Here is a 46,859-nt window from a genome sequence, read left to right as displayed (position 1 = left end):
GGCACCTCCGCCTGGCCCCGAACCCTTGAATGCATCGGTAAAACCGAATCATCTAGGGGTTAACCCGAGTGCCTGGCGGCGAAGAAACGAGACTATAGCACGCTTTTTTAAATCCGTGCAAACGGCTTCTTGAAAAGGCCGAAAAAAGGCGGCGGCCGCCGCGCGATGCGACGGCCGCCGCCCGGTTCACATCCGCAAGCCTATGCCTGCAAGGCCTTGATGGCGGCGGCCACTCCCGCGCCGTAGGCGGGATCCGCCTGGGTGCAATGCTCGATGTGGAGCGCCTGCACGTCGGGCGTGACCCCGGCGATGGCGCGGGCCGTATTGTCGAACAGGGCTTGCCGCTGCTCGGGCGTCATCAGGCGGAACAGCGCGCCCGGTTGCGAGAAGTAGTCCGTGTCCTCGCGGTGGTTCCAGTGGTCGGCCGCGCCTTCCAGGCTGAGCGGCGGTTCGCGGTAGTCGGGCTGTTCGGCCCATTCCCCGGAACGGTTGGGCTCATTGCCCGTCAGGCCGCCATGGTTGCCGTCCACCCGCATCGCGCCGTCGCGGTGGTAGCTGTGGAAGGGACAGCGCGGCGCGTTGACCGGGATCTGATGGTGGTTGACCCCCAGGCGGTAGCGCTGGGCGTCGCCATAGGAGAACAGGCGGGCCTGCAGCATGCGGTCCGGCGAAAAACCGATGCCCGGGACGACGTTGGCCGGGGTGAAGGCGGCCTGCTCGACTTCGGCGAAGAAGTTTTCCGGGTTGCGGTTCAGCTCCAGGACTCCGACCTCGATCATGGGGTAGTCGCCATGCGGCCAGACCTTGGTCAGGTCGAAGGGGTTCAGGTGGTAGCCGCCGGCCTCTTTCTCGGGCATGACCTGGATGTACAGCGTCCAGCGCGGGAAGTCGCCCTTGGAAATGCTGTCGTACAGGTCGCGCTGCGAGCTTTCGCGGTCGCGGCCGATCAGTTCGGCGGCCTGGGCGTCGGTCAGGTTGCGGATGCCCTGCTGCGACTTGAAGTGGAACTTCACCCAGAAGCGCTCGTTGGCGGCGTTGATGAGGCTGAAGGTATGGCTGCCGAACAGGTGCATGTGGCGATAGTCCGACGGAATGCCGCGATCGCTCATGACGATGGTGATCTGGTGCAGGGCCTCGGGCAGGCCGGTCCAGAATTCCCAGTTGTTCTGGGCGCTGCGCATGCCGGTGCCCGGGTCGCGCTTGACCGCGTGGTTCAGGTCGGGGAATTTCAGCGGGTCGCGGAAGAAGAACACGGGGGTGTTGTTGCCCACCAGGTCCCAGTTGCCCTCTTCCGTATAGAACTTCATGGCGATGCCGCGGATGTCGCGCTCGGCGTCGGCGGCGCCGCGCTCGCCGGCCACCGTGGAGAAGCGGGCGAACATCGGGGTCTGCTTGCCGATCCCGGAGAACAGCGCGGCGCGCGTGTAGCGGGTGATGTCGCGGGTGACGGTGAAGGTGCCGTAGGCGCCCGCGCCCTTGGCGTGCATGCGGCGCTCGGGGATCACCTCGCGGTCGAAGTGGGCCAGCTTTTCGAGCAGCCAGACATCCTGCAGCAAGGCCGGACCGCGCGGACCGGCGGTCTGGATGTTCTGGTTGTCGACGACGGGCGCGCCGGCGGCGGTGGTCAGTTTCTTCATGAGCATCTCCAGTGCGGGAGCGGCGCCGCCAGGACGGCGCCAGTTCGGGGAACCATGGATCCCGCATCGGCGGGTTCCTCATGAAAGACAGTCTAACGAGGCCCGTTGAATAAATAAAATTGAATATTGCTCTTGATTTGATAGTGATCAGCTATTGATCAGGAATCCGCTTCCGGATCCCCATCCATTCCGGCGCCCGGGCCGCGGCCGGGTGTCAGGCCGGCAGCTCGGTCGTTTCCTTGATGGACTGCAGCGCGAAGCTGCTGCGGATGTCGACGACGGCCGGATGCCGCATCAGGGTATCCATGGCGAAACGGGAAAAAGCCGCCAAGTCCTGGACCTGGACCCGCAGCAGGTAGTCCATGTCGCCCGACATGGCGTAGCACTGGACGACTTCCGACCAACTCTGGACGTCGCGGGCGAACGCGGACATGGCGCCGTGCTCGGCGCGGTGCGACTTGTCCAGCCGGACGAAGACGTAGGCCAGCAGTCCCAGGCCGAGTCTTTCCGGATCCACGAGCGCGACGTAGCGGCGGATGTAGCCCTGGTCCTCCAGGCGCTTGACGCGCCGCAGGCAGGGGCTGGGCGACAGGGCCACCCGCTGGGCCAGGTCCTGGTTGCTGATCCGGCCGTCGCGCTGCAGATGCATCAGGATCAGGCGATCTGTCCTGTCCAGGTCGTCGATAGGCATCATATTGTCTCAACCATGAGTTATTAGATGAATGATTGCGTCACGGTAGGGGATCGTACCGCATGTTTGCAATCTTTCCCCACGCTGTTTTCCCTAGAATTCCAGAAAAGACCCCACCGGCAAAGGGCATGCTCAACTACAGGAGACACTCATGACCGAATCCTTCGCCCCCTGGGACAATCCCCTGGGCACCGCGGGCTTCGAATTCGTGGAATACACGGCGGAAGATCCCGCCGCGCTGGGCCGCGTGTTCGAGGCCCTGGGCTTCCGGGCCATCGCCCGGCACCGCAAGAAGGCCGTCACGCTGTACCGCCAGGGCTCGATCAATTTCCTGGTGAACGCGGAACCCGACTCCTTCGCGCAGCGCTTCGCGCGCCAGCACGGCCCGTCGATCTGCGCCATCGGCCTGCGCGTGCAGGACGCGGCCCGCGCCTACAAGCTGGCCCTGGAGCGCGGCGCCTGGGGCTTCGATTCCCACAGCGGCCCGATGGAACTGAACATCCCCGCCATCAAGGGCATCGGGGATTCGCTGATCTACCTGGTGGACCGCTGGCGCGGCAAGTACGGCCACGGCGGGATCGGCGACATCGGCATCTACGACGTGGACTTCGAGCCCCTGGACCACGCCACCGCCCGGGACGACCTGCGCCACGAGGGCGCCGGCCTGCTCGCCATCGACCACCTGACCCACAACGTGCATCGCGGCCGGATGGGGGAATGGGCCGAATTCTACGAGCGCATCTTCAATTTCCGCGAGATCCGCTACTTCGACATCGAGGGCCAGCTCACCGGCGTGAAGTCGAAGGCCATGACCTCGCCCTGCGGGCGGATCCGCATCCCCATCAACGAGGAAGGCGGCGAGACCCCCGGCCAGATCCAGGAATACCTGGACCAATACCGGGGCGAAGGCATCCAGCACATCGCCCTGTCCACCGACGACATCCACCGCACGGTGGAACGGCTGAGCGGCCGGGTGAAGTTCCTGGACACCCCGGGCACCTACTACGAGCTGCTGGACGGACGCCTGCCGGGCCACGGCGAAGACGTGGAACGCCTGCGCCGCAACCGCATCCTGCTGGACGGCGCCCCGGGCGGCGGCCTGCTGCTGCAGATCTTCACCGCCAACCAGATCGGGCCGATCTTCTTCGAGATCATCCAGCGCAAGGGCAACGACGGTTTCGGCGAAGGCAATTTCAAGGCGCTGTTCGAGTCCATCGAACTGGACCAGATCCGCCGGGGCGTGCTGCGGACCTGAGGCGCGGACCGGGCCCATCCCCCCGCGCAGCCCGCCCCCCCGGCCCGCGACGCATCGCGGACGCGCGCGTGCATCGGGGGCGCCCTACAATGCCGGGATGCGGCCTGCCCGACGGCGCCGCGATCCTCCCGGAACCCTGGCATGCTCCACTACCTGAACACCATCCGGCTGCGCAGCACGCGCATGTTCCTGACGATCACGCGCATCATGCTGCCGGTGATGGTGATCGTCTATGCCGCCGACCGCCTGGGCCTGGTGCGCATGGCCGGCGAGGCTCTGACACCGGCCATGGCGCTGCTGGGCCTGCCGCCCGAAGCGGGGATCATCTGGGCCACCACCATGCTGACCAACATCTACGGCGGCATGGCCTCGATGGCCGCGCTGTCCGACGGCATGCACATGACGGCGGCCCAGGTCAGCGCGCTGGGGGCGATGATGCTGTTCGCCCACAACATTCCGACCGAGCAGTCCGTCGTGCGCCGCGCCGGCGCCAGCGCGCTGGTCACGGGATCGCTGCGCATCGCCGTCGCCATCGTCTACGGCGCCGCCGTCAGCTGGGCCTGCCGGGCGCTGGACGTGCTGCAGGCCCCGGTCTCCCTGGCCTGGATGCGCCAGGACGCCGGGCTGACCCAGGGGCCTCCGGACTTCTGGCCCTGGGTCCTGTCCACGCTGCAGTCGCTGGCGCTGGTCCTGGCCGTCATCGTCGGGCTGGTCGCGCTGCTGGACGTGCTGGAACGCCTGGGGATCACGCGGCTCGTGACCCGGCTGCTGACGCCGGTGCTGCGCCTGTCCGGCCTGGAGGAGCGCGCCGCGCCCCTGACCACGGTCGGCGTGCTGCTGGGCCTGGCCTACGGCGGCGCGCTGATCATCGAAGCCGCCGAGCGCGAGGACTACAGCCCGCGCACGCGGCTGCTGGCGCTGTCGTGGCTGTCGCTGTGCCACGCCCTGATCGAGGACACGCTGCTGATCCTGGCGCTGGGCGCCAATCTGTGGGTGATCCTGGTGCTGCGCGGTCTGGTGACCCTGGGCGTGCTGGCGGCCCTGGCGGCGCTGACGCGCCCTGGCACCGCCTGGGGCCGCAGGCTGGCGGCCTCGGCGCAGTAGGTCCGGACGGCACAGGTCTCGTCGAAGCGGCCAGGGGGCCGACCAGGGGCGGCCGCCAGGGCGCCTCAGCGCAGCAGGTGCGCGTAGCGCTGGCGGAACTTCGCCAGCTTGGGCGCGATGACGAACCGGCAGTAGCCCTGCTCCGGATTGCGCCGGTAGTATTCGCGATGCAGTTCCTCGGCCGACCAGAAGGGGCCCGCCGGCTCGATCCGGGTGACGATCGGGTCGTCGAAGGCCGCCTGCGCCTCGGCGCGCACGGCCTCGGCCAATGCGCGCCGGGCCTCGTCCTGGCAGAAGATCACCGAGGCGTACTGCGGCCCCGCGTCGCTGCCCTGGCGGTCGAGCGTGGTCGGGTCGTGCGTGCCGAAGAAGACTTCCAGCAGGGTACGGTAGCCGACCCGCTCCGGATCGAAGGCGACCCGCACGACCTCGACGTGGCCGGTGTCCTGGCGGCAGACCTGCTCGTAGGTCGGATGATCGACGTGGCCGCCGCAATAGCCGGGCTGCACGTCCAGCACGCCGTCCAGGGCGCGGAACACGGGCTCCAGGCACCAGAAGCAGCCGCCGCCGAAGATCGCGGTTTCGAATGCGGCGTTCCCTGAGTTTTCCATGCGATTCTCCTCGTCTCGCGCGGCGGACCGGTCAATCCAGCGCGGGGGCTTTCTTCAGCGACAGGATCCACAGCGCCAGGCGCCGCGCATCGATGTCGGACAGGCGGGTCTGGGCCGGCATGGGGATCGCGCCCCATTGGCCGCGGCTGCCTTCGCGCATGACGCGGGCCAGGTGGCCGGCCGCCTCGGACCGGCCCTGGAAGCGCTCGGCGATGGCCCGGAACGGCGGCCCCACCCGACGGGCGTCGACCTGATGGCAGCCCAGGCACTGGCGCTGGCTGGCCAGCGCCAGGCCGTCGCCCGCCGTGCCGCCGGCCGCGCGGGCGCCCGGCGCGCACAACGCCAGCGCCGCCGCCAGCACGATCCCGATCGCCTTGCCGCATCCCGCCATTGCCCGATCCTTCCTCCAGGGAACCTTTGCACAAGCCCGCGCACCGCCCCGGCATCAAGCGCCGGACAGGCGTCCGCCGCCCCGATCACGGTATTATCCATGATTGTCTTCCCACCCGGCCGCGCCCCATGCCCTACCCCCACATCGACCCCATCGCCCTGCAGATCGGTCCCATCGCGATCCACTGGTACGGACTCATGTACCTGGCCGGCTTCGGCCTGGCCTGGCTGCTGGGGCGCTGGCGCATCCAGCACCACCCCACTCCGGCGGGGCTGACGCTGCGCGACCTGGAGGACATCATCTTCTACGGGGTGCTGGGCGTGGTGCTGGGCGGGCGCCTGGGCTACGTGCTGTTCTACAAGTTCGACGATTACCTGGCGCACCCGCTGTCGGTCTTCGAGGTCTGGCAAGGCGGAATGTCCTTCCATGGGGGCCTGATCGGCGTGACGCTGGCGATGCTGCTCTTCGCCCGCAAGCGCGGCCAGCCGCTGCTGGCGATCGGGGATTTCATCGCTCCCCTGATCCCCCTGGGCCTGGCCGCCGGGCGGCTGGGCAACTTCATCAACGGAGAACTGTGGGGCCGCCCCACGGACCTGCCCTGGGGCATGATCTTTCCCGGCGCGCAGGACGGCACGCCGCGCCACCCCTCGCAGCTCTACGAAATGGGGCTGGAAGGCTTCGCCCTGTTCGCCCTGGTGTGGTGGTTCGCCCGCAAGCCCCGCCCGACGGGCCAGGTGAGCGCCGTGTTCCTGATGGGCTACGGGCTGTTCCGGTTCCTGGTGGAATTCACCCGCGAGCCGGACGATTTCCTGGGACTGCTGGCGGGCGGGCTGTCGATGGGCCAGCTCCTGTCGCTGCCCATGATCCTGATCGGACTGGCCCTGTTCATTTGGGCAGCAAGACGATCGTCCCCCGCACCGACACGCTGACCCGTTCGCGTCCGCCCTCGACGGGCGCGGCGGCCTTGTCGGCGGCCATGGCGCTCATCATCATGCGGGGCATGGGCGCGGGCGGCGCGGCGCCCTGGCCGCCCAGATCGACCGTGCGGAACCGGTAGCCGGCGAAACCCAGGGCCTGGGTGAGCGCCTGGGCGCGGGCCTTGAACGCCTCGACGGCCTGGCCCAGGAGCTTCTGCTCTTCGGCCGCGCGCCGTTCCCGCGAAACCGAGAACGACAGGCCGGCGATCGGCATGCGGTCGCCCAGGCTGGCCGCCAGCTTCGAGACGGCGGGAAAATCGCGCGATTCCAGCAGGATTTCGGCCTGGCCCCGCCATTCGGCGATCTTGCCGTCGCGGTCGGTGGTCGGCCAGATCCGGTAGGACCCGCTGCGCGCTTCGATGCCCTGGTGTCCCTTGGCCTGTTTCATGACCGAATCCAGGCGCTGGTTCAGGGCCTCGGCGACCTCGGTCTGCGACGCGCCGGACAGCTCCGCCGCCAGGGTGATTTCCACCGTGTCCTGTCCGACCTCGGACGAGGCCTCGGCCGACAGCGAGGCCCGCGGCTCGGCGGGCTCGGCCTCGCGGGCCAGGGCGGGCAGGGCCGCGACCGACGAAGCCAGCAGCAGGCCGGCCAGAAGATGCTTGCGATTGCGCACGCCTCGATACATATTTCCCCCTGAAAAAGACGAAAGCCCGTCGCGATCTCACGACGAGCTTTCTGGTAATGCCCCGCCTGTGCCGTCTAGGCCGGCATCCCGGAACCGAGGGTTCACGGTGGTCGCCATCAGTCAGGCTTCGGGCCGTCCAATGAAGGCAGCGCTCCCATCTGTCAATCCGGCAACCTATGCCTATAGCATTGGTTCAAGGAATGTATGGCCAGGTCACGAACACGGCAGGGACTTAAACGACCGGATGACCTGGCGCATCCGGAAAGTAACTGATCAAACGGCGGTGCCCAGCACATCGTCGAGCATGTCGTTCATGGATTCGATTTTACCCTTGAAATCACCCAAGGCAATATTTCCGAGGGGACCGTCGGGCGCGCGCATGCTGAGCAGCTCGTTGGCGATCTGGATGGCGGCCATCACGGCGATGCGCTCGTTGCTGGCGATCTTGCCCACGCCCTTGATGGCCAGCATGCGCTGATCGACCAGCCGGACGGCGGCCAGCAGGGCGTCCTTTTCTTCGGGGGGGCAGGCCAGCGAATAATCGCGGCCGAGGATGGCGATGTCGACGCGTTCCATGCTGCGCGGCTCCTTGATCAGTGTGGGCGGGCCCTACTGGGCCTCCGCGCCGGGCAGGCGCTCGAGGATGAGTTCGATCTGCCGCTGGGCGCCGGAAGCGGCCTCGCGCAGGCTGTCGCGTTCGGATTCGACCTGGACCAGGCGGCGCTGCAGGGAATCCGAACGGATCTGGTGGTCGCGCACCTCGGATTCCAGGGCGGCCCGGTGCTGGCCGGATTCCTCGCGCACGGCCTGGAGTTCCTGGTCGTGGCGCGCGAGCCGTTCGGACATGCGGGCGAATTCCTGGCCTTCGCGCACCTGCTGGTCTTTCAGGGCCTGGCATTCCTGCTCGAGCTGCCTGACCCTGGCCTGCAGGGCGGCGCGTTCGGATTGCAGGCCCCGCGCAAGCTGGACGACTTGGCGGATGCGCTGGGACAATGCGTCGAGGTCTTGGAGCATGCGGTCAAACCTTCTGGAGTGCCGGCGCGATGCGCCACGAAAGGGATTGAATCATACTTGTTCGGGCCGTGATGTTTTCGGGGCCGGCGCATCCGCCGCCCGGGCGGCGGAATCGTCATGCTGCCCCGCGCCCCGGGGGCCGCGGTGGCGCAGGTAGCGGTTTTCCCGGCCCTTGCGGAACAGCAGGCCCGCCAGTTCGTTGAGCGCCAGGGAATAGACCTCGCGCTTGAATTCGATGACGGCGTCCAGCGGCACCCAATAGGCGTTCCAGCGCCAGGCGTCGAATTCGGGCGTATCGGTGGCGCGCAGGCTGACGTCGCTGTCGCGGCCCACCATGCGCAGCAGGAACCAGATCTGCTTCTGGCCCTTGTAATGGCCGCGCAATTCGCGGCGCACGTAATGATCCGGCACGGTATAGCGCAGCCAGTCCCGGGTCCGTCCCAGAATGCGCACATGTTCGGCGCTCAGGCCGGTCTCCTCGTGGAGTTCGCGGTACATCGCCTGCACGGGGGTTTCGCCGTGCTTGATGCCTCCCTGGGGGAACTGCCACGCGTGTTCCCGGATGCGCTTGCCCCAGAAAACCTCGTTTTTCTGGTTCACGAGAATGATGCCGACATTCGGACGGTAGCCTTCGCGATCCAACATGGGGCCACCTCGGTTGTGAATTCAATACAATTACCGTCGATTATACGTACCAACCGGAATCCCTACCATGCGCGCCAGCCAGTACCACCTGAACACCCTGAAGGAAGCCCCCGCCGAGGCGGAAGTCGTCAGCCACCAGTTGATGACGCGGGCGGGCATGATCCGGAAGATCGCCGGAGGCATCTACACCTACATGCCGATGGGCCTGAAGGTCCTGCGCAAGATCGAGGCCATCGTGCGCGAGGAAATGAACCGCGCCGGCGCCATCGAGCTGCTGATGCCGGTGGTGCAGCCGGCGGAACTGTGGCAGGAATCGGGCCGTTGGGAACAATATGGCGCCGAACTGCTGCGCATCAAGGACCGCCACCAGCGCGACTTCGTGCTGCAGCCGACGTCCGAGGAAGTCATCACCGACATCGCCCGCAACGAAATCCACAGCTGGCGCCAGCTGCCGGTGAACTTCTACCACATCCAGACGAAGTTCCGCGACGAGCGCCGGCCGCGCTTCGGCCTGATGCGCGGGCGCGAGTTCACCATGAAGGACGCCTATTCCTTCGACCGCGACGAGACCGCCGCCCAGGCCAGCTACGACGCCATGTACGCCGCCTACCAGCGCATCTTCACGCGCCTGGGCCTGACGTTCCGCGCCGTGGCGGCCGACACCGGCTCGATCGGCGGCACGCGCAGCCACGAATTCCAGGTGATCGCCGACACCGGCGAGGACCTGATCGTCTACAACCCGGATTCGGACTACGCCGCCAACATCGAGCTGGCCGAGGCGCCCTGCCTGCTGGCCGAGCGCGAGCCGGCGCGCGAGTCCATGGAAAAACGCGCCACGCCCGACGCCCCCAAGTGCGAGATCGTGGCCGAACAACTGGGCCTGCCGCTGTCGCGGACGGTCAAGTCCGTGGTGCTGGCCACCGACCCCGCGGACGGCCCCGCCCGCCTGTGGCTGCTGCTGATCCGGGGCGACCACGAAACCAACGAGGTCAAGGTCGGCAAGCTGCCGGGCCTGGGCGACGGCTACCGCCTGGCGACCGAGGCCGAGATCGACGCGGTCTTCCACTGCGCCCCGGGCTATCTGGGGCCCGTCGGACTGGACCCGGAGGCCGTCACCGTGATCGCCGACCGCACGGTCGCCCACATGGGCGATTTCGTCTGCGGCGCCAACGAGGCCGGCTATCACCTGAGCGGCGTGAACTGGGGGCGCGACCTGCCCGAGCCGGCCCTGGTCGCCGACCTGCGCAACGTGGTGGCGGGCGATCCCGATCCGCGCGGCGGCACCCTGGCGATCCAGCGCGGCATCGAGGTCGGCCATGTGTTCTTCCTGGGAGACAAGTACTCGCGCGCCTTGAACGCGACCTTCCTGGAAACGGACGGCAAGCCGGCCGTGCTGCAGATGGGCTGCTACGGGATCGGCATCAGCCGGATCTCGGCCGCCGCCATCGAGCAGAACCACGACGAGCGGGGCATGATCTGGCCGCGCGCCATCGCGCCGTTCGAGGTCGTGCTGTGCCCCATCGGCATCGGCAAGAGCGAGGCCGTGCGCGAAGCCGCCGAATCCCTGTACCAGGCGCTGCGGGCGCAGGGCGTGGACGTGATCCTGGACGACCGCGACGCCCGGCCCGGCATCATGTTCGCCGACTGGGAACTGATCGGCGTGCCGCTGCGCGTGACGCTGGGCGACCGCGGCCTGAAGGAAGGCATCGTCGAAATCCAGGCGCGCCGCGACGAGCAGGCGCAGCGCATCGCCCCGGCCGACGCCCTGGCGCACGTCCTGGAGCGGCTAAAATCCCTCTAAACCAAGTCGAGCGCAAAACGGGCGCTGTGGATCGGAATGGAATGCAAGGCGCGAACCGCCCGAATCCGCAGATGCGCGCGGCGCCCGTGTCACAAGGCCTCACTAAAAAATGCCTCCGGATCGAACCAATCCCCCCGGCGAGCTGTCCATTCGCGTATATTACGAGGACACCGACACCGGTGGCGTCGTGTACTACGCGAACTACCTCAAATTCTTCGAACGCGGTCGCACGGAATGGCTGCGCGCGCTCGGGATGGATCAACACACTCTCGCAACACAGGAACGGATGATGTTTGTGGTCAAGCATGCGGACATTGCCTACCGGCAACCGGCCCGCCTGGACGACCGCATCCTCGTCCGGACCGCCGTGACCGGGCTGGGCGCCTCGACGATCCGGTTCGGCCAGCAGGCCCTGCGCGACGACACGCTGCTCGCCAGCGCGGACATCCAGGTCTGCACGGTGCACGCCCTCAGCTTCAAACCCATCCGTCTCTCCCCCTCCATCAGGGATCTACTGGAAAAGGCCCTTCATTAACCATGCAAGCCTCTAGCGATTTGTCGCTGCTGTCCCTCATCGGCAACGCCAGCCTGCCCGTGCAGATCGTGATGCTGATCCTGCTCGGCGCCTCGGTCCTGTCCTGGACCTACATCTTCAGCAAGCGCGCGGCCCTGCGGCGCGCCGACGAACAGACCCGCCGCTTCGAGGACGATTTCTGGGCGGGCGGCGACCTGACGGTCCTGCAGCAGGCCATCGCCAGCCGGCGCAACGAGCACGGCGCGCTGGCGCGCATCTTCGACGCGGGCATGACCGAATTCGTCAAGGCGCGACGCTCGTCCAGCCGGGGCGACACCCTGCTGGACGCCCCCCGGCGCGCCATGAAGGCCGCCTTCCAGCGCGAGATGGACAGCCTGGAATCGCACCTGAACTTCCTCGCCTCGACCGGCTCGGTCAGCCCGTACATCGGGCTGCTGGGCACGGTCTGGGGGATCATGCACGCCTTCATGGGCCTGTCGACCATGCAGCAGGCCACCCTGGCCGCCGTGGCGCCCGGGATCGCCGAGGCCCTGATCGCGACCGCCATCGGCCTGTTCGCCGCCATCCCGGCCGTGCTGGCGTACAACCGCTACACCAATCAAATCGACCGGCTGTCGATCCGCTTCGAGAGCTTCGTCGAGGAATTCCTGAACATCCTCCAGCGCCAGGTGCACTGAGATGAGCACATTCGGCAGCCGTCGCTCGCGTCGCTTGAAGAACGACATCAACGTCGTGCCCTACATCGACGTCATGCTGGTCCTGCTGGTGATCTTCATGGTCACCGCGCCCATGATCACGCCGGGCCAGATCGAACTGCCCTCGGTCGGCACGGCCTCCGACGTGCCCGTCCAGCCCATCGAGGTCCAGATCGACGCCCAGGGCGCGCTCGCCCTGCGGGTGCGCGAAGGCGGCGCCTCGTTCCGGCCCATCGACAAGGCCAATCTGCTCGCCGAGGTCCGCGCCGTCGCCACGGCCGACACCCCGGTGGTGATTTCCGCCGACGGCAAAGTGCCCTACGAGTCCGTCATGCAGGTCATGGACCAGTTGCGCAACGGCGGAATCGGCAAGCTGGGCCTGCTGGTCAACCAGAACGCCCCGGCCGCGCGCTGACGCCCGCCCCATGAATCTGTTCGACCGTTTCTTCAACTCCGGTTCCGACGACGACGCGCCCCCCGGCGCGCGCGACGACCGGCGCGGCCTGGTCGTCTCCCTGGCCGCCCACGGGCTGCTGATCCTGCTGATGGTGGTGGGCTTCTCCACCGCGCCCGACAATCCCGGCCCCGTCCAGGTCGAACTCTGGGCCCAGGGCACGGTGGCCGACGCCGCCGCGCCGCAGGAACAGCCCGAAGAGCAGCAGCCCGAGCCTCAGCCGGAACCCGAACCCAAGCCGGAACCGGAGCCCGAGCCCCAGCCGGACGACAGCGCGCGCCTGGCCGCCGAGCAGGCCGCCCAGGCCGAAGCCGCGCGGCAGGCGCAACTGGCCGAGGCCCAGGCGAAGGCGGCCGCGGCCGCCCAGGCCAAGGCCGACGCCGAAATCGCCCTGGCCAAGGAACGCAAGGCGCGCGAGGACATGGAACGCCGGCTGGCCGAGCAGGCCGCCAAGGAAAAGGCCGAGAAGGAAGCCGCCGCACAGGCCGCCCGCGAAAAGGCCGCCCAGGAAAAGGCGGAGAAGGAAAAGGCGGAGAAGGCGGCGGCGGAAAAAGCCGCGGCCGAGAAGGCGGCGGCCGAAAAGGCGGCCAAGGCAAAGGCGGAAAAAGAAGCCGCCGAGCAGGCCGCCAAGGAAAAAGCCGAAAAGGAAAAGGCCGAAAAGGCGAAGGCTGAAAAAGCCGCCGCCGAAAAGGCCGCGGCCGAAAAGGCGGCCAAGGAAAAAGCCGCGAAGGAAAAGGCCGCCAAGGAAGCCGAGGCCAAGCGCCAGGCCCTGAAGGCCGCCATGCGCGGCGACGCCCTGGAAGCCGCCGGCATCCCGAACGGCAACGCCGACCGCAACCAGCGCGGGGGCGGCGGCAACGACGGCTACGCGGCCAAGGTGCGCGCCTGCGTCCAGCCCGGCGTGGTCTACAACGTGCCCCCGCGCAGCGGTTCCGCCAATCCCACGGCGAGCTTCCGCACCCGGCTGGGGTCCAATGGGCAAGTCCAGGGCGTGGACCTGACCCGATCCTCGGGCAATCCCCGTTTCGACGATGCCGTCCAGAAGGGGATCCTGGCCTGCTCGCCCTTCCCGAAACCGCCTGGCGGCAAGTATCCGTCGTATATTGACGTGGACTACCGCATGTACGACTAAGGAGATCGTCACCATGACAGTATTCACAGCCTCCGGCTTCATCGGACGCCTCCGGCGGCACGCCGCCATGGCCGGCCTGGGCCTCGCGCTGGCCGCCGCGGGCGCCACGGCGGCCCATGCGCAATTGCGCGTCGACATTTCCGGCGTCGGAGCCACCCAGTACCCGATCGCCATCGCGGATTTCGCGGGCGCGGCCAGCGCCACCTCGGCGCCCGAGGTCATCCGCGCCGACCTGACCCGCTCCGGCCAGTTCCGCCTGATCGGCGCCTCCGGCGCCGGGCTGGACGTCCAGAGCAAGATCGACTACGGCACCTGGCAGGCGCGCGGCGCGGACTACCTGGCCTACGGCACGGTCGCGCAGAACGGCGGCCAGTACACGGTCAGCTATCGGCTGGTGGACAACGTCCGCAAGACCGAGCTGGACCAGGCGTCCTACAGCGGCACCGAAGCCGAGATGCGCCGGATATCCCACCGGATCGCCGACCGGATCTACGAAAAGATCACCGGCGTGCGCGGCGTGTTCTCGACCCGGATCGCTTACGTGTTGCAAACCGGCAACGGATATGAGTTACAAATTGCTGACGCCGACGGGCAAAATCCGCAGGTGATGCTGCGCTCGAAGCAGTCCATCATCTCGCCCGCCTGGTCGCCGGACGGCTCCCGGTTGGCCTACGTCAGCTTCGAATCGGGCAAATCCGTGATCTACGTGCAGACGCTCGCGACCGGCCAGCGCCAGCCGGTTTCCAATTACAAGGGCAACAACAGCGCGCCCGCCTGGTCGCCGGACGGCCATCGCATGGCGATCGTGCTGTCAAGAGATGGCATTTCCCAGATTTACACCATCAACACGGATGGATCCGACCTGCGCCGGGTGATGCGCTCCCCGCTGATCGACACCGAGCCGCGCTTCACCCCGGACGGCCAGTCCCTGGTGTTCACCAGCGACCGGGGCGGCAGCCCGCAGATCTACAAGGTGCCGGTCGGCGGGGGCGACGCCCAGCGCCTGACCTTCTCCGGCAGTTACAATATCTCACCCAGGGTATCGCCGGATGGACAACAACTGGTGTACGTTACTCGCAGAAACGGTGCCTTCAGGATTGCAAGCCTCGCCTTGAACTCGGGTTCCGAGCAGATTCTGACGGACGGCCCGGACGACCAATCCCCCAGCTACGCGCCCAATGGAATGCAGGTGCTCTACAGCGCCATCCAGAACGGCCGCAGCGTGCTGGCGGTGACCTCGATCGACGGGCGCGTGCGCCAGACGCTGTCGGTGCTCAACGGCAAGGTCCGCGAGCCGGCCTGGGGCCCTTTCACAGACTGATTTTTCCGTGTGACTCTTCTTTCATCTAAAGGACATTAAATGAGCTCGCGCATCACCAGGACTCTGACCATCGCCGCCATCGCCGCCTCGCTGGCCGCCTGCAGCTCCGTGCCGCTGGACCAGAACGGCGCAGCAGGCAACGGCTCCGATTCGGCGTCCGCTGGGCAAATCATGGATCCCTTCAATCCGCAAAGCCCGCTCGCGCAACAACGCTCGGTCTACTTCGATTTCGACAGCTACACGGTGCCCGAACAGTACCGCAGCGTCGTCGAGATGCATGCCAACTACCTGACCAGCCACCAAGGCCAGAAGGTCCGCGTGGAAGGCAATACCGACGCACGCGGCAGCACCGAATATAATCTGGCCCTGGGCCAGCGCCGTTCGGACGCCGTGGCGCGCATGATGACCCTGCTGGGCGTCAACGCCAACCAGATCGAAGCGATCAGCTTCGGCAAGGAACGTCCCAAGGCCCTGGGCAACACCGAAGCCGATTACGCCGAGAACCGCCGCGCCGACATCAACTACCAGCGTTGATCTCAGCCAGGCTGTGACAGCGCCGTAGCGGCCCCCGCTACGGCGTTTTTTCATTTTCACGGCGTTTTTCACGGCGTTTTTCATTTGGACCCGAGACCCATGATCGCATCCACTCCCCGCCTGCACACCCTGGCCGCCGCCCTGCTGGCCCTGACGCTGGCCGCGCCCGCCGCCCAGGCCTTTTCCGACGACGAGGCGCGCCAGGCCATCCTGGAACTGCGCACCCAGATCAAGCAGATGAACGAACAGAACCAGCAGGCCCGGCTGCAACTGGCCGACCAGATGGATCTGCTGCACCAGGAAATCGCCACGCTGCGCGGCCGCGTCGAGGAACTGAGCCAAAGGGCGCCCGCGGCCGGCGGCAATGGCAACGCGCCCCAGACCCCGCAGGCCGGCGATCCGCAGGAGCAGGCCGCCTACGAGGCCGCCGCCGACCAGTACCGGAACGGCCGCTACAAGGAAGCCGCATCCGGCTTCGCGACCTTCATCCAGTCCTATCCCGACAGCGACCTGGCCGGCGACGCCATGTTCTACCTGGGCAGCAGCCAGTACGCCTCCAAGGACTTCAAGGGCTCCATCCAGACGATGCAGTCGCTGGTGAAGAACCGTCCCGGCGATCCCCGCGCGCCCGACGCCCTGCTGGTCGTGGCGGCCGACCAGATCGAGCTCAACGACATGAAGGGCGCCAAGGCCAGCCTGCAGCGCATCATCAAGGACTACCCCGGCAGCCCTTCCGCCGAAACGGCCAAGAGCCGCCTCAAACTGCTGTAATGCCGGCGCAGCCCCCCGAGCCGCCGCACCACGTCCTCGCCCTGCCCGACGGCGGCCTGCACTACACCCAGGCCGGCGGGGACGCGGGCGCGCCGATCCTGCTGATCCACGGCTCGCTGTGCGACTACCGCTACTGGCGCTGGCAAGTCCCGGCCTTCGCCGAAACGCATCGCGTCATCGCCCCCAGCCTGCGCGGCTGCTGGCCCGATGCGCGGTCCCATCCCCGGGCGGAATACGCCGTCGGCCGCCACGCCGACGACCTGGCGCGCCTGCTTCGGGCGCTGGACGAACACGGCGGCGCGCACGTGATCGGCCATTCGCGCGGGGCCCAGGTGGCCCTGGACCTGGCGATCCGCGCGCCGCAATTGTGCCGGTCGCTGACGCTGGCCGATCCCGGGTTCCGCTTCGCGGACGAGCCGGAAACACCCGTCTTCTACGCCGACGCCGTCCAGCGCCTGCGGGACGGGGACGAGGAAAAGGCGATCGAGGAGTTCATCGACACGGTGAACGGCGCGGATACCTGGCGCAAGATGGTCGGCTGGTTCAAGGACATGGTGCGGGACAACGCGGCGACGCTGCTGTCGCAGATCCGCGAGGCCAACCTGCCGGTGGACCCGCGGGATGCCGCCGCCCTGTCCTGCCCGGTCCTGCTGGTCGGGGGCTCGCAGAGCCCCGCCAAATACGGCACCCGCCAGGACCGGCTGCAGCAACTGCTGCCCCAGGCCCGGCGCGCGCGCATCGCCCTGGCCGCCCACGGCATGAACCTGGCCAACCCCCGGGCATTCAACCGCGCGGTCCTGGACTTCATCGCGGGCGTCTGAGCCCGCCGCGCACCGACCGCCGACCGCGAGGATGGACGCGGCGCCGATGCCGCCCGCGCGGACGCGCGCGACACCGCGGCGCGCGCGAGGCGCGCCGCGAACACCCGCTGACGTCAGTGCTTCATGTGCTTGGGCATGTCGTGCCCGCCCATGCCCGACATGGCCTTGGGAGACTTGACCTCGCAGGTCGCGGAGAAGCCTTCGCCGTTGGCCAGCGTGAAGTCCACCCGCACGGAATCGCCGACCTTCAGCCCGGCGCGGGGCTGTTCCAGCATCAGGTGGTAGCCGCCCGGCTTGAACGCCAGGTCCTTGCCCGCCGGAATGGCGACCTTGTGGACCATGGACATCTTGCTCATTCCGCCGGATTCGGTGGTTTCGTGCAGCATGATCATGCCGTAGTCGGGCGAATGGGCGCCCGTCAGCACCGCGTCTTCCGACCCGGCATTGTGCGCCACGAAGAACCCGCCCGAAGGGGCCGGGGACGGGATCAGGCGGATCCAGCAATCGGACGCCGTCACGGCGGCGGAAACCTTGGCCGGCGCGCCTTGCGCGGCGCCATGTCCCTGCGCCCAGGCCGAGGCCGACACCGCCAGCAGCAAGCCGGCCGAAATTCCCAGTGTGCGCGTCAAAGATTTCTTCATTTCACTACCCATGATGTGGCCCGCAGTCCGCCTGGGCGGCCCTGCGGCAGGACCGGCCGGAACGCCGGCCGGCGCGGCCGGGAGGCATCCGCCTGCCCGGCCGGACCAGTGTACTATGGGCTTTTCGACTCTTCTTTGCGCCATGTCCAAGCCGCTCGAAATCGTCGCCGCAGCCGAAACCGCCGACGCCGGGACTCCGGAGGCCCGCATCGGCCTCGAAGAATTCCGCGAACTGCTGGGCCGGCTGCATCCTTTTGCCGCCGTGCTGGGCATCGAGATCCTGGACATCCAGTATGGTCAGGCCACCCTGCGCCTGCCCCCCAGCCCGGCCAACCAGCGGCTGGGCGGCATCGTGGCCGGGCCGATGCTGATGGGCCTGGCCGACCTGGCCCTGTACGCGGCCGTGGTCGGCGCCACCGGGGTCGCCGAATCGGTCACCGCCAGCCTGACGATCAATTTCCTGCGGGGCGCCCAGGCCGGCGGGATCATCGCCCGGGCCCGGATATTGAAAACCGGCCGCATGACGGCCGGTGAAGCGCTGCTGCTGCCCGAAGGCGGCGGGGACCCGGTGGCCCAGGTGGTCAGCACCTGGTCGGTGCCTCGAAAGTCGGGCTAAGAACCCTTTTTGCCGCCGGGATGAACCCGGCCATGGATCAGTCCCTGCGGACTGATCCATGCTTGGCGAATCCGAGCGGCTTGCAAGCCGCGAGGTGGGGAAATACCGCGATCCGAAACCACCTGCGCGACATAGGCTCTTAATTCTTCGTCAATTTCCCGACCACGCCTTCGACGTAGTAGTCCATCGCGTTCAGGCCCTTGTCGTCCAGCGCGCCCTCGGCCAGGACCACCTTGCCTTCGTTGGTCTTGATCGGCGCGGCGAAGACGTTCAGGGTGCCGTTGGCGATGGCGTCTTCCTTGGCCTTGAGGTCGGCCTTCAGGGCGTTGTCCACGGCCGGGCCGAAGCCTTCGAGGGCGACCATGCCTTCCTTGAAACCGCCCCAGACCTGATCGGACTTCCAGGTGCCGTCCAGCACCGCCTGGGCCTCGCGGGTGAAATACGGACCCCAATGGTGGGTGACGGCGCCCAGCTGGGCCTTCGGGCCGAACTTCAGCATGTCGGAGTGGTAGGCGATGGCCCACTTGCCGCGCTCCTCGGCCGCCTGGACGGTGGCGGTGGAATCGGTGTGGTGGGTGACGATGTCGGCGCCCTGGTCCAGCAGGGCCAGCGCGGCGTCGCGTTCCTTGCCCGGATCGAACCAGCTGTTGACCATGATGACGCGCACCGTAGCGTCGGGCTTGACGCTGCGCAGGCCGCGCGTGAAGGCATTGATGCCCTGCAGGACCTCGGGGATCGGATAGGCGCCCACGTAGCCGACCACGCCGGTCTGGGTCTTGCGCCCGGCCAGGATGCCGGCGACGTAGCGCGCCTGGTAGAAGCGGGCGTTGGTGGTGGCGACGTTCGGCGCGGTCTTGTAGCCGGTGGAGTGCACGAACTTCACGTCCGGGAACTGCTTGGCGACCTTGATGGTCGGGTTCATGTAGCCGAAGGACGTGGTGAAGATCAGCTTGTTGCCCTGCTGGGCCAGGTCGCGGATGACGCGCTCGGCGTCGGCGCCCTCGGGCACGTCCTCGACGTACTGGGTCTTGATCTTGTCGCCCAGCTGCTGCTCCATGTATTTGCGCCCCAGGTCCTGCTGCCAGGACCAGCCCGCCTCGCCCACGGGGCTGACGTAGACGAAGCCGATCTTCAGGGGTTCGGCGGCGGCGGGGCCGGCGGCCCAGAGGCACGCCGCGGCGGTGGCGGCCGCCAGGGTTTGACGAATCAGACGGGTTTTCATGGGAAGGGTCTCCGTGGACGACAACGATCAGTGATTGGGATTGAACACGCGCCCCAGGGACGCGGGCATGTTGATGCGGATCCAGTTCACGTTGCGCGAGATCAGGACCAGCACCAGGATGGTGGCCAGGTAGGGCAGCATCGACAGCAGCTGGGAAGCGATCGGCACGCCCAGCGCCTGCATGTGGAAGGTCAGGATGGTGATGCCGCCGAACAGGTAGGCGCCGGCCAGCACCCGCAGCGGGCGCCAGGTGGCGAACGGCGTCAGCGCCAGGGCGATCCAGCCGCGGCCGGCGACCATGTTCTCGACCCACATCGGCGTGTAGACCAGCGACATGAAGGCCCCGGCCAGGCCGCAGCAGGCCCCGCCGAACAGCAGGGCCGCCAGGCGGATGCGGCGCACCGGGTAGCCCAGGGCATGGGCGGATTCGGGAGATTCGCCCACGGCGCGCAGAACCAGCCCGGCGCGCGTGCGGTACAGGAACCAGGTCAGCCCGACGGCCAGCGCCAGGGCTCCGTAGACCAGGGGATGGTGCTGGAACAGGGCCGGGCCGACGAAGGGCAGGTCGGCCAGCCCCGGCACCGACCAGGAGAACGCCTGGATCGTGGCGCCGACGTAGGGCATGCCGATGAAGGCGGACAGGCCGACCCCGAACAGGGACAGGGCCAGGCCGCAGGCGACCTGGTTGGCCCCCAGCCAGACCACCAGCCAGGCGAAGACGCCGGCCAGCAGGGCGCCGGCCGCGGCCCCGGCCAGGAAGCCCAGCCCGGTGCTGCCGGACTGCACGGTCACGGCGAAACCCAGGGCCGCCGCCACCAGCATCATGCCTTCGGAACCCAGGTTGATGACGCCGGATTTTTCGTTGACGAGCAGGCCCAGGGCCGCCAGCATCAGCGGCGTGCCGGCGTTCATGGCGGCCGCGATCAGGGGAGCCAGTACGTCCATGGTGTCAGCGCCTCCAGCGCGGGCGTTGGTGGATCAGGACATCGCAGGCCAGCAGCGAGAACAGCAGGATGCCCTGGAAGATGCCGGTGATGGCGTCGGGCATGCCCAGGCGCGTCTGGGACAGTTCGCCGCCGATGTAGAACAGGGCCATGACGAAGCTGGCGAAGATCACGCCGATGGGATGCAGCCGCCCCACGAAGGCGACGATGATGGCGGCGAAGCCGTAGCCCGGCGAGACCGAGGGCGTGAGCTGGCCGATGGGCCCCATGATTTCACAGGCGCCGGCCACGCCCGCCAGGGCGCCGGAGCCCAGCATGCAGCCCCACAGCGCGCGGCGCGAGGAAAACCCGGCGTAGCGCGCGGCCAGCGGCGCCAGGCCGCCCACCGTCAGGCGGTAGCCGGCGAACAGGCGGGACAGCAGCAGCCAGGCCGCCAGCGCCGCCGCCAGCGCCAGCCCGAAACCCAGGTGCAGGCGGGTGCCCGGCCATGCCGGCAGCAGGAAACCGTCGTCGAACAGCCGCGACTGAGGAAAGCCGAAACCGTCCGGATCGCGCATCACGCCGTGCACCAGGTAGCTGAGCAGCAGCTCCGCCACGTACACCAGCATCAGCGACACCAGGATCTCATTGGCGTGGTAGCGGTCGCGCAGCCAGGCCACCAGCCCCGCCCACGCCGCGCCGCCCAGGGCGCCGGCCAGCAGCGTCAGGGCGACCATCAGCGGCCCGCCCCCGCCGCCCGTCCCGTCATCGAAGCGCAGGATGAACGCGCCGGCCACGATCGCCCCGACGACCAGCTGGCCTTCCGCGCCGATGTTGAAGATGTTGGCGCGGAAGCACAGCGCCAGACCGACCGCGCACAGCAACAGCGGCGCCATCTTGACGCCGATCTCGGCCCAGCCGTGCAGGCTCGCGAGCGGCTCGACGAAGAAGACGGCCAGGCCCTCCAGGGGCGGCTTGCCCACGGCCATGAACATGAGCACGCCGCACAGCGCCGTCAGCGCGACCGCCATCAGGGGCGACAGCCACACCATCCGGCGCGACGGCTCGGCGCGGGGGACGAGCTCAAGCATGGACGGCCTCCGGGACGGCGCGGCCCGCGGATGGCGCGGCCGCATCGGCCCCGGGCCACAGGCCGCTCATCCACTGGCCGATCCGTTCGCGCGTGGCCTCGGCGCGGGCGATGGAAGGCGACAGGCGCCCCTTGGCCAGGACGACCAGGCGGTCGGACAGTTCGAACAATTCGTCCAGTTCCTCGGAAATCAGCAGGATGGCGCAGCCCGCGTCGCGCAGCGCCAGGAGTTCGCCCCGGATCTGCGCCGCCGCGCCCACGTCCACCCCCCAGGTGGGCTGGGCGATGATCAGCAGCCGGGGCTGGCGCACGACCTCGCGGCCGACGATGTACTTCTGCAGGTTGCCCCCCGACAGGCTGCCGGCCAGGGCCTGGGGACCGGGCGCCTTGACGCGGAAGCGTTCGATGATGTCCGCCGTGATGCGGCGCACGGCCCCGGTGCGGATCCAGCCGTGCCGCACGGTCTCCGGTCCCTGGTGCGAGAGCAGCAGGTTGCGCGCCAGGGACAGTTCCGGCACGGCGCCGCGCCCCAGGCGTTCCTCGGGGACGAAGGCCATACCGCGCGTGCGCCGCCAGGCCGACGAACGGTGGCCGACGGGCTGGCCGTCGAACAGGATGCTGTCCCGGGCCGCGCGGGTGTCCTCGCCCGAGAGCGCGCCCATCAGTTCCTGCTGGCCGTTGCCGGACACGCCAGCCACGCCCAGGATTTCGCCCGCATGCAGGTCCAGGTCGACGCCCGCCAGCGGCGTGGCGAAGGGATGCGCGCGCGGCAGGTCCAGGCCGCGCACCTGGAGCAGCACCGGCCCGGCCGGCCGCGCGTGGTGCTCGTGCACCGGCAGGTCGGCGCCGATCATCAGGCGCGACAGGCTGGCCTCGGTTTCCTGGCGCGGATCGCAGACCCCGGTCACCCGGCCGGCGCGCATCACCGTGCAGCGATGGCACAGGGCGCGGATCTCGTCGAGCTTGTGGCTGATGTACAGGATGCTGCAGCCTTCGGCCGCCAGCTGGCGCAGGACGTCGAACAGGCGCAGCACCGCCTGGGGCGTGAGCACCGAGGTCGGCTCGTCCAGGATCAGCAGGCGCGGCTTGCCCAGCAGGGCGCGCACGATCTCCACCCGCTGGCGCTCGCCCACCGACAGGGTATGGACGTGGCGGCGCGGTTCGACGTCCAGGCCGTATTGCGCCGCCGTGGCGGCGATCCGCGTTTCCAGGGCCTGCATGTCCGTGTCCGGCGGCAGGCCCAGGGCGATGTTTTCCGCCACCGTCAGCGTGTCGAACAGGGAGAAATGCTGGAACACCATGCCCAGGCCCAGCGCCCGCGCCGCCGCCGGGTTGGCGATCCGCACTTCCTGGCCGTCCCAGTGGACCGAGCCTTCGTCCGGACGGACCACGCCGTAGATGATTTTCATCAGGGTGGATTTGCCGGCGCCGTTCTCGCCCAGGATGGCGTGGATCTCGCCGGGTTCGACGGTCAGGTCGACCGCGTCGTTGGCCCGGACCGCCGGATAGGATTTGCTGATGTTTCGTAAGGCCAGTCGCGGGGGCATGCAGGCATCCTAGTTCGAATCGTTCGTGAAACACCCGGGATGCGAAAAATTCTACTCAGGATGCGCAGGGCCACCTAAAGGGGATAAACCCCTAGCCTGGCCGGACACGCGCGATCCGCCCCCGCCGCGCCAGAGGGGCGATGGACGGGCGACACCGGAACATCACTCGATATGAATGACCGGTATTATCGCACGATGATGAGCCCCCGTGCCGAAGGCGGCACCGGGATGTTTCAGGCCTCGAAGGCCATGCGGCCGGCGAACCACAGGAACAGCATGCCCACCAGGCCGCTGCCGGCGCGCGCCAGGCCCTGGCGCCGCCGGAACGCCGCCGCCAGGCGCGAGCCGCCGAAGATCAGGGTGGACAGGTACAGCAGGCTGCACGCCTGCAGGATCGCGGCCAGGATGAAGAAAGGCAGGGCCGGATGCGGATAGGCCGGATCGACGAACTGCACGAAGAACGACAGCAGGAACAGGATGGCCTTGGGGTTGAGCAGACTGAGCAGCAGGGCCTTGCGGAAAGGGCTGCCCGGGCCGCCGGCGACCGTGTGGACTTGCGCCGGCGCCGGCCGCCAGGCCGACATCAGCAGCCGGATCCCGAGGTACGTCAGGTACACCGCCCCTGCGGCCTTCAGGGCGAGGAATACCATGGGCAGCAGCCGCAGCACCGAGGCGGCGCCGGCCGCCGTCAGGGTCATCAGGATGGAATCGCCGACGAACACCCCGAAGGCGGCCTGGTAGCCGGCGCGCACGCCGCGCCCGGCGCCGGTGGCGAGCACGAACAGGGAATTCGGCCCCGGCAGCAGGACGATGAAGATCGTCCCCGCGAGATAGGTCCAGACGTCCAACACACCATATTGCGCCAGCATGGCAGGCCTCGCTACCGGGGAGAAGGCGGTATTTTATCGCCGCCGTTCATCGCTGGCGACGAACCGCGGACGGCGACGCGGCGGCCGCCGGGGGCTCGCGCCCCGGCCGCCGCCGCGTTCAGGCACAGGCCATCTGCTCGCTGCGCATCGATCCGGTGCGGGCGTGGCGCTCGTGCCAGGACAGGGCCTCGCCGATGAGGTGCGGGGTGTGGCCTCCCTGCGCGCGGGCGCGCTGGAAGTAGTCCATCAGTTCCTCCCGGTAGTCCGGGTGCGCGCAGCATTCGATGACGCGGGGGGCGCGCTCGCGCGGCGCCAGGTTGCGCAAGTCGGCCAGGCCCCATTCGGTCACCAGGATGTCCACGTCGTGCTCGGTGTGGTCCACGTGGGCCACCATCGGCACCACGCTGGAGATGTCGCCGCCCTTGGCCACCGACTTGCTCACGAAGATCGACAGGTGGGCATGGCGGGCGAAGTCGCCCGAACCGCCGATGCCGTTCATCATCCGCGTGCCGCCGACGTGCGTGGAATTCACGTTGCCGTAGAGGTCGAATTCCAGCGCCGTGTTGATGGCGATGACGCCCAGGCGGCGCACGATCTCGCAGTGGTTGCTGATTTCCTGGGGACGCAGCACGATCCGCCTGGCGTATTCGTCCAGGCGCTCCATGAAGCGCCGGTACACCGGTTCGGACAGGGTGATCGACGAGGCCGAGGCGAACGACACCCGGCCCGCGTCGATCAGGGCGATGGCGCTGTCCTGGAGAACCTCGGAATACATCCGCAGGTCGCGGAACGGCGCGTCCACCAGTCCGTGGACGACCGCGTTGGCGATGGTGCCGATGCCCACCTGCAGCGGCAGCAGCGTATCGGACAGGCGGCCGGCGGCCACCTCGCCTTCCAGGAAGCCGATGATGTGGCTGGCGATCGCCCGGGTGTCCTCGTCCGGCGGCTGGACGTTGGAGGGGCTGTCGGGGTGGTTGGTGACGACGATGGCGGCGATGCGCGACGGGTCGACGGGAATCACCGGCGTGCCGATGCGCTGGTCCGGCTCGGTCAGGGGAATGGGCTGGCGCCCGGGATAGGCCTCGGGCGCGTAGATGTCATGCATGCCCATCAGGCCCGTGGGCATGCTGGTGTTCAGCTCGACGATCACGCGGTCGGCCTGGGCGACGAAGCTGGCGGAATTGCCGACGGACATGGTGGGCACGATGCCGCCGTCGGGCAGGATGGCGACCGCCTCGACCACGGCGATGTCGATCTTCGGAATGTGGCCCGCGCGCAGCTGCTCCACGGTCTCGGACAGGTGCTGGTCGATGAACATGACCTGCCCCTCGTTGATCTTGCGGCGCAGCCGGGTGTCGGACTGGAACGGCAGGCGGCGCGCCAGCAGGCCGGCGTCGGCCATGATGCCGTCGCTGTCGTTGCCCAGCGACGCCCCCGTGATCAGGTTCAGCCGCAGCGTCTCATGCCGCGCCCGCTCCGCGAGCGCGGCGGGCAGGGCCTTGCAGTCCCCGGCGCGGGTGAAGCCGCTCATCCCGATCGTCATGCCGTCCCTGAACAGGGCGGCGGCTTGCGTCACCGTCATGATCCTGGATTTCAACTCGGCGCATTGCAGGCGTTCCATCATCATGGTCTCCTCGTCTATTGGTGCGATGATGAGCCGAGAATATCATCGCCAATATTCATGAAATCCATAGGTACAATTCTATTCATTCATGATCATGGGAGCCGACCACGATGGACATGCGCGCACTCAGCTATTTCATCGAGACCGCCAGGCGGCAGAACTTCACCCACGCCGCCACGGCCCTGGGCGTCACGCAATCGACGATCAGCAAAATGATCCGCCAGCTCGAGGACGAGATCGGCGCCCCGCTGCTGGACCGGGAACGGCGCCCGGCGCGGCTCACCGACATGGGCCGCGTGGTCCTGGCGCGCGGACAGGACGTGCTCGCGGCGCACCGGGCCCTGCTGCGCGACATCGCCCGCACCCAGGCCCTGGAACTGGGCCGGCTGGACCTCGGCCTGCCGCCGATGATCAACCACCTGTTCACCGCGCCCCTGAAGGAATACCGCCAGCGCCATCCGAAGATCGAGGTCGCGCTGCACGAGGACACGGGACGGGCCATCGAACGCCAGGTGGCCGAAGGCCGGCTGGACCTGGGCTTCAGCCTGATGCCAGTGGCGCCGGAACTGGGCCTGCGCCCGCGAGTCGTCGCCCGCCACCGGATCCTGGCCGTCGGCCAGCCCGGCCTGATGCGGCCGCTGCCGCCCACGCCCCAGATCCGGGACCTGCGCGGCCAGCCCCTGGTCCTGCTCGACGACGACTTCGCGCTGTCCCGCCTGCTGGACCGGCAATTCCAGGCCGCCGGCTTCGAGCCGCTGATCGCCGCCCGCAGCGGCCAGTGGGACTGGACCCTGTCCATGGCGCAGGCGGGGATGGGCATCGCGCTGCTGCCCGAGCCCTTCATCCGGAACCCGGATGACCTGGGACTCGACGCCCGCCCCCTGGGGCCCGACGCGCTGAGCTGGGACATCGCCCTGCTGGCGGCGGCCTGGCCGATGCTCAGCCACGCGGCCCAGGCCTGGGTGGACCTGTGCAGCAAGCACATCGACGGCCCCTGGCCGCGGATGGAAGGCGGCGTGCCGGACTGAGGCGCGGCGCCCATGCGGAGCGCGCCAAACGAAATGCGGCGGGCCGGATCGCTCCGGCCCGCCGCATGGATCACGCCCGGAGGGGTCAGGCGACGGCCTTTTCCTCGGCCGCGACCGAACTGCGGATCAGGTGGTCGAAGGCGGCCAGGGCGGCCTTGGCGCCTTCGCCGGCGGCGATGATGATCTGCTTGTACGGGACCGTCGTCGCGTCGCCCGCCGCGAACACGCCGGGCACCGAGGTCTGGCCGCGCGCGTCGACGACGATCTCGCCGTGCTTGCTGAGCTCGACCGTGCCCTTGAGCCACTCGGTGTTGGGCACCAGGCCGATCTGGATGAACACGCCTTCCAGTTCGACGCGGTGCGCGGCGCCGCTGGCGCGGTCCGTGTAGCTCAGGCCGGTCACGCGCTTGCCGTCGCCGTGGATCTCGGTGGTCTGCGCCGAGGTGATGACGGTCACGTTGGCCAGGCTGCGCAGCTTGCGCTGCAGGACGTCGTCGGCCCGCAGCGCGTCGCCGAACTCGATCAGCGTGACGTGGCCCACGATGCCGGCCAGATCGATCGCCGCCTCGACGCCGGAGTTGCCGCCGCCGATCACCGCCACGCGCTTGCCCTTGAACAGCGGGCCGTCGCAGTGCGGGCAGTAGGCCACGCCGCGATTGCGGTATTCGTTCTCGCCGGGCACGTTGATCTGGCGCCAGCGCGCGCCGGTCGAGAGGATGACGGTCTTGGCCTTCAGGACGGCGCCGCTGGCCAGTTCGACCTGGATCGACTTGCCCGGCACCAGGCGGCTGGCCCGCTGCAGGTTCATGATGTCCACTTCATAGGCCTTCACGTGCTGCTCCAGCGCGACGCCGAACTTCGGCCCTTCGGTCTCCAGCACGGAGATGTAGTTCTCGATCGCCATGGTGTCGAGCACCTGGCCGCCGAAACGCTCGGCCACCACGCCGGTGCGGATGCCCTTGCGCGCCGCGTACACGGCCGCCGCGGCGCCCGCCGGGCCGCCGCCGACCACCAGCACGTCGAACTCTGCGCGGGCGTTCAGGGACTCGACCTTGGCCGCGTCGTCGCCGGCGTCCAGCTTGGCCAGGAATTCCTCGACCCCGGCGCGGCCCTGGTGGAACAGCTCGCCGTTCAGGAACACGGCGGGCACGGACAGGATTTCGCGCTTCTGGACTTCGTCCTGGAACAGGGCGCCGTCGATGGCCACGTGGCGGATGCGCGGATTCAGGACCGACATCGCGTTCAGCGCCTGGACCACGTCCGGGCAGTTCTGGCACGACAGGGAGAAATAGGTTTCGAACACATAGTCGCCCGGCAGCTTGCGGACCTGTTCGGCCACGGCGTCGTCCAGCTTGGGCGGATGGCCGCCGACCTGCAGCAGGGCCAGCACCAGCGAGGTGAACTCGTGGCCCAGGGGGATGCCGGCGAAACGCACGGCCACATCGGTTCCGGCGCGGGCGATTTCGAAGGACGGCACGCGCGCCCCGGGGGCGTCATCCGTCAGGGTGATCTTGTCGGACAGGCTGGCGATGTCTTCCAGAAAGGCCCGCAGCTCCTGCGACTGGGCGCCGTCGTCCAGCGACGCGCGCAATTCGACGGGCAGCGTCACGCGTTCGAGATAGGTTCCCAATTGTCCTTTGAGGCTTGCATCCAGCATATTCATACCTTTTTGGAAAAAACCGTCCCCCCGGGCGACATCCATATGGTATCGCCCGATCAGAAAGCGCGGGGGAGAAAAATCGGCGGCCCGCGGGCGGACCGCCGAGGCATCACGGGGCGCGCATCCCGATGGCGCGCGCCGATCCGGTGATGGAAAGGATCAGATCTTGCCGACCAGGTCCAGCGAGGGGGTCAGCGTCTTGGCGCCTTCTTCCCACTTGGCCGGGCAGACTTCGCCCGGGTGGCTGGCGACATACTGGGCGGCCTTGACCTTGCGCAGCAGTTCGGACGCGTCGCGGCCGATGCCGTTGTCATGGATTTCCAGGACCTTGATTTCGCCGGCCGGATTCACCACGAAGGTGCCGCGCAGCGCCACGCCTTCTTCTTCGATGAGCACGTCGAAGTTGCGCGCCAGCAGGTGGGTGGGATCGCCGATCATCGGGTAGTTGACCTTCTTGATGGCGTCGGACGTGTCGTGCCAGGCCTTGTGGGCGAAATGGGTGTCGGTGGACACGGAATAGACTTCCACGCCCAGCTTCTGGAATTCGGCGTAGTGGTCGGCCAGGTCTTCGAGCTCGGTCGGGCACACGAAGGTGAAGTCGGCCGGGTAGAACACGAACACGGACCACTTGCCGGCGACGGTCTGATCGCTGACTTCGACGAACTTGCCGTTGTGGTAGGCGGTGGCCTTGAAGGGCTTGATGGTGGTGTTGATCAGGGACATGAAAAAAGCTCCTTGTTCAGAGGTTCAGTGAAAGGGCCGCGAGGGCAACGGAAACCAGTGTAGGCGAGCCTGTTTGATAAGTAAAATTGATTGTTTAAATAGAGCCGATTGTCATCGACTATCAAAACCGCATCCTGCGTGCTGAAACGCGATCGAAGCGTGTTGTTTTATGCCTATAACGCATCATTAAACATGCAAAAAAATCATGCAGCCCGAGTATGATGCACGTTCGTTGGAATATTTACCGTAAGCCATTGATACAAAAGATATTTTAGACCTTAACGATCCCGGGGATCACCATGCGCAAGAACCTGCCCATCACCCAACAGGAATACGATTTTCCCGACGGTGAAACGCTGTTGTCCGCCACCGACCTCAAGGGCCGCATCACCTACGCCAACGCCGCGTTCGTGCGTGTGAGCGGCTTCGAATACAACGAGCTGCTGGGCAAGGCCCACAACATCGTGCGCCACCCCGACGTCCCGCCCGAAGCCTACCAGGATCTGTGGGACACTCTGAAGCAGGGCCGTTCCTGGACGGCGGTGGTGAAGAACCGGCGCAAGAACGGCGATCACTACTGGGTGCGCGCCAACGTCGCCCCCGTCTATCACCAGGATACCCTCAGCGGCTACCTCTCGGTCCGCACCAAGCCCAGCCGCGCGGAAATCGACGCCGCCGAGCGCGTCTTCTCGACCTTCCAGGCCGGCCGTCCGGCCATACGCTTCCATCGCGGCCTGCTGCTGGACACGGGCTGGCGGCGCTGGCGCAATGGGCTGCGCACGCTGTCGCTGCGCCAGCGGCTGGTGCTGGTCCTGGGCTGCCTGATCCCGCTCTGGGCCGGCGTCGCCTGGCAGGCCGGGCTGCGGGACACGGCGTGGCTCGACGCCAGCATCGGCGGCGCCGTCCCGGTCCTGCTGGCCGGCCTGCTCCTGGACCAGCGGCTGGTGAAGCCGCTGCGCGCCATCCAGCGCCAGGCCGTCCAGGCCGCCACGGGCCAGCCCGTGGACGACTGGCATCTGCCCCGCCTGGACGAAATCGCCTCGATCCAGAAAGCCATCGCGCAATCCAGCCTGAACCTGCGGTCCTTCATCGACGACGTGCATGGTCAGCTGGGCGGCCTGCGCCACGCCTCGACCGAGATCGCCCAGGGCAGCCAGAACCTCAGCACCGAGACCGAACTGGCGGCCAGCCGGCTGGCCGAAACCGCGACCGCGATGGACGGGCTGGCAGGACTGATCGAGAACAACGCCGGCAGCGCCCGGCAGGCCGTGAATCTGGCCCAGGCGTCGGGGGAAGCCGCCACCCGCGCGGCCGACATCGTGCACCAGGCCGCGCGGCAGATCGAGCGCATGGACGAGGCCAGCCAGAAGATCGGCGACATCGTCCAGGTGATCGACAGCATCGCCTTCCAGACCAACATCCTGGCCCTGAACGCGGCGGTGGAAGCCGCCCGCGCCGGCGAGCAGGGCCGCGGCTTCGCCGTGGTCGCCGGGGAGGTCCGGGCGCTGGCCCAGCGGTCCGCGGCGGCCGCCCGGGAAATCGGCGGCCTGATCCACGAAACCGTGCAGATCGCCCAGGGCGGCGTGGCCCGCACGCGCGAGGCGACCGAGGCCATGGGCGACATCCTCGAGCAGAACCGCCAGGTGGGCGAGCTGATCGGCCAGATTCACCAGGCGGGCGAGGACCAGGCCCGGGATCTGGCGCGCATCCAGCAGACCTTCGTCCACCTCGGCGACCTGACCCGGGGCAACGCCGCGATGGCCGAGGAATCCTTCACCGCCGTGCAGACCCTGGACGGCCAGACCCTGAACCTGGCCAGCGCCACCGGAGTGTTCCGGCGGGACGGGGCCGCCGCGCCCGCGCTGCCCCGGACGGAATCCCCACGGCGCCTGGCGGTGTCATAGCCCGCGCCGATCCCGCGGCAGGCGTGCCCTGCCGCGGGCGCCGGAACGCGGCGGGGCAGCCTCCCCGCCCGCCACGCTCCGGCACTACACTCGCAGGCATGGCCCCGCCGTCCCGGAGGACCGCTTCCTTGGCTTCCTTGGCATCGACATGCCCCATCCGCGGGCGCTCCGCGCGCCTCCTGCTCGCCAGCCTGCCGGCCCTGTGCTGCGCCTGGCCGGCGCACGCCGCGCACGTGCTGGTGGATGCGGGCCATGGGCCGGAACACCCTGGCGCGACGGGCGCCAGCGGCCGCGCCGAGTATCTGTACAACCGGGACCTGGCCACCGCCCTCGCCCGCGCGCTCGCGGCGCTGGGCGACCGGACCACCCGGGCCGAGGGCATCGGCGCCGACATCCCGCCGGCCCGGCGCGCGGCGGGCGCGCCGGACGCCGATCTGCTGGTGTCGATCCACCACGACTCGGCGCAGGCGCGGTATCTCCAGGCGGGCCGCCAGGCCGAATTCGCCGGCTATTCGATCTTCGTCTCGACCCTGAACCCGCACCCCGCCCGGAGCCTGCGGTGCGCGCGGGCCATCGGCTCATCCCTGCGGGCGGCGGGCGAACGGCCGTCGGGATACCATGCCGAACCGGTCGAAGGCGAGAATCATCCGTTCATCGACCGCCGTCTGGGCATCCACCGCTACGACGCCCTGGCGATGCTGAGGGCGGCGCCCATGCCCGCCGTCCTGGTCGAGGCGGGCGTCATCGTCAATCCCCGGGAGGAAGCCCGCCTCGGGAAGCCCGGGACGATCGCGCGCCTGGCGCAGGCCATCGCGCGAGGGGCGCACGCCTGCCTGGAAAGCGGGCGGGCCAGGGACTAGCCCCGGGATTCTCCCCGATGCGGGGCCCGGGTCCGCGTGCCGTCGCCGCCCGGCGCCGGGCCCTGGCCGCCGGGCATCACCCGCATCCGACGCAGCAGCCATTTTTCCAGTTCCAGCAATCCCATCAGGACCGCGCCGCACGCCACGACAGCCAGCAGATCCACGAACGCCAGGGGCCGGGTATCGAACCATCCCTGGACGACCGGCACGTAGGTGAATGCCAGTTGCGCCAGCGTCACCAGCGCCACCGCGATGAGCACCGCCGGCGTCCCCAGCGCCCCGCGCAATGAAAACGAAGTCCGGTGCAGATAGCGGACGTTGAACAGGTAGGCGATTTCGAAGGCGACGATCGCGTTGACGACCAGGGTGCGGCTGGCCGCCAGGTCCAGGCCCCGGGCCTGCGCATAGGCGAAGACCGCGAAGGCGCCGGCCGCGAACAGCGCCGAAACCAATACGATCCGCCACACCAGGAAGGGCGACAGCAGCGCCAGGCCCGGCGCGCGGGGCGGCCGGCGCATCACGCCGGGCTCGCGGGGTTCGAAAGCCAGGGCCAGACCGAGGGTGACCGAAGTCACGAGGTTGATCCACAGGATCTGCACGGCCGACAGCGGCATCGTGACCCCCAGCAGGATCGCCAGGATGACCGTCAATGCCTCGCCGCCATTGGTCGGCAGCGTCCAGGCGATGACCTTGCGGATATTGTCATAAACGGTGCGCCCTTCGCGCACGGCCGCCACGATCGAGGCGAAATTCTCGTCGATCAGCACCATTTCAGCGGCCTCCTTGGCCGCCTCGGTCCCCTTGCGCCCCATGGCCACGCCGACGTCGGCCTGGCGCAGGGCGGGCGCGTCGTTGACCCCGTCGCCGGTCATGGCCACGACCGTCCCCCTGGCCTGCAAGGCCCGGACGATGCGCAGCTTGTGCTCGGGATCGGCACGCGCGAACACCGCCACATCCGCGGCCCGATCGGCCAGCGCCGCATCGTCCAGGTCCTGGATGTCGGCGCCCGTCAGGACCCGGTCGCCATCGGCCATGCCGAGCTGCCGCGCGATCGCTCCGGCGGTGACGGCGTGGTCGCCCGTGATCATCTTGACGTCGATCCCGGCGGCGCGGCACTGGCCGATGGCTTCGACGGCTTCGGGACGCGGCGGGTCCATGAAACCGACGATCCCGAGAAAGACCAGCCCGCCGGCCAAATCCCCGTGGGTCAGCGCGCCCGGCGCCGCCCGCGTCTTGCATGCGAAGCCCAGGACCCGCTCGCCCGCCGCGCCGGCCCGCGCGATCTCCGCTTCCCAGGCCCGGACATCCAGGGGTTCCTCCCCGCCCGCCGCCCCCATCTGCCGATGGCAGAGGGTCAGCAGGGCCTCCGGCGCGCCCTTGACGCACACCACGGCATCGCCTTCGGCCGGCGCATGCAAGGTGGCCATGTAGCGGTACTGGGCGTCGAAGGGAATCTCGTCGGCGCGCGGCCAGCACGCCCGGACGTCCCGCGGGTCCAGCCCCGCCTTCATGGCCAGGCAGGCCAGCGCCCCTTCCATGGGATCGCCTTCGGAACGCCAATGCCCGTTTTCCTGGCGCACGTGGGCGTCGTTGCACAGCAGCCCGACGCGCACGAGCCAGAGCACCGCCGCCGACGGCTTGCGGCCGTCTTCCGCGGACAGGTCGCCTTCCGGCGCGTAGCCCATCCCGCCGACGCGGACGGTCTGCCCGGCGGCCACGATCCGCCGCGCCGTCATCTCGTTCAAGGTCAGGGTGCCCGTCTTGTCGGAACAGATGACCGATACCGCGCCCAGGGTTTCGACCGCCGGCAGGCGCCGGATGACCGCCTGCCGGGCCGCCATGCGCCGCACTCCGATCGCCAGCGTGATCGTGATGACGGCCGGCAGTCCTTCGGGCACCGCGCCGACCGCCAGCGCCACCACTGCGATCAACGCATCGTGCCAGACGTAGCCGCGCACCAGGACGGCGAAGGCGAACACCATCGCGGCCGCGCCCAGCGCGACCCAGGCGAAACTCCGCCCGAACGCGTTGACCTGCCGCAGCAAGGGGGTCGTCAAGGGCTCGACCGCCCCCAACAATCGGCTGATCCGGCCGATCCGCGTCGCCTCGCCGGTTTCGACCACCACGCCGGCGCCCTGGCCGGCCGCCACCAGCGTGCCGGAAAAGGCCATGCCGCGCCATTCCGCCAGAGGCGCCGGGACGGGAACCGCCACCGTGTCCTTTTCAGCGGCGACGGACTCTCCCGTCAGCATGGATTCGTCGATCAGCAGCCCTTTGGCGCGCACCAGCCGCACGTCGGCGGGCACCCGGTCGCCGGCTTCCAGGCAGACCAGATCGCCGGGCACCAGGTCCGCGGCGGGCACGGTCCGCCGGCGGCCGTCCCGGATCACCACGGCGCCTGGCAGGATCAGCCGATGGATGGCGGCCAGCGCCTTTTCCGCCTTGTCTTCCTGAATGAAACCGATCACGGCGTTGATCAGGACGACGGCCACGATCACGGCGGCATCCACCTCGTGCCCCAGAAACCACGCCGCGCCGGCGGCCAGCAGCAGGAAGTAGATCAGCGCGCTATGGAACTGGGCGGCCAGACGCGCCAGCGGCAGACGCCGGGCCGGACCGGGCAGCGTATTGGGCCCGTGGCGTGCCCGGCGGGCCGTCGCCTCGCCGGCCGTCAGGCCGCCGGGTCCGCTGCCCAGCTCGTCGAGCGCGGCCTGCGCGTCCCGCGCATGCCACGGCCGGCCATCGCCCCGTGCGCCGTTCACGTCCGCCCGCCCGCCGGGCACACCGATATCCTCGCGGTCATTCATGGCCGTGGGTTCCTTCGCATCGCATCGGTTCCGCGTGCCGCCCTCCCGGGAGACGCGCCCTTCATTTTTTATTTTGCGCAACGATGGCCGCCGCATCCGGACGGCGCACGGCACTTTTTGCGGCAGATCAAACCCCGCCCCATCCACTTGGCTTCTGTCGAACGCCACTGAGGCCCGAACCACCACCTCTTTTAAATCAATGAGTTACGAAAAAACCACCATCAAGTCTCGAACAGTTTAGTCGTTCAGTTCTGAACTTTCCGTACTTTCCACCGCTTAGTTTTGAACTTTCCGGGTTATTCAACGTATGCAGCTGCTTTCGGCCAAGATCGGCTATAGATGAATGGCCGCGTTCGAGTAACCTACTCGGACCTGAATTAAGCTTGCTCGATAACTGGATAAGGAGTATCACCGTATGCGAACACCTGTTGCCATCCGCGACGAGTATCTGGATTCATTGACCCACATCCGCGTCGCCTACAACAAGGTGTGTCAGGAGGTCGGGAGGGGGCACCTATTCACGTTCCCTGATGTGCACAAGCTGTCCGAGGGACTGTTCATCAGTGCATTGACCTACTGGGAGGCGTTCTGTAAGGACGTCATCACGACAGACCTAGCGACGCGTACTGTCGGAACGCTTTGTTCGGAAGTCAAGACGTTCAGAACAAAGAATGCTCCATATCGATTGGCCGAGCGGATATTGAACCATCCAGACCACCCCACGCGGTTCGTTGAGTGGTCCAGCTTCCAGACGTTTGTGGATCGTGCGAATGCCCACCTTGGGAGTGGCTATAGGTTCGCTCTACCGCAACCCACAGTGCAGAACCTAGCCATAATAAAAAAGATCCGAAACGCCATCGCCCACAAGTCCGACAAAGCTTGGACTGACTTCTCGACCATGATCCGAAAAACGCCGTTTAATCTCACGAGTTCACAGTGCAAGGGCGTAACTCCGGGACGGTTCATTTACGCGACTCCGTGGTCCGGAACAACCGTGATGCTCCATACCTTAGCGACATTGGAGAACGCAGCGAACACCATAGTTCCGTAGGGGGCTTGTGCCACAGCCCCTAGAGGATTGAGAGCATACTTAGCATGATTGATCTGATCGTCACTTAACCCGAAACGAAGGGAGAGCGCCGGGCATCACGATACATTGGGATCACAACACCCAATGCACGCGCCCCCGTCGAACCCAAAAGTGCGAACGGCAACCGGTATTTCTCCATACCGAAGGATGCAGGGTCGGACGGCCAGCCTCAATTCCAAGTGTCCAGTAAGTCTTTGAATCTGGCGAAAGCGATAGCTCAATCACCTCACCGCAGCCACAAGGACACATCATGACAGCGGCCCAAGGCTCGCCCTCATCGATCATACGAATTAGTCGACGTCGTGCAATCTTTCCTGGTGGCTCATCACCGTGCGCATCGACACAGACCAAGTCGCCTCGGAACCAAGCTACCAAACTCTCCCAAGGGCGTGAGACCAACTGCATCAACGACATCGCATATCCTCAAGTGCGGGCAAACCAAGAAGAGGGAATTCCAACCCACAGCCCGCGTACGCATGGGGCGTAGCTTGAAACGACTCTTCGGCGAAGTAATCATGCTCTTCGGCGGCCAGATCAAACTTGGTTCTGGCATAGTGTGAATTGGATTCTAAGCGGTAGCTGTAACGCCTTGCGATGAACTCCTGCACGACGGCGCTAGCTGCACGCATGTTGACTGAGATTACTGACGGTGCCTCTTCGTTGGCACCAGACATATAGCCCTCCCCTACCAACTGCCTGTAAGCTTCCGGGTCTCGCTCGCGCTTTTCCTCTGCTGCCAAGTGCTGGGGCGTGTAAACGCCCCGATCGCCCAGGCTCGAGCACTTGGGCTGGATATAGTCTATGCGGCCGTTGACATTGGAGATCGCCATTTTTCCGTCAGGGTGATAGACGGGAATGGAGATGCCCACGTCGAATAAGGGTTGGACCATAGCAGCCGCAAGTCGGTCAGCAATGTGCCTGCCGCCAAAGCTATCCACACAGGAAAAGATGATGTCGGCCTCGGCCACTGCTTCAATTGCCTCAGGCGTGCCGATCCGAAGCGGGAGAACTTTGACATATGCGGAGGGATTGATTCGCTCCGCTACATCCTTGAAGACATCGACCTTCAATCGGGCCGCATCAGCATCAGCCTTCGTGGAATTGAGGATCCGGTTGAGATTCTTGTCCTCAATACGATCGTCGTCGATCACGATAAGCTCGCCGACGCCCATGCGAAGGAGTTGCTCAGCTACTACGCTTCCCGTGCCAGAGATGCCAATAATGGCGACGGAGATGTGGGCGAGCTCTTCACGCATTGCAGCGGAAAAAGCCAAGGGCGCAGCGGCATCAGGTGCCGCATACCAGCACAAGCGTAGATCGTCACCATAGATCGCAACAAGGTCGATGGGGTGGGGAAGCATCGTATCGTCGTAGAGCCGTGCTTTGACCCCGCCGCCCGGCAACATGATTGCCGTGCCATGCCACAGGCCGTCAGTGTGGCCGTAGGGATGGAGATAGGGCATGAGCTCTCCATCAGACGCGTTATCAAGCGGGGAAAAGTCGGAGTACCCGCTTGGGTGTGAATGGATCAGAACCAGGGATAGTTCGCCTTGTGTCGCGCGAGCGAGCCAGGGGTCTAGGACCGTGCTTGGCCAAGTGATGTGATCATCCTCTCGCACGCACAACTCGTACTGCACAAGGGCAACCTCACGCACCAGAAGCTTCAAGCGCCTCCCGCGCACCCTTGTGCACACCAAGATAGCGGCGGCTTCCTTACCGTCCCCTGGGAATAAGTGGCCCATGATCCGAGCATGATCCACACCCGCCATTACCAGGGTGCCACCGCGGTTCACGCGCCGACCTCCCGGGTGATCGCGTGTTCAATCAGGGCGAAGTGGGACTGAAGGTTATCAACCCCAGGCACCCATTCACTCCCTGCACCACGATGGCGCGACCACCGCTGGAATTCGGTGCCCGCGATCACCTGTCGATGCTCTGTCTGGGGTGGCGTAGCCCCGTTGGCAGTGAGATGGGGACTACAGAAGAACATGTCGAGCTGAGCGCTCGGATAACCTTCCGGTATCTCAACAGCGACCGTGCAGCAGGGTGCATTGTAACCAGCCGGAAGCGTATAGCCCTCCACAACCAACCAGCGGCCACCTTCAATGATAGTCCGCCAACGCAGCCCAGCCCTCGCGAGGAAAGAAACATCGTCCGGGAGCAGGCTGAAGTCGCGGCGCGTATCCTGGGTTCCATCGCCGTTGTTGACGTTTGCGGGCGCAACGCGTAGGCGCTCGACACCTGGCTGGCTCAGATCAAGGACATCATTCATACCGACCGGACGGATTGCATGGTCCTTGACTTTGAACTTGACCTCCCACGACTTGGAAACGTCGAAGCCAGCACGGATCAGTGCATCCCGAACGATGACTTGGGACTGATCGAACTCGTAGTCCTTGTCACGGATCTGTAGGTGCCAGCTCGGCTTCTTCGTGTAGAGACGCTCAACACCAGGAGCCGCCAGGTCGATTACATCCCCTGGTGTCAGGAGGAAATCTGCTTCATCGGTGAGTTCGAGCCACAGGCCCATCCGTTCGTCGATGCGACCGATGCGGCGAACAGTTTCGACATCGAGAGGCCCCGCCCAGGCGTAACGCTCCTCGTCCAGAGTGAAATAACGGACACCATCGGCCTTAATGGCGAAGAATTCGGCCAACGGGCCATGGCGGGGCAAGTCGATCACATCGTCGAGCGCAACCTCGTTCGTTGGTCCGCTCTCCGGCCAACGGATAAGTGCATAGTCGGAGGCCGGGCGCAGGCGTGCTGCGGCCAGGATCTGCTCGCCGGTCGGCGTCCGATCATCCAACTCGACAACTTCATTATTAACGTGCACTGTGGTTCGGGCACGCTCTGCTGCGTGATCGGGCGGTTCACTGCTGTTGTGCTGGGTCATATCATTGATCTCGTATGGGGTGGTTATTCAGCCCTTCGGCGGGAAAGGGTCGTTGCCATAGCTGTCCGAGTCGCGGATGCGGCCGTCGGGACGATGGATGACAACTTCCCCGTGTTCGCGGATTGCCTGTTTGCGGGCCGCCTCTGCGGCCTCAGCCTGGGTGCGATGAGTGCCGCCGACACGACTGGCGCCCTCAGAACGAGTGGCCCAACCGGAACCGTGCGGAACAACGTGAATACGCTTACTCATTGAATCTCCTAGTAGACCTATGCTGCATTTCTGACCCTGATCAAAAGGCAGGGAGTGCTCATGCAGGGGAGGAAGTTTCTGGTTCAAATTACACTATATGCAAATAGAAAGTTCGGAATAACGAACAAAATGTATGTTACGCCAACTGTTCCTAAAGTCAAACAGGAAGTTCGGTATCGTGGTACATTAGACACACCTATTCGACCTATACATAGAGTTCATGGCCACACGTCTTGGCGAAAAATTGAGGGGGCTGCGCACGGAGAAGGGCCTCACCTTAGAAAAACTGGCAAGCCTTGCCGGACTAAGTAAAAGCTACCTATGGGAACTTGAGAACCGCGAGTCCCAGCGACCTTCAGCGGAAAAGCTCACTGCGCTTGCCGATCAGCTTGGAGTTTCCACCAGCTACTTCATCGAAGATGACGTCCGCTCACCACAAGAGCAGCACCTCGATGAGGCGTTCTTTCGCAACTATCGGCAACTAGACGCTGGCGCGAAGGATCAACTGCGCAAGATCCTGGACACCTTCAAAAAGGGCTCATGATGAGCGAAGCATGGAGTCCACAGCGGGCCGCGAACCGGATTTCACACATATTGAATGCGTTTAGCGCTGCCCAAGGAACTCCTCGCTTTCCGATAGATGTTCCATCTCTCGCCCTAGAAGCTGGAAAACTCTTCAACTGGGACGATCACATCACAAGCGTTACGGCCGCGAACATAAATCAGTTCGAGGGTGCCCTGTATCCTGACGAAGATAAGAAGCGCTGGCTATTACTCTACAATGAGGCAATGCCATCGCTTGGCCGCGTGCGCTTTACACAGGCGCATGAGCTTGGGCACTACATCCTGCACAGGCAGCGAAAGGACAAGTTTGAGTGTACTGGGCACGACATGCTTGATTGGTCCGATGAGACGAATATCGAAGCTCAAGCTGATCTCTTCGCCTCCTACCTCTTAATGCCGATTGATGACTTCCGCAACCAGCTCAACGCCGCAGTCGATCTGGACATCCTCGGACATTGTGCAGACCGCTATGGTGTTTCACTAACTGCAGCAATCCTCAAGTGGCTGCAATTCACCGAAGATAAAGCCGTGCTAGTCCTGTCTCACGACGGCTTCATGGATTGGGCTTGCTCTAGCAAGCCTGCTTTGGGGGCAGGCGCGTATTTTGCAACGCGCAAGAGCATCATTGAAATACCAGAAAGCTCCGTTTGTGCAGACGCCGATACCCTCCATGACAGAAGGGGCAGGGTCATAGCTGCATCAACATGGTTTCCCTATGCGGAGCAGGCGCTGACAGTACGCGAAATGAAAATCACAGCAGAGCAGTACGGCACCACACTCACCCTGCTGCATCTACCTCATTATGCTGATGTCTGGCCTTCACGCGAAGAAGATGCGTGATCCAACTCTGGACTTCCCCCACAATGACGGTCGGTTCGGTGTAAGCGTCAGCACCGATGAACACACATTAACGGACGGTCGCATTTGCGGCTGTTAAGTTTTCTGAAGGACCTGTTAACGACGTTAACTATGCCGTTTCCGATTGCCAGCGATGGGGCAGCAACTCCTTGACCTGGTGGTTCAGGGGGTTAGTTCATTACAGCATGACTAGGTTTAGAGGACAGCGCTTCGTGCTTGTCAGTTGGATAATTGGGATTCATCTTGTAACGCGTGATAGTGTACGATTAAGTCATGTATTTTTAGGCAAACCTAAAAAATCCAAGATCAAGGCCAGTGATGCGCATAAGAAATCAGCGGAAAAATGACTGCGCCCGGCCGACTGCCGCCCGATGTGGCCGACTCTACTAGACCCGGACCGGGTTCAATCAGGTGCCTATCGGGAATCGCCGAGCCCACTTCACTACTGCTTTCTCCAGGTCGTCAAGCTGTGCGTCAATGCCTCGCGCCCAATGCTTGTACTCGTCCGCGGGAAGGCAGGATGCACTGTAAAGAAATGCGCGTCGTAACCAAGGACTCATCTGCTGATAGCTCTGTTTCTTACTGCGAAACCAAAAATCTTGCTTGCTTCTTCCCATGGCCAGTAGGATCTCGCGAGCAGAAAAATCGTCGATGGAGTCATTGAATAGCGGGATATATTCTTTTTCGGAATTCCAACCCGGATCCTTTCCAAACGGCATCAACGTGTACATACGGGCGTATTCCAAGTGCGATGCAGTTTCCGCCGAGTCACGATATATCTCAATAAGCCGGCTTCCAATTTCTGCTTTGTTGGCCGTTGGTATGTCATCGAGCCCGAGCAGGTACTCGATCGCCTCGCGAACAACCGGAACGAACTTGCTGAAATTATCCAGAATGATAGGCACTGCATCTGCATCCTTCAGTTGCCTAAGTCTTCTGAGAGCAAATTTAACGAGAGAAAGATCGGGCTCCGTCTCAGCAATTTGCTCTTCAAGTATCCCTTCCAAATTCAGTTGATCGACGGCCTCTTTGTGCGAATCGTCAAGCGAGTCGTAGTCGATCTCGCCGTAAGCATCATCGACACCGAGTTCCGACAGAAGCTCGTGGAAGCGCTCGGACAAAGTGTCCAATTCACGGTTTTCGTTCTCTCTGAGATATTGTTGCCGAAAAACCTCTGTCGACACAATGCGGGTCTTGTGCTGCTGGAGGGTAAGCCCGTGATTATCAAACAGCCACCGCGCGAGATGGGTCAGAAACTTGTACGCTTCCGCCTCGGAACTGCAGAACACCCGAAAATCGTCAGAATACCGAACGTAGTTTGCGCCCTCTGACAGCAATAATTGGTCGATATCCGAAATAGTGATCTCTGCGACCAACCGCGATGCAGCAGAGCCTACGGGAAGTCCGTACGAATACGATCCCGCCCAATGGTTGATCAGTTTCTGCAGGGCGATGGCGTGCATGTGGCCTGTGCCCAGGGCAGATTCGAGAGCATTATCGACACGATGTAAATACAGCCGTGGAAAGAAGTCAGCGACATCCGCAATGAGAACATGCGAAGGCTGAGATGCATTACAGCGCTCTTGCGATGCCTGCTGAAAACTTCTGTATGAAAACGCATCGTCAAACATCCGACCGTCAGCACCCGGCTTGAAACGATACGAATGGACGTTTCCGTCGCTCGCAGGAATGCGCCGCGCTTCCAACTGGGCGCCAATCTCATGCACAAGTGCTGTGAAAACCAGAAAATCAAAGGGGTCGAGCTGCGTAGAAAGGCGGAATCCATATTGATGCTTTGGCGCGAATGACGTACGGCTGGCTCGGATCGTCCAGGCAAGAATATCTGTGTTTCTTATCGTTGTTTTAACCACATCCCAATCGTGTCGAATTGCGGCGAATTCAAATACAGCAGGGAAGATATCTGTATCGCCGTAGTTCTCGGCGTTTAGCAATGCCCAATCAAGTGACGCTTCAGAAATGTTTAAGGCCATAATCTGCTTCGCTTTTATTTTGTGCCGGATGTCATGTTTGAAGTGTTTCAGTGCCCCGCAACCCTACGGCTTTTGCAAGAGTGGAAAACTTTGCCAATGTTACCGAGTGGCCGATTAAAAGGCAATAATCGCCTCCCGAATGCCTCAGCGATCCAGCCGTTGGATGACGCATTCTGGCCGAAACCAGCCATCCGCGTTTTTACACGTAAGCCCCAGACTGCATACGAGCCAATGTATCACTGAGCAAACTGAAGCCTGCTGCCGTATCCATGTACTCACCCGGAGAAACACCACCCAATGCACGATTTGGCACCGCCAACCAGTTGTCAAGCCAAGCAGCAGCGTCAAAATCTTCTGGAGTGCCGGACTCATTGACCATTCGCTGGACCTGGCTAATGAGCTGAATCACCGAAAAAATCTGGCCTCCGGCTGATTTGCTCAGTGCAGATCGAGCGCGAATCTTGCGCTCAACCGCCGCGACCGGCCACCCCATCCTCGTTATCAGCCAAGTCGTCGACACTCCCATCCCACGAGCAAGGTCATCGACGGCAAGCGCAGGGACGCCCTTGCGCACAACCTTGATAATCTCGACGGACTCAAGAGTTATGTATTCATTCATTCGGATTTGCTGCATACCAAAATCAATCACTCCAAAGGTATTTCTGCTGGGGGCACCTTCCATCTATAACTGGAGAAGATACCCCCTCCGGGGTTTCCAAGAAAATTCAATAATGGGACCGAGGCATCACCTTTAAATCAACTATTGGCACAAGAGGTGTGCACACCGTCCACCTGCAGAATCTGATCAATCACGTCGAAAAATCGTACCCGCCAGGCCCTATCTGCTGATTGGCAAAATTCGTCATCATGAAGGCCAACTAAAGTCACCACCCTCTGGGCGCTACGCGCCCTCCCTTTCTCCAGCTGCCCATCCTTATTACCTATAACCGGCTGTAAGCGCTGCGCTACACCCCCCTCCCGCCATGCAGCATTGCCGCATGCCCTACTGCGCGAGGCCCCCATCATCAATATCCTAGGCAAATCCTCCAGCCTGAACCGACCTGTCACTCCCGAAACAGAGAGATAACCATGCACCAAGGCTGCCGTCACCGCGTTCTGTAAACCCAGCACATCCCGCAGCCTCTTACAGTCGGACAGGGACTCCGCATGAAATTGACCAAGGTCATCACCACAGGTAAGACAGAAACGACAAATAGGTCGATCTGCCCCCTCAAAAAAACCTCGGCGCATGGTTGGAAGCGCCTCCAGCACAGCATTGCAAGTAAGGCATCGATCCAGCATCACACAGCGATGCTTTGGACAAACCAGGAAATAAGCCATCCTCCAAGGAAAACGCCAATACGGTACAGGGTCTTCGCGCAAACACTTGGGACAATAACGATAAGATGAATACCCGTGCGGTGACCGGTTAAGCAAAAAGGCAGCCTGGCGCTGCTCACATGACCTAATGTGCAGGAACATGCTATCCAGGCAAGAAAGGCTCGCCTGACTAACTGCAGTCCCATATGACAGCTTGAGCAACAGATCTAGCGTCAGTTGCACATCAAAATCCGTGGTCTTTCCTAGCCCAAAGGAGTCACATATCTGATTGGGCCAAGACTGATGGTACTGACATAATCGCAGCATCCACGATGCAGGAGACTCGTCCAATATTGGCTCAGGGAGAACCAAGAGCGAAGGGATTTTGGTCATTGCTCCTCCGCGAACAGAAGCAGTTGATGACGACCTAGATCAGGGATACGCTGCTTCTGCTCCATCCGCACGATGCGAGTCAGCAGATCGTTCAACACACCAGATTGAACGCCGAGCGCACTCGCGCACAGACTGCGGGCCTCCCCCACGGGGATCGGCGCAACCCCAGGCGACAACCGCCCCTCCGTCAACATCAACCGCAGGCGTGAAAACGCGCGTACTACGACACCCGCCGCTTCCGTGCTAGTCAACAACCGCGTCATTCTTCCTGGAACGATATCTAGCCGCCCACTACCCGCAGCGATGCCCAGAGTGCGGACCACACGAAGCAAAGCATCAAGGCCCAGTGGCGTCAGCAAACACTGGGCGTGGTCAAGACTACTCACACGGGTCTGCGCCTCACCAAATAGCAAACCTTCAATGCGATCACTGATCCAGACCTCGTCGTCAGAAGCTCGAACACCTGATGCGTGCCGCAAATCGTAGCCACACAGACAGGCATTCACGCTTGGCCTTCGCCATCGAAGCATTCGGCCACACGATGGACACTGATCCACTAACCGAGTCTTATGCTTCGCACAGCAAGTGACGAGCGATACGTCCCATACAAGCCGTGTCCATGTTTGCTCACGCAGACATATCACGCACACCTGAGGACGGCACACGCGGACATGGTATGGCCGATGGAATTCGACGCCCATCAATTGCGTCACCAGATGACCATGCGACTTGTACGAACGAGGAAATGCGCGCGCTACGGCTACAGGTTCCGCACCAAACCAATACGCAATACGTGGCGCTGCCGCGAACGGCAAATACCGATGACCAATCGAGCAAAGCGCTCTGGTCAAATCACAAAACTCAAGATGATTGGCGACCACCATGCGCAACGCGTACCCGTTGCCTGACTCCTGAGGTTCAATGGCGTCCTGCACAGGTAATGGACGCCCAAGGGTGAGATCAGGAAACACGAAAAGGATCCTCCGCTGCTTTATCTGGCCCGTACACTTTGGCATATGCCATATGTAGCCTGGCTGGCGTAATGGACACCTCATCCGCATCGACAGCCATCATCACCGCCTGAACCAGCAAGCGTTTGAGCTCCCGTGGAACCCCCTGGGTCACACGAAACAGATGCAAGGCGATCTGACGATCAAAAATCGGGCTCAGATCTACCGCTACGCTCTCCTTCGCGAATGCCTTCAAAAACCCCACCCACTGAGCATCGCATTGGAATGCAGGCAGCCGTATGACTGTGGGGATTCGGGAGGTCAATTGAGGATCAGCACCTTCGAGGCGATCCATCAGCTTTGAGCCAACCAGCACCACAGGAACGCGTGCGAGATTCATCAAACGCTTGAGCCAGTCAATCACCTGCGTGCTGACCTTATGACTTGCTGGCGAGAAGATATGCTGAAACTCGTCCAGGACAACTAGCTGGACCTTGTGCGCACGCATGGCTTCGATCAGTACCCCATGAACCTCATTGTTATTGCTGGTCGCCCGCCCCTTGCCAGTCAATCCATAGCCAAAATTATCGAGCAGCCCACCTTGAATTTGCGACACACTAGGGGCCTCTTTCAGCTCCGTGCGGATGACCGATAATGGCTCCGTAAGATACGGGGAATCGATCATGTTCCTCTGCAGGCAATCTATCAGCAGAGACTTACCTGACCCACTTGGCGCAATAACCCGCACACCAGCAAACAGGCCAACGGCATTCCCCATATCCAATGCATTTGCTATCAGATCTAGCGCGTCGCGGAACGCGGCATGCGGCACTACCACGTCAGCCAAATGCCGTCCTGCTGCCAGTGCTTTCTCCGTGTATGGCATAACGTCACTCCAACGATGGAGACAAGCTGAAGGCGTCAAAATCGGGGATCGATGCAGCAGGCACAGACAGCTCCAGGGTGGTAACTATTTGTTCCACGAGAGGGAGCTCATCCGGCATGTGCCGACCTAAAGGCGACGACGAACGCATACCCTCCAAAAGAGCAAGCTCCTTCGCATTGCGCCTGATTTTCTTGCCTGAACGCACAGCCACGTCCCACATGTCCTGCAACTCTGCCTGTGCACGCATGAGCGTCTCAGGTGCATTGATCTGCTTCAAGCGCTCCTTCGCCTGCTGGCGAATAAGCTTGTGCTGAAAAAGCGTCAAGCCTTTGGCATAAGTCTGAGCAGTCGCGGGAACATTGATCCACGTCCTTTCTTTCGGATGCTCAACCCATACAGACCCCAGATCATCTGGGTTGATCTTGACGTTCACAGGAAAGGACGGTGCGATCTGCTTGGCCATATCAGCCAGCTCTCGGCTGCGGTAGGTGAGGTACTGCATCTCAATCCCTGTATGTCGTACCGTCAAACGCTTTGCTATACCACCAACGATGTCCAAGCTTTGCAGGTTATCGACGTACATCGGCGGCGGCATGTTCTGCAAGCCCTCCAACAGCAAATCTAGCGGGCGCGCCAAGCGGCGCTTATTGACTGACACCGGATGGGTGTCAACAGCCCACTTGATCAGACATGCACAAAGATCTGCAAACGTGACACATGCCTGTAGTTTCGGATCTACATCATCTCGTATGCCAAGCAATTTTTTTACTCGACCGGGGATGGGTAGAATGCGAGCCATCTCCAGCATGTGGCGCTCCACAACTGGCTTGAACCAGGGCTTTCGCACCGGGCAATACTCAGTGTCAAAGCACAGCTCCATGCTGATAGTGCGCATGTGCTGCGAATGAAATTCCAAGCCATTATCCAGTACCAAGGTTTCCCATAGGCCAGGAGAATGCCAGGTCTGCGTAAGACCATAGCTCTGCATCAGGGCATCTTTGGGTGATAAGGCCAGCCTGATAGTATGAGCAATATGGGCTTGCCCCACCTCTCCGGACAGATCAGATGGCATGATCATGCCTGGAGAGCAAAGCGATGGCACGAAACAGAAGACATTTCACGGACGAGTTCAAG

47 protein-coding genes, 1 other RNA gene and 2 pseudogenes are annotated in these 46,859 nt (G+C 64.8%); 19 read left to right on the top strand and 31 right to left on the bottom strand.

Going from position 1 to position 46,859, the window contains the following annotated elements:
* Positions 1-200 precede the first annotated feature (200 nt).
* Both ACFO27_RS11190 and ACFO27_RS11185 read right to left on the bottom strand, forming a co-directional pair.
* Entirely contained in the window at positions 201-1,637 is a 1,437-nt protein-coding gene (locus ACFO27_RS11190; RefSeq protein WP_376817407.1) for a catalase, read from the bottom strand.
* 214 nt (positions 1,638-1,851) lie between these two features.
* A complete protein-coding gene (locus tag ACFO27_RS11185) occupies positions 1,852-2,328 on the bottom strand; it encodes an Lrp/AsnC family transcriptional regulator (protein ID WP_376817410.1) in 477 nt (158 codons plus the stop codon).
* A 151-nt stretch (positions 2,329-2,479) separates the two neighbouring features.
* Between ACFO27_RS11185 and hppD the strand changes: the two genes are divergently transcribed.
* The gene (hppD, locus tag ACFO27_RS11180; protein ID WP_376817406.1) at positions 2,480-3,583 is read left to right on the top strand and encodes a 4-hydroxyphenylpyruvate dioxygenase; all 1,104 of its coding nucleotides are present in this window, start codon (positions 2,480-2,482) and stop codon (positions 3,581-3,583) included.
* Between the two features lie 141 nt (positions 3,584-3,724).
* Positions 3,725-4,687 (top strand): nucleoside recognition domain-containing protein, encoded by a 963-nt coding sequence (locus tag ACFO27_RS11175; protein ID WP_376817405.1) that lies wholly within the window; start codon positions 3,725-3,727, stop codon positions 4,685-4,687.
* A 65-nt stretch (positions 4,688-4,752) separates the two neighbouring features.
* Here ACFO27_RS11175 and msrA read toward each other — a convergent pair whose 3' ends face one another.
* Together msrA and ACFO27_RS11165 are read right to left on the bottom strand one after the other, a co-directional pair.
* Entirely contained in the window at positions 4,753-5,298 is a 546-nt protein-coding gene (msrA, locus tag ACFO27_RS11170; RefSeq protein ID WP_376817404.1) for a peptide-methionine (S)-S-oxide reductase MsrA, read from the bottom strand.
* Between the two features lie 31 nt (positions 5,299-5,329).
* Positions 5,330-5,689 carry a c-type cytochrome gene (locus ACFO27_RS11165; protein ID WP_376817403.1) on the bottom strand — a complete coding sequence of 120 codons (360 nt, stop codon included), beginning with the start codon at positions 5,687-5,689 and terminating at the stop codon, positions 5,330-5,332.
* 128 nt (positions 5,690-5,817) lie between these two features.
* Between ACFO27_RS11165 and lgt the strand changes: the two genes are divergently transcribed.
* Entirely contained in the window at positions 5,818-6,618 is an 801-nt protein-coding gene (lgt, locus tag ACFO27_RS11160) for a prolipoprotein diacylglyceryl transferase (protein ID WP_376817402.1), read from the top strand.
* On the opposite strand, the gene ACFO27_RS11155 is transcribed toward lgt, so the two are convergent.
* From ACFO27_RS11155 to ACFO27_RS11135, 5 genes are all read right to left on the bottom strand, one after another.
* Positions 6,575-7,282: an SIMPL domain-containing protein gene (locus ACFO27_RS11155; RefSeq protein ID WP_376817401.1), complete on the bottom strand. Its 708-nt coding sequence runs from the start codon at positions 7,280-7,282 to the stop codon at positions 6,575-6,577. The genes lgt and ACFO27_RS11155 overlap by 44 nt on opposite strands.
* A gap of 66 nt (positions 7,283-7,348) precedes the next feature.
* Positions 7,349-7,528, bottom strand: a non-coding RNA gene (ssrS, locus tag ACFO27_RS11150) — 6S RNA.
* A gap of 39 nt (positions 7,529-7,567) precedes the next feature.
* Entirely contained in the window at positions 7,568-7,870 is a 303-nt protein-coding gene (locus tag ACFO27_RS11145) for a cell division protein ZapA (RefSeq protein WP_376817400.1), read from the bottom strand.
* Positions 7,871-7,903: 33 nt separating this feature from the next.
* The gene (locus tag ACFO27_RS11140; protein ID WP_376817399.1) at positions 7,904-8,308 is read right to left on the bottom strand and encodes a hypothetical protein; all 405 of its coding nucleotides are present in this window, start codon (positions 8,306-8,308) and stop codon (positions 7,904-7,906) included.
* A 51-nt stretch (positions 8,309-8,359) separates the two neighbouring features.
* Positions 8,360-8,953, bottom strand: coding sequence for an RNA pyrophosphohydrolase (locus ACFO27_RS11135; protein ID WP_376817398.1), 594 nt, complete (start codon positions 8,951-8,953; stop codon positions 8,360-8,362).
* A gap of 67 nt (positions 8,954-9,020) precedes the next feature.
* Between ACFO27_RS11135 and ACFO27_RS11130 the strand changes: the two genes are divergently transcribed.
* The 9 genes from ACFO27_RS11130 to ACFO27_RS11090 all read left to right on the top strand — a co-directional run bounded on the left by ACFO27_RS11130 (position 9,021) and on the right by ACFO27_RS11090 (position 17,017).
* Entirely contained in the window at positions 9,021-10,754 is a 1,734-nt protein-coding gene (locus ACFO27_RS11130; RefSeq protein WP_376817397.1) for a proline--tRNA ligase, read from the top strand.
* A 109-nt stretch (positions 10,755-10,863) separates the two neighbouring features.
* The gene (gene ybgC, locus ACFO27_RS11125; protein WP_376817396.1) at positions 10,864-11,289 is read left to right on the top strand and encodes a tol-pal system-associated acyl-CoA thioesterase; all 426 of its coding nucleotides are present in this window, start codon (positions 10,864-10,866) and stop codon (positions 11,287-11,289) included.
* A 2-nt stretch (positions 11,290-11,291) separates the two neighbouring features.
* Positions 11,292-11,966: a protein TolQ gene (tolQ, locus tag ACFO27_RS11120; protein WP_322997711.1), complete on the top strand. Its 675-nt coding sequence runs from the start codon at positions 11,292-11,294 to the stop codon at positions 11,964-11,966.
* A 1-nt stretch (position 11,967) separates the two neighbouring features.
* Entirely contained in the window at positions 11,968-12,399 is a 432-nt protein-coding gene (locus ACFO27_RS11115; protein WP_323025891.1) for an ExbD/TolR family protein, read from the top strand.
* Positions 12,400-12,409: 10 nt separating this feature from the next.
* Positions 12,410-13,570, top strand: coding sequence for a cell envelope integrity protein TolA (gene tolA, locus ACFO27_RS11110; protein WP_376817395.1), 1,161 nt, complete (start codon positions 12,410-12,412; stop codon positions 13,568-13,570).
* Between the two features lie 13 nt (positions 13,571-13,583).
* A complete protein-coding gene (tolB, locus tag ACFO27_RS11105) occupies positions 13,584-14,891 on the top strand; it encodes a Tol-Pal system beta propeller repeat protein TolB (protein ID WP_376817394.1) in 1,308 nt (435 codons plus the stop codon).
* 39 nt (positions 14,892-14,930) lie between these two features.
* On the top strand, positions 14,931-15,425 hold the full coding sequence (gene pal, locus ACFO27_RS11100) for a peptidoglycan-associated lipoprotein Pal (protein WP_376817393.1): 495 nt from the start codon (positions 14,931-14,933) through the stop codon (positions 15,423-15,425).
* Positions 15,426-15,524: 99 nt separating this feature from the next.
* Positions 15,525-16,196, top strand: a complete 672-nt coding sequence (ybgF, locus tag ACFO27_RS11095) for a tol-pal system protein YbgF (protein ID WP_376817392.1) — start codon at positions 15,525-15,527, stop codon at positions 16,194-16,196.
* The gene (locus ACFO27_RS11090; protein WP_376817391.1) at positions 16,196-17,017 is read left to right on the top strand and encodes an alpha/beta fold hydrolase; all 822 of its coding nucleotides are present in this window, start codon (positions 16,196-16,198) and stop codon (positions 17,015-17,017) included. Before ybgF ends, ACFO27_RS11090 begins: the two co-directional genes overlap by 1 nt.
* A gap of 113 nt (positions 17,018-17,130) precedes the next feature.
* On the opposite strand, the gene ACFO27_RS11085 is transcribed toward ACFO27_RS11090, so the two are convergent.
* The gene (locus ACFO27_RS11085; protein ID WP_376817390.1) at positions 17,131-17,658 is read right to left on the bottom strand and encodes a copper chaperone PCu(A)C; all 528 of its coding nucleotides are present in this window, start codon (positions 17,656-17,658) and stop codon (positions 17,131-17,133) included.
* Positions 17,659-17,800: 142 nt separating this feature from the next.
* On the opposite strand from ACFO27_RS11085, the gene ACFO27_RS11080 reads away from it, so the two are divergent.
* Positions 17,801-18,274 carry a PaaI family thioesterase gene (locus tag ACFO27_RS11080; RefSeq protein WP_376817389.1) on the top strand — a complete coding sequence of 158 codons (474 nt, stop codon included), beginning with the start codon at positions 17,801-17,803 and terminating at the stop codon, positions 18,272-18,274.
* Between the two features lie 139 nt (positions 18,275-18,413).
* On the opposite strand, the gene ACFO27_RS11075 is transcribed toward ACFO27_RS11080, so the two are convergent.
* From ACFO27_RS11075 to ACFO27_RS11050, 6 genes are all read right to left on the bottom strand, one after another.
* Complete coding sequence (locus tag ACFO27_RS11075) at positions 18,414-19,496, bottom strand: BMP family ABC transporter substrate-binding protein (protein WP_376817388.1); 1,083 nt, start codon at positions 19,494-19,496, stop codon at positions 18,414-18,416.
* A 27-nt stretch (positions 19,497-19,523) separates the two neighbouring features.
* A complete protein-coding gene (locus ACFO27_RS11070) occupies positions 19,524-20,441 on the bottom strand; it encodes an ABC transporter permease (protein ID WP_376817387.1) in 918 nt (305 codons plus the stop codon).
* Positions 20,442-20,445: 4 nt separating this feature from the next.
* Positions 20,446-21,510 (bottom strand): ABC transporter permease, encoded by a 1,065-nt coding sequence (locus tag ACFO27_RS11065; RefSeq protein ID WP_376817386.1) that lies wholly within the window; start codon positions 21,508-21,510, stop codon positions 20,446-20,448.
* Positions 21,503-23,056: an ABC transporter ATP-binding protein gene (locus tag ACFO27_RS11060; RefSeq protein ID WP_376817385.1), complete on the bottom strand. Its 1,554-nt coding sequence runs from the start codon at positions 23,054-23,056 to the stop codon at positions 21,503-21,505. The genes ACFO27_RS11065 and ACFO27_RS11060 overlap by 8 nt, the downstream gene beginning before the upstream one ends.
* 233 nt (positions 23,057-23,289) lie before the next feature.
* Complete coding sequence (leuE, locus tag ACFO27_RS11055; RefSeq protein ID WP_376817384.1) at positions 23,290-23,925, bottom strand: leucine efflux protein LeuE; 636 nt, start codon at positions 23,923-23,925, stop codon at positions 23,290-23,292.
* A 118-nt stretch (positions 23,926-24,043) separates the two neighbouring features.
* Positions 24,044-25,552, bottom strand: coding sequence for an acetyl-CoA hydrolase/transferase family protein (locus ACFO27_RS11050; protein ID WP_376817383.1), 1,509 nt, complete (start codon positions 25,550-25,552; stop codon positions 24,044-24,046).
* Positions 25,553-25,659: 107 nt separating this feature from the next.
* Between ACFO27_RS11050 and ACFO27_RS11045 the strand changes: the two genes are divergently transcribed.
* Positions 25,660-26,577 (top strand): LysR substrate-binding domain-containing protein, encoded by a 918-nt coding sequence (locus tag ACFO27_RS11045; protein ID WP_376817382.1) that lies wholly within the window; start codon positions 25,660-25,662, stop codon positions 26,575-26,577.
* A gap of 85 nt (positions 26,578-26,662) precedes the next feature.
* On the opposite strand, the gene ahpF is transcribed toward ACFO27_RS11045, so the two are convergent.
* Positions 26,663-28,234 (bottom strand): alkyl hydroperoxide reductase subunit F, encoded by a 1,572-nt coding sequence (gene ahpF, locus ACFO27_RS11040; protein ID WP_376817381.1) that lies wholly within the window; start codon positions 28,232-28,234, stop codon positions 26,663-26,665.
* A 162-nt stretch (positions 28,235-28,396) separates the two neighbouring features.
* Complete coding sequence (ahpC, locus tag ACFO27_RS11035; RefSeq protein ID WP_043684780.1) at positions 28,397-28,960, bottom strand: alkyl hydroperoxide reductase subunit C; 564 nt, start codon at positions 28,958-28,960, stop codon at positions 28,397-28,399.
* 299 nt (positions 28,961-29,259) lie between these two features.
* On the opposite strand from ahpC, the gene ACFO27_RS11030 reads away from it, so the two are divergent.
* Complete coding sequence (locus ACFO27_RS11030) at positions 29,260-30,864, top strand: methyl-accepting chemotaxis protein (RefSeq protein ID WP_376817380.1); 1,605 nt, start codon at positions 29,260-29,262, stop codon at positions 30,862-30,864.
* Between the two features lie 98 nt (positions 30,865-30,962).
* On the top strand, positions 30,963-31,724 hold the full coding sequence (locus tag ACFO27_RS11025; protein WP_376817379.1) for an N-acetylmuramoyl-L-alanine amidase: 762 nt from the start codon (positions 30,963-30,965) through the stop codon (positions 31,722-31,724).
* Here ACFO27_RS11025 and ACFO27_RS11020 read toward each other — a convergent pair.
* A complete protein-coding gene (locus ACFO27_RS11020; protein ID WP_376817378.1) occupies positions 31,721-34,531 on the bottom strand; it encodes an HAD-IC family P-type ATPase in 2,811 nt (936 codons plus the stop codon). The two genes, ACFO27_RS11025 and ACFO27_RS11020, sit on opposite strands and share 4 nt — an antisense overlap.
* Positions 34,532-34,946: 415 nt before the next feature.
* On the opposite strand from ACFO27_RS11020, the gene ACFO27_RS11015 reads away from it, so the two are divergent.
* Complete coding sequence (locus ACFO27_RS11015; RefSeq protein ID WP_376817377.1) at positions 34,947-35,582, top strand: hypothetical protein; 636 nt, start codon at positions 34,947-34,949, stop codon at positions 35,580-35,582.
* Between the two features lie 111 nt (positions 35,583-35,693).
* Here ACFO27_RS11015 and ACFO27_RS16535 read toward each other — a convergent pair whose 3' ends face one another.
* The 5 genes and pseudogenes from ACFO27_RS16535 to ACFO27_RS10990 form a co-directional block, all read right to left on the bottom strand.
* Positions 35,694-36,026, bottom strand: coding sequence for a ubiquitination-like system serine protease family protein (locus tag ACFO27_RS16535; protein ID WP_465251350.1), 333 nt, complete (start codon positions 36,024-36,026; stop codon positions 35,694-35,696).
* The gene (locus tag ACFO27_RS11005) at positions 36,026-37,084 is read right to left on the bottom strand and encodes a HesA/MoeB/ThiF family protein (RefSeq protein ID WP_376817408.1); all 1,059 of its coding nucleotides are present in this window, start codon (positions 37,082-37,084) and stop codon (positions 36,026-36,028) included. Before ACFO27_RS11005 ends, ACFO27_RS16535 begins: the two co-directional genes overlap by 1 nt.
* 3 nt (positions 37,085-37,087) lie before the next feature.
* Positions 37,088-37,363 (bottom strand): annotated as a pseudogene (locus ACFO27_RS11000) (Mov34/MPN/PAD-1 family protein); the annotation flags it as partial.
* A gap of 47 nt (positions 37,364-37,410) precedes the next feature.
* A complete protein-coding gene (locus ACFO27_RS10995; RefSeq protein ID WP_376817376.1) occupies positions 37,411-38,514 on the bottom strand; it encodes a multiubiquitin domain-containing protein in 1,104 nt (367 codons plus the stop codon).
* Positions 38,515-38,541: 27 nt separating this feature from the next.
* Positions 38,542-38,763: a DUF2188 domain-containing protein gene (locus tag ACFO27_RS10990; protein ID WP_368643427.1), complete on the bottom strand. Its 222-nt coding sequence runs from the start codon at positions 38,761-38,763 to the stop codon at positions 38,542-38,544.
* Positions 38,764-38,983: 220 nt separating this feature from the next.
* Here ACFO27_RS10990 and ACFO27_RS10985 point away from each other — a divergent pair, with 220 nt between their 5' ends.
* Together ACFO27_RS10985 and ACFO27_RS10980 are read left to right on the top strand one after the other, a co-directional pair.
* Complete coding sequence (locus ACFO27_RS10985; protein WP_368643428.1) at positions 38,984-39,307, top strand: helix-turn-helix domain-containing protein; 324 nt, start codon at positions 38,984-38,986, stop codon at positions 39,305-39,307.
* Entirely contained in the window at positions 39,304-40,167 is an 864-nt protein-coding gene (locus tag ACFO27_RS10980; RefSeq protein WP_376817375.1) for an ImmA/IrrE family metallo-endopeptidase, read from the top strand. Before ACFO27_RS10985 ends, ACFO27_RS10980 begins: the two co-directional genes overlap by 4 nt.
* A gap of 425 nt (positions 40,168-40,592) precedes the next feature.
* Here the strand turns inward: ACFO27_RS10980 and ACFO27_RS10975 are convergent, their stop codons facing one another.
* The 7 genes and pseudogenes from ACFO27_RS10975 to ACFO27_RS10945 all read right to left on the bottom strand — a co-directional run bounded on the left by ACFO27_RS10975 (position 40,593) and on the right by ACFO27_RS10945 (position 46,797).
* Positions 40,593-42,176 carry an RNA-directed DNA polymerase gene (locus ACFO27_RS10975; protein WP_376817374.1) on the bottom strand — a complete coding sequence of 528 codons (1,584 nt, stop codon included), beginning with the start codon at positions 42,174-42,176 and terminating at the stop codon, positions 40,593-40,595.
* 199 nt (positions 42,177-42,375) lie between these two features.
* Positions 42,376-42,858, bottom strand: coding sequence for an antitoxin Xre/MbcA/ParS toxin-binding domain-containing protein (locus tag ACFO27_RS10970; protein ID WP_376817373.1), 483 nt, complete (start codon positions 42,856-42,858; stop codon positions 42,376-42,378).
* Positions 42,859-42,932: 74 nt separating this feature from the next.
* Complete coding sequence (locus ACFO27_RS10965; protein ID WP_376817372.1) at positions 42,933-43,889, bottom strand: TniQ family protein; 957 nt, start codon at positions 43,887-43,889, stop codon at positions 42,933-42,935.
* Positions 43,886-44,395 carry a hypothetical protein gene (locus tag ACFO27_RS10960; protein ID WP_376817411.1) on the bottom strand — a complete coding sequence of 170 codons (510 nt, stop codon included), beginning with the start codon at positions 44,393-44,395 and terminating at the stop codon, positions 43,886-43,888. The genes ACFO27_RS10965 and ACFO27_RS10960 overlap by 4 nt, the downstream gene beginning before the upstream one ends.
* 63 nt (positions 44,396-44,458) lie before the next feature.
* Positions 44,459-44,905 (bottom strand): annotated as a pseudogene (locus ACFO27_RS10955) (TniQ family protein); the annotation flags it as partial.
* Positions 44,850-45,725 (bottom strand): TniB family NTP-binding protein, encoded by an 876-nt coding sequence (locus ACFO27_RS10950; RefSeq protein WP_376817371.1) that lies wholly within the window; start codon positions 45,723-45,725, stop codon positions 44,850-44,852. The pseudogene ACFO27_RS10955 and the gene ACFO27_RS10950, both read right to left, overlap by 56 nt.
* A gap of 4 nt (positions 45,726-45,729) precedes the next feature.
* Positions 45,730-46,797, bottom strand: a complete 1,068-nt coding sequence (locus ACFO27_RS10945; RefSeq protein WP_376817370.1) for a Mu transposase C-terminal domain-containing protein — start codon at positions 46,795-46,797, stop codon at positions 45,730-45,732.
* Positions 46,798-46,859: the final 62 nt, after the last annotated feature.

Source organism: Castellaniella denitrificans (assembly GCF_042653765.1).
Taxonomy (GTDB): domain Bacteria; phylum Pseudomonadota; class Gammaproteobacteria; order Burkholderiales; family Burkholderiaceae_B; genus Castellaniella; species Castellaniella denitrificans.
Note: the sequence above shows the minus strand (reverse complement) of the source record. Positions and strands in the feature narration are given on the sequence as shown.

What these genes read in the sequence shown, in the direction of transcription:
- leuE (WP_376817384.1), bottom strand. Translation starts at nt 23,925, where the DNA reads ATGCTGGCGCAATATGGTGTGTTGGACGTCTGGACCTATCTCGCGGGG.
- ACFO27_RS10980 (WP_376817375.1), top strand. Translation starts at nt 39,304, where the DNA reads ATGATGAGCGAAGCATGGAGTCCACAGCGGGCCGCGAACCGGATTTCA.
- ACFO27_RS10945 (WP_376817370.1), bottom strand. Translation starts at nt 46,797, where the DNA reads ATGCCATCTGATCTGTCCGGAGAGGTGGGGCAAGCCCATATTGCTCAT.
- ACFO27_RS11045 (WP_376817382.1), top strand. Translation starts at nt 25,660, where the DNA reads ATGGACATGCGCGCACTCAGCTATTTCATCGAGACCGCCAGGCGGCAG.
- ahpF (WP_376817381.1), bottom strand. Translation starts at nt 28,234, where the DNA reads ATGCTGGATGCAAGCCTCAAAGGACAATTGGGAACCTATCTCGAACGC.
- ACFO27_RS11135 (WP_376817398.1), bottom strand. Translation starts at nt 8,953, where the DNA reads ATGTTGGATCGCGAAGGCTACCGTCCGAATGTCGGCATCATTCTCGTG.
- ACFO27_RS11020 (WP_376817378.1), bottom strand. Translation starts at nt 34,531, where the DNA reads ATGAATGACCGCGAGGATATCGGTGTGCCCGGCGGGCGGGCGGACGTG.
- ACFO27_RS11140 (WP_376817399.1), bottom strand. Translation starts at nt 8,308, where the DNA reads ATGCTCCAAGACCTCGACGCATTGTCCCAGCGCATCCGCCAAGTCGTC.
- ACFO27_RS11070 (WP_376817387.1), bottom strand. Translation starts at nt 20,441, where the DNA reads ATGGACGTACTGGCTCCCCTGATCGCGGCCGCCATGAACGCCGGCACG.
- ACFO27_RS10990 (WP_368643427.1), bottom strand. Translation starts at nt 38,763, where the DNA reads ATGAGTAAGCGTATTCACGTTGTTCCGCACGGTTCCGGTTGGGCCACT.
- ACFO27_RS10970 (WP_376817373.1), bottom strand. Translation starts at nt 42,858, where the DNA reads ATGGAAGGTGCCCCCAGCAGAAATACCTTTGGAGTGATTGATTTTGGT.
- ACFO27_RS11015 (WP_376817377.1), top strand. Translation starts at nt 34,947, where the DNA reads ATGCGAACACCTGTTGCCATCCGCGACGAGTATCTGGATTCATTGACC.
- tolB (WP_376817394.1), top strand. Translation starts at nt 13,584, where the DNA reads ATGACAGTATTCACAGCCTCCGGCTTCATCGGACGCCTCCGGCGGCAC.
- ybgC (WP_376817396.1), top strand. Translation starts at nt 10,864, where the DNA reads ATGCCTCCGGATCGAACCAATCCCCCCGGCGAGCTGTCCATTCGCGTA.
- ACFO27_RS10965 (WP_376817372.1), bottom strand. Translation starts at nt 43,889, where the DNA reads ATGACCAAAATCCCTTCGCTCTTGGTTCTCCCTGAGCCAATATTGGAC.
- ACFO27_RS11060 (WP_376817385.1), bottom strand. Translation starts at nt 23,056, where the DNA reads ATGCCCCCGCGACTGGCCTTACGAAACATCAGCAAATCCTATCCGGCG.
- ybgF (WP_376817392.1), top strand. Translation starts at nt 15,525, where the DNA reads ATGATCGCATCCACTCCCCGCCTGCACACCCTGGCCGCCGCCCTGCTG.
- ahpC (WP_043684780.1), bottom strand. Translation starts at nt 28,960, where the DNA reads ATGTCCCTGATCAACACCACCATCAAGCCCTTCAAGGCCACCGCCTAC.
- ACFO27_RS11005 (WP_376817408.1), bottom strand. Translation starts at nt 37,084, where the DNA reads ATGCCCTATCTCCATCCCTACGGCCACACTGACGGCCTGTGGCATGGC.
- ACFO27_RS10950 (WP_376817371.1), bottom strand. Translation starts at nt 45,725, where the DNA reads ATGCCATACACGGAGAAAGCACTGGCAGCAGGACGGCATTTGGCTGAC.
- tolA (WP_376817395.1), top strand. Translation starts at nt 12,410, where the DNA reads ATGAATCTGTTCGACCGTTTCTTCAACTCCGGTTCCGACGACGACGCG.
- ACFO27_RS11115 (WP_323025891.1), top strand. Translation starts at nt 11,968, where the DNA reads ATGAGCACATTCGGCAGCCGTCGCTCGCGTCGCTTGAAGAACGACATC.
- ACFO27_RS11090 (WP_376817391.1), top strand. Translation starts at nt 16,196, where the DNA reads ATGCCGGCGCAGCCCCCCGAGCCGCCGCACCACGTCCTCGCCCTGCCC.
- ACFO27_RS11175 (WP_376817405.1), top strand. Translation starts at nt 3,725, where the DNA reads ATGCTCCACTACCTGAACACCATCCGGCTGCGCAGCACGCGCATGTTC.
- ACFO27_RS11085 (WP_376817390.1), bottom strand. Translation starts at nt 17,658, where the DNA reads ATGAAGAAATCTTTGACGCGCACACTGGGAATTTCGGCCGGCTTGCTG.
- ACFO27_RS11165 (WP_376817403.1), bottom strand. Translation starts at nt 5,689, where the DNA reads ATGGCGGGATGCGGCAAGGCGATCGGGATCGTGCTGGCGGCGGCGCTG.
- ACFO27_RS11075 (WP_376817388.1), bottom strand. Translation starts at nt 19,496, where the DNA reads ATGAAAACCCGTCTGATTCGTCAAACCCTGGCGGCCGCCACCGCCGCG.
- ACFO27_RS11050 (WP_376817383.1), bottom strand. Translation starts at nt 25,552, where the DNA reads ATGATGATGGAACGCCTGCAATGCGCCGAGTTGAAATCCAGGATCATG.
- ACFO27_RS11030 (WP_376817380.1), top strand. Translation starts at nt 29,260, where the DNA reads ATGCGCAAGAACCTGCCCATCACCCAACAGGAATACGATTTTCCCGAC.
- ACFO27_RS11080 (WP_376817389.1), top strand. Translation starts at nt 17,801, where the DNA reads ATGTCCAAGCCGCTCGAAATCGTCGCCGCAGCCGAAACCGCCGACGCC.
- pal (WP_376817393.1), top strand. Translation starts at nt 14,931, where the DNA reads ATGAGCTCGCGCATCACCAGGACTCTGACCATCGCCGCCATCGCCGCC.
- lgt (WP_376817402.1), top strand. Translation starts at nt 5,818, where the DNA reads ATGCCCTACCCCCACATCGACCCCATCGCCCTGCAGATCGGTCCCATC.
- ACFO27_RS11190 (WP_376817407.1), bottom strand. Translation starts at nt 1,637, where the DNA reads ATGAAGAAACTGACCACCGCCGCCGGCGCGCCCGTCGTCGACAACCAG.
- tolQ (WP_322997711.1), top strand. Translation starts at nt 11,292, where the DNA reads ATGCAAGCCTCTAGCGATTTGTCGCTGCTGTCCCTCATCGGCAACGCC.
- ACFO27_RS10985 (WP_368643428.1), top strand. Translation starts at nt 38,984, where the DNA reads ATGGCCACACGTCTTGGCGAAAAATTGAGGGGGCTGCGCACGGAGAAG.
- ACFO27_RS16535 (WP_465251350.1), bottom strand. Translation starts at nt 36,026, where the DNA reads ATGCAGTTGGTCTCACGCCCTTGGGAGAGTTTGGTAGCTTGGTTCCGA.
- ACFO27_RS10975 (WP_376817374.1), bottom strand. Translation starts at nt 42,176, where the DNA reads ATGGCCTTAAACATTTCTGAAGCGTCACTTGATTGGGCATTGCTAAAC.
- ACFO27_RS10995 (WP_376817376.1), bottom strand. Translation starts at nt 38,514, where the DNA reads ATGACCCAGCACAACAGCAGTGAACCGCCCGATCACGCAGCAGAGCGT.
- ACFO27_RS11130 (WP_376817397.1), top strand. Translation starts at nt 9,021, where the DNA reads ATGCGCGCCAGCCAGTACCACCTGAACACCCTGAAGGAAGCCCCCGCC.
- ACFO27_RS11065 (WP_376817386.1), bottom strand. Translation starts at nt 21,510, where the DNA reads ATGCTTGAGCTCGTCCCCCGCGCCGAGCCGTCGCGCCGGATGGTGTGG.
- ACFO27_RS11145 (WP_376817400.1), bottom strand. Translation starts at nt 7,870, where the DNA reads ATGGAACGCGTCGACATCGCCATCCTCGGCCGCGATTATTCGCTGGCC.
- ACFO27_RS11185 (WP_376817410.1), bottom strand. Translation starts at nt 2,328, where the DNA reads ATGCCTATCGACGACCTGGACAGGACAGATCGCCTGATCCTGATGCAT.
- msrA (WP_376817404.1), bottom strand. Translation starts at nt 5,298, where the DNA reads ATGGAAAACTCAGGGAACGCCGCATTCGAAACCGCGATCTTCGGCGGC.
- hppD (WP_376817406.1), top strand. Translation starts at nt 2,480, where the DNA reads ATGACCGAATCCTTCGCCCCCTGGGACAATCCCCTGGGCACCGCGGGC.
- ACFO27_RS11025 (WP_376817379.1), top strand. Translation starts at nt 30,963, where the DNA reads ATGGCCCCGCCGTCCCGGAGGACCGCTTCCTTGGCTTCCTTGGCATCG.